Annotated in this window: 53 protein-coding genes and 4 tRNA genes (1 of these 57 cut by a window edge); 36 read left to right on the top strand and 21 right to left on the bottom strand. The window is 49.0% G+C overall.

Features of this window, described 5'->3' with window-relative positions; all coding sequences use genetic code 11:
• Window positions 1-514: the 3' portion of a chemotaxis protein gene (locus tag HV832_RS03010; protein WP_176802036.1), read on the top strand. Its footprint begins 443 nt before the window's first position; only the last 514 of its 957 coding nucleotides appear in the window; its start codon lies off the left edge, out of view; it ends in the stop codon at window positions 512-514.
• 118 nt (window positions 515-632) lie between these two features.
• Here HV832_RS03010 and HV832_RS03005 read toward each other — a convergent pair whose 3' ends face one another.
• Entirely contained in the window at window positions 633-1112 is a 480-nt protein-coding gene (locus tag HV832_RS03005) for a hypothetical protein (RefSeq protein ID WP_176802035.1), read from the bottom strand.
• A 287-nt stretch (window positions 1113-1399) separates the two neighbouring features.
• Here HV832_RS03005 and HV832_RS03000 point away from each other — a divergent pair, with 287 nt between their 5' ends.
• The 4 genes from HV832_RS03000 to nadC all read left to right on the top strand — a co-directional run bounded on the left by HV832_RS03000 (window position 1400) and on the right by nadC (window position 7869).
• Complete coding sequence (locus HV832_RS03000; RefSeq protein WP_176802034.1) at window positions 1400-3346, top strand: CocE/NonD family hydrolase; 1947 nt, start codon at window positions 1400-1402, stop codon at window positions 3344-3346.
• Window positions 3347-3465: 119 nt separating this feature from the next.
• Window positions 3466-5520, top strand: coding sequence for a M13 family metallopeptidase (locus HV832_RS02995; RefSeq protein ID WP_176802033.1), 2055 nt, complete (start codon window positions 3466-3468; stop codon window positions 5518-5520).
• A gap of 235 nt (window positions 5521-5755) precedes the next feature.
• A complete protein-coding gene (gene nadA, locus HV832_RS02990; RefSeq protein WP_176802032.1) occupies window positions 5756-6889 on the top strand; it encodes a quinolinate synthase NadA in 1134 nt (377 codons plus the stop codon).
• Window positions 6890-7002: 113 nt separating this feature from the next.
• Window positions 7003-7869 carry a carboxylating nicotinate-nucleotide diphosphorylase gene (gene nadC, locus HV832_RS02985; protein WP_176802031.1) on the top strand — a complete coding sequence of 289 codons (867 nt, stop codon included), beginning with the start codon at window positions 7003-7005 and terminating at the stop codon, window positions 7867-7869.
• A 92-nt stretch (window positions 7870-7961) separates the two neighbouring features.
• Here nadC and nadB read toward each other — a convergent pair whose 3' ends face one another.
• Both nadB and purT read right to left on the bottom strand, forming a co-directional pair.
• The gene (gene nadB, locus HV832_RS02980) at window positions 7962-9569 is read right to left on the bottom strand and encodes an L-aspartate oxidase (RefSeq protein WP_176802030.1); all 1608 of its coding nucleotides are present in this window, start codon (window positions 9567-9569) and stop codon (window positions 7962-7964) included.
• A 102-nt stretch (window positions 9570-9671) separates the two neighbouring features.
• Window positions 9672-10883: a formate-dependent phosphoribosylglycinamide formyltransferase gene (gene purT / locus HV832_RS02975; protein ID WP_176802029.1), complete on the bottom strand. Its 1212-nt coding sequence runs from the start codon at window positions 10881-10883 to the stop codon at window positions 9672-9674.
• 295 nt (window positions 10884-11178) lie between these two features.
• Here purT and HV832_RS02970 point away from each other — a divergent pair, with 295 nt between their 5' ends.
• From HV832_RS02970 to HV832_RS02905, 14 genes are all read left to right on the top strand, one after another.
• Window positions 11179-11451, top strand: a complete 273-nt coding sequence (locus HV832_RS02970) for an HU family DNA-binding protein (RefSeq protein ID WP_162018311.1) — start codon at window positions 11179-11181, stop codon at window positions 11449-11451.
• A 53-nt stretch (window positions 11452-11504) separates the two neighbouring features.
• Window positions 11505-11580 (top strand) — tRNA-Val (locus HV832_RS02965).
• 198 nt (window positions 11581-11778) lie between these two features.
• Window positions 11779-11854: transfer RNA gene (locus HV832_RS02960), tRNA-Val, on the top strand.
• Window positions 11855-11967: 113 nt separating this feature from the next.
• Window positions 11968-12043: transfer RNA gene (locus HV832_RS02955), tRNA-Val, on the top strand.
• A gap of 13 nt (window positions 12044-12056) precedes the next feature.
• Window positions 12057-12133: transfer RNA gene (locus tag HV832_RS02950), tRNA-Asp, on the top strand.
• Between the two features lie 93 nt (window positions 12134-12226).
• The gene (locus tag HV832_RS02945; protein WP_176802028.1) at window positions 12227-14149 is read left to right on the top strand and encodes a SurA N-terminal domain-containing protein; all 1923 of its coding nucleotides are present in this window, start codon (window positions 12227-12229) and stop codon (window positions 14147-14149) included.
• Window positions 14150-14345: 196 nt separating this feature from the next.
• A complete protein-coding gene (gene ccoN / locus HV832_RS02940; RefSeq protein WP_176802027.1) occupies window positions 14346-15785 on the top strand; it encodes a cytochrome-c oxidase, cbb3-type subunit I in 1440 nt (479 codons plus the stop codon).
• 26 nt (window positions 15786-15811) lie between these two features.
• The gene (gene ccoO / locus HV832_RS02935; RefSeq protein WP_176802026.1) at window positions 15812-16429 is read left to right on the top strand and encodes a cytochrome-c oxidase, cbb3-type subunit II; all 618 of its coding nucleotides are present in this window, start codon (window positions 15812-15814) and stop codon (window positions 16427-16429) included.
• Window positions 16430-16471: 42 nt separating this feature from the next.
• Entirely contained in the window at window positions 16472-16618 is a 147-nt protein-coding gene (locus HV832_RS02930) for a cbb3-type cytochrome oxidase subunit 3 (RefSeq protein WP_176802025.1), read from the top strand.
• Between the two features lie 2 nt (window positions 16619-16620).
• Window positions 16621-17628, top strand: coding sequence for a cytochrome-c oxidase, cbb3-type subunit III (gene ccoP, locus HV832_RS02925; RefSeq protein WP_176802024.1), 1008 nt, complete (start codon window positions 16621-16623; stop codon window positions 17626-17628).
• 74 nt (window positions 17629-17702) lie between these two features.
• On the top strand, window positions 17703-19115 hold the full coding sequence (ccoG, locus tag HV832_RS02920; protein WP_176802023.1) for a cytochrome c oxidase accessory protein CcoG: 1413 nt from the start codon (window positions 17703-17705) through the stop codon (window positions 19113-19115).
• Window positions 19116-19121: 6 nt separating this feature from the next.
• On the top strand, window positions 19122-19664 hold the full coding sequence (locus HV832_RS02915) for a FixH family protein (protein WP_176802022.1): 543 nt from the start codon (window positions 19122-19124) through the stop codon (window positions 19662-19664).
• Window positions 19665-19811: 147 nt separating this feature from the next.
• Entirely contained in the window at window positions 19812-19991 is a 180-nt protein-coding gene (locus tag HV832_RS02910; protein ID WP_223827120.1) for a hypothetical protein, read from the top strand.
• A gap of 43 nt (window positions 19992-20034) precedes the next feature.
• Window positions 20035-20847 carry a sulfite exporter TauE/SafE family protein gene (locus HV832_RS02905; RefSeq protein WP_176802020.1) on the top strand — a complete coding sequence of 271 codons (813 nt, stop codon included), beginning with the start codon at window positions 20035-20037 and terminating at the stop codon, window positions 20845-20847.
• A gap of 5 nt (window positions 20848-20852) precedes the next feature.
• On the opposite strand, the gene HV832_RS02900 is transcribed toward HV832_RS02905, so the two are convergent.
• From HV832_RS02900 to HV832_RS02855, 10 genes are all read right to left on the bottom strand, one after another.
• A complete protein-coding gene (locus tag HV832_RS02900) occupies window positions 20853-21173 on the bottom strand; it encodes a flagellar basal body rod C-terminal domain-containing protein (RefSeq protein WP_176802019.1) in 321 nt (106 codons plus the stop codon).
• Between the two features lie 79 nt (window positions 21174-21252).
• Window positions 21253-23205 (bottom strand): MASE3 domain-containing protein, encoded by a 1953-nt coding sequence (locus HV832_RS02895; protein WP_176802018.1) that lies wholly within the window; start codon window positions 23203-23205, stop codon window positions 21253-21255.
• 243 nt (window positions 23206-23448) lie between these two features.
• Entirely contained in the window at window positions 23449-24222 is a 774-nt protein-coding gene (locus HV832_RS02890) for a peptidylprolyl isomerase (RefSeq protein WP_176802017.1), read from the bottom strand.
• Window positions 24223-24274: 52 nt separating this feature from the next.
• Complete coding sequence (locus HV832_RS02885) at window positions 24275-24550, bottom strand: BolA family protein (RefSeq protein ID WP_176802016.1); 276 nt, start codon at window positions 24548-24550, stop codon at window positions 24275-24277.
• Window positions 24547-25167 (bottom strand): septation protein A, encoded by a 621-nt coding sequence (locus tag HV832_RS02880; protein ID WP_176802015.1) that lies wholly within the window; start codon window positions 25165-25167, stop codon window positions 24547-24549. The genes HV832_RS02885 and HV832_RS02880 overlap by 4 nt, the downstream gene beginning before the upstream one ends.
• An 8-nt stretch (window positions 25168-25175) precedes the next feature.
• A complete protein-coding gene (gene msrB / locus HV832_RS02875) occupies window positions 25176-25574 on the bottom strand; it encodes a peptide-methionine (R)-S-oxide reductase MsrB (protein WP_176802014.1) in 399 nt (132 codons plus the stop codon).
• A gap of 12 nt (window positions 25575-25586) precedes the next feature.
• The gene (locus HV832_RS02870) at window positions 25587-27062 is read right to left on the bottom strand and encodes a protein adenylyltransferase SelO (protein WP_176802013.1); all 1476 of its coding nucleotides are present in this window, start codon (window positions 27060-27062) and stop codon (window positions 25587-25589) included.
• 165 nt (window positions 27063-27227) lie between these two features.
• The gene (locus tag HV832_RS02865; protein WP_176802012.1) at window positions 27228-29042 is read right to left on the bottom strand and encodes a chemotaxis protein CheA; all 1815 of its coding nucleotides are present in this window, start codon (window positions 29040-29042) and stop codon (window positions 27228-27230) included.
• On the bottom strand, window positions 29042-29800 hold the full coding sequence (locus tag HV832_RS02860; RefSeq protein WP_176802011.1) for a protein phosphatase CheZ: 759 nt from the start codon (window positions 29798-29800) through the stop codon (window positions 29042-29044). The genes HV832_RS02865 and HV832_RS02860 overlap by 1 nt, the downstream gene beginning before the upstream one ends.
• A 277-nt stretch (window positions 29801-30077) precedes the next feature.
• A complete protein-coding gene (locus HV832_RS02855) occupies window positions 30078-30545 on the bottom strand; it encodes a putative toxin-antitoxin system toxin component, PIN family (protein ID WP_176802010.1) in 468 nt (155 codons plus the stop codon).
• Between the two features lie 26 nt (window positions 30546-30571).
• Between HV832_RS02855 and yaaA the strand changes: the two genes are divergently transcribed.
• The gene (gene yaaA / locus HV832_RS02850) at window positions 30572-31348 is read left to right on the top strand and encodes a peroxide stress protein YaaA (RefSeq protein ID WP_176802110.1); all 777 of its coding nucleotides are present in this window, start codon (window positions 30572-30574) and stop codon (window positions 31346-31348) included.
• Window positions 31349-31407: 59 nt separating this feature from the next.
• On the opposite strand, the gene HV832_RS02845 is transcribed toward yaaA, so the two are convergent.
• Window positions 31408-32214, bottom strand: coding sequence for an outer membrane protein assembly factor BamD (locus HV832_RS02845; protein WP_176802009.1), 807 nt, complete (start codon window positions 32212-32214; stop codon window positions 31408-31410).
• Between the two features lie 43 nt (window positions 32215-32257).
• On the opposite strand from HV832_RS02845, the gene HV832_RS02840 reads away from it, so the two are divergent.
• Window positions 32258-33298, top strand: coding sequence for an RluA family pseudouridine synthase (locus HV832_RS02840; protein WP_176802008.1), 1041 nt, complete (start codon window positions 32258-32260; stop codon window positions 33296-33298).
• Entirely contained in the window at window positions 33232-34092 is an 861-nt protein-coding gene (gene pgeF, locus HV832_RS02835) for a peptidoglycan editing factor PgeF (protein WP_223827119.1), read from the top strand. Before HV832_RS02840 ends, pgeF begins: the two co-directional genes overlap by 67 nt.
• Here pgeF and HV832_RS02830 read toward each other — a convergent pair.
• Entirely contained in the window at window positions 34086-34328 is a 243-nt protein-coding gene (locus tag HV832_RS02830; RefSeq protein ID WP_176802007.1) for a hypothetical protein, read from the bottom strand. The two genes, pgeF and HV832_RS02830, sit on opposite strands and share 7 nt — an antisense overlap.
• A 98-nt stretch (window positions 34329-34426) precedes the next feature.
• Between HV832_RS02830 and phaC the strand changes: the two genes are divergently transcribed.
• The 5 genes from phaC (at window position 34427) to HV832_RS02805 (ending at window position 39712) form a co-directional block, all read left to right on the top strand.
• The gene (phaC, locus tag HV832_RS02825; RefSeq protein WP_176802006.1) at window positions 34427-36145 is read left to right on the top strand and encodes a class I poly(R)-hydroxyalkanoic acid synthase; all 1719 of its coding nucleotides are present in this window, start codon (window positions 34427-34429) and stop codon (window positions 36143-36145) included.
• Window positions 36146-36188: 43 nt separating this feature from the next.
• Entirely contained in the window at window positions 36189-36929 is a 741-nt protein-coding gene (locus HV832_RS02820; protein WP_176802005.1) for a 3-ketoacyl-ACP reductase, read from the top strand.
• 262 nt (window positions 36930-37191) lie between these two features.
• Complete coding sequence (phaR, locus tag HV832_RS02815; RefSeq protein WP_176802004.1) at window positions 37192-37749, top strand: polyhydroxyalkanoate synthesis repressor PhaR; 558 nt, start codon at window positions 37192-37194, stop codon at window positions 37747-37749.
• Between the two features lie 122 nt (window positions 37750-37871).
• On the top strand, window positions 37872-39254 hold the full coding sequence (gene rimO, locus HV832_RS02810) for a 30S ribosomal protein S12 methylthiotransferase RimO (protein ID WP_176802003.1): 1383 nt from the start codon (window positions 37872-37874) through the stop codon (window positions 39252-39254).
• The gene (locus HV832_RS02805) at window positions 39254-39712 is read left to right on the top strand and encodes a hypothetical protein (protein WP_176802002.1); all 459 of its coding nucleotides are present in this window, start codon (window positions 39254-39256) and stop codon (window positions 39710-39712) included. The genes rimO and HV832_RS02805 overlap by 1 nt, the downstream gene beginning before the upstream one ends.
• 27 nt (window positions 39713-39739) lie before the next feature.
• On the opposite strand, the gene HV832_RS02800 is transcribed toward HV832_RS02805, so the two are convergent.
• Window positions 39740-40624, bottom strand: coding sequence for a type 2 periplasmic-binding domain-containing protein (locus HV832_RS02800; protein WP_176802001.1), 885 nt, complete (start codon window positions 40622-40624; stop codon window positions 39740-39742).
• Between the two features lie 414 nt (window positions 40625-41038).
• Between HV832_RS02800 and HV832_RS02795 the strand changes: the two genes are divergently transcribed.
• Window positions 41039-42229 (top strand): cystathionine beta-lyase, encoded by a 1191-nt coding sequence (locus HV832_RS02795; RefSeq protein ID WP_176802000.1) that lies wholly within the window; start codon window positions 41039-41041, stop codon window positions 42227-42229.
• A 50-nt stretch (window positions 42230-42279) separates the two neighbouring features.
• Here the strand turns inward: HV832_RS02795 and HV832_RS02790 are convergent, their stop codons facing one another.
• From HV832_RS02790 to HV832_RS02770, 5 genes are all read right to left on the bottom strand, one after another.
• On the bottom strand, window positions 42280-42483 hold the full coding sequence (locus tag HV832_RS02790) for a hypothetical protein (RefSeq protein ID WP_399309767.1): 204 nt from the start codon (window positions 42481-42483) through the stop codon (window positions 42280-42282).
• Between the two features lie 226 nt (window positions 42484-42709).
• Complete coding sequence (gene acnA, locus HV832_RS02785) at window positions 42710-45445, bottom strand: aconitate hydratase AcnA (RefSeq protein WP_176801999.1); 2736 nt, start codon at window positions 45443-45445, stop codon at window positions 42710-42712.
• A 151-nt stretch (window positions 45446-45596) separates the two neighbouring features.
• Entirely contained in the window at window positions 45597-46070 is a 474-nt protein-coding gene (locus HV832_RS02780) for a hypothetical protein (RefSeq protein WP_176801998.1), read from the bottom strand.
• Window positions 46067-47053 (bottom strand): HpcH/HpaI aldolase/citrate lyase family protein, encoded by a 987-nt coding sequence (locus HV832_RS02775; protein WP_176801997.1) that lies wholly within the window; start codon window positions 47051-47053, stop codon window positions 46067-46069. The genes HV832_RS02780 and HV832_RS02775 overlap by 4 nt, the downstream gene beginning before the upstream one ends.
• A 67-nt stretch (window positions 47054-47120) precedes the next feature.
• Window positions 47121-48110, bottom strand: a complete 990-nt coding sequence (locus tag HV832_RS02770; RefSeq protein WP_176801996.1) for a malate dehydrogenase — start codon at window positions 48108-48110, stop codon at window positions 47121-47123.
• Between the two features lie 368 nt (window positions 48111-48478).
• On the opposite strand from HV832_RS02770, the gene HV832_RS02765 reads away from it, so the two are divergent.
• The 8 genes from HV832_RS02765 to HV832_RS02730 all read left to right on the top strand — a co-directional run bounded on the left by HV832_RS02765 (window position 48479) and on the right by HV832_RS02730 (window position 57620).
• On the top strand, window positions 48479-49237 hold the full coding sequence (locus HV832_RS02765; RefSeq protein WP_223827118.1) for a GntR family transcriptional regulator: 759 nt from the start codon (window positions 48479-48481) through the stop codon (window positions 49235-49237).
• A 193-nt stretch (window positions 49238-49430) separates the two neighbouring features.
• A complete protein-coding gene (gene sdhC, locus HV832_RS02760) occupies window positions 49431-49838 on the top strand; it encodes a succinate dehydrogenase, cytochrome b556 subunit (protein WP_176801994.1) in 408 nt (135 codons plus the stop codon).
• Entirely contained in the window at window positions 49839-50207 is a 369-nt protein-coding gene (sdhD, locus tag HV832_RS02755) for a succinate dehydrogenase, hydrophobic membrane anchor protein (RefSeq protein WP_176801993.1), read from the top strand.
• A gap of 2 nt (window positions 50208-50209) precedes the next feature.
• On the top strand, window positions 50210-51985 hold the full coding sequence (sdhA, locus tag HV832_RS02750) for a succinate dehydrogenase flavoprotein subunit (RefSeq protein WP_176801992.1): 1776 nt from the start codon (window positions 50210-50212) through the stop codon (window positions 51983-51985).
• Between the two features lie 12 nt (window positions 51986-51997).
• On the top strand, window positions 51998-52708 hold the full coding sequence (locus HV832_RS02745; RefSeq protein WP_176801991.1) for a succinate dehydrogenase iron-sulfur subunit: 711 nt from the start codon (window positions 51998-52000) through the stop codon (window positions 52706-52708).
• A gap of 104 nt (window positions 52709-52812) precedes the next feature.
• Window positions 52813-53094 carry an FAD assembly factor SdhE gene (locus tag HV832_RS02740; RefSeq protein ID WP_176801990.1) on the top strand — a complete coding sequence of 94 codons (282 nt, stop codon included), beginning with the start codon at window positions 52813-52815 and terminating at the stop codon, window positions 53092-53094.
• Window positions 53095-53159: 65 nt separating this feature from the next.
• The gene (gltA, locus tag HV832_RS02735) at window positions 53160-54464 is read left to right on the top strand and encodes a citrate synthase (protein WP_176801989.1); all 1305 of its coding nucleotides are present in this window, start codon (window positions 53160-53162) and stop codon (window positions 54462-54464) included.
• 300 nt (window positions 54465-54764) lie between these two features.
• Window positions 54765-57620 (top strand): 2-oxoglutarate dehydrogenase E1 component, encoded by a 2856-nt coding sequence (locus tag HV832_RS02730; protein WP_176801988.1) that lies wholly within the window; start codon window positions 54765-54767, stop codon window positions 57618-57620.
• Window positions 57621-57671 lie beyond the last annotated feature (51 nt).

The following is a 57671-nucleotide window of genomic DNA, read 5'->3' as shown; positions in this document are numbered from 1 at the left end:
TACCCGGCTGGCCCAGGTGTTGGATGTGGAGCAGATTTTACGTCAGATTACGCCATCCGACAGTAAAGACGTTGACCCGGAAGTGATGGGCGATAAACTGAAGATGCGGGATGGTGCTGTGATTCTCGCCGCCGACGACTCCAGTGTCGCACGCAGCCTGATTGAGCAAGCGCTGTCAGCGATTGGGGCTCCATACATTATGACCAAGACCGGTAAGGAGGCGTGGGAAAAACTGCAGGCACTGACTGCGGCGGCTCAGGCTGAGGGGCGGGCGGTCAGCGATAAGGTGGCAATGGTGCTGACTGACCTGGAAATGCCGGAAATGGATGGATTTACCCTGACCCGGAAAATCAAGCAGGACGAGCGCTTTAAGGCTTTGCCGGTCATTATTCACTCATCGTTGTCTGGGTCTACCAACGAAGAGCATATCAAGACCGTTGGTGCAGATGCTTATGTCGCAAAATTTGTCGCTGAAGAGCTGGCAGCTGCGATCAGAAAAGTTTTGGTCAAATAATCAGCCGGATTCATATGGCTTATCGAAAGCGCCGTTTTGCAACGGCGCTTTTTTTTGTGGGAAAACCAGTGCAAAAAACACGACGGATCAGTGGTTTTTTACATTTTCTACCGCTGGTTCAGCGGTTTTGAGCCGGAACCGCACGCCAGCCAGCAGGACAATCCCGTATCGCGGGATAAAAGCCATCAGGCTGATTGCAATACAGCCAGTCACCATTAGGGTTATTGGCGGGTGAAATGGTGTTGCTGTCGTAATTGTCTGGACTGTTAGAGGTGCTGCCGTTGTCCCGGATATAGACGGTATTGTAGGCAGGGGTGTTGTAAACCACGGTCGGTGCAGAATTGATTGTGGTTGCAATGCCCGCGCCAATCAGTGTGCTGCCGAAGACGACCTCCGGATAATACGGGTAATAGCCACGGTATCCGCCATAGTAGTAGGAGCTGTGATAATAAGGGCCGTATGGACGGTATATCGGATACCCGGCATGCACACCAACATTCCAGCCTGACCGTACCGGGCTGGCTACCCCGTAGCGTGCGCCGAGCCAGCTTTGCGCGTTACTGTCTGCGGTGGCGAGAATACTGATTCCGCTGATCATGAATATCAGGATGTTTTTTATTTTGAACTTGTTCATGTAAAAAATACCGGTTTTCCCCCGGTTGTGAAACTAAATGCTAAAAAAACACTCTGTATCAGCTTCAGCCCGATGTTGCCCGGCTGATGCGGATAAGAGATTTTTTATGGTAGCAGTATTTTGAAAATTGGTTGTTTCTTAATGTTGCATGCAAAAGAGCGCATGATGCATGCGAGTTGTTGATATATGACTTGTTAAGAATAAATCAGGGCAAGAATAAAGATAAAAAGATCAGAACAAAGGATAAAACGATGATCAGGATAAAAAATTCCAGGCTGGCTTGCCTTTTGCTGGCTTTGGTGTCGGCAGTATTGCCCTGGAGCGTATTGGCTGATGCAGGCGATGCCATCGTCAAACCGGGTGTCAGGGAGCGCTATACGAAATATGAGTACCGGATTCCTATGCGCGATGGAATACGGCTGTTTACGGTGGTTTATGTTCCGAAAGATGCTGCAAAAACATATCCCTTTCTGATGATCAGAACTCCGTATGGCAGCGGTGTGCATGACAGCGGGCAAGCTCGCTACGGTGTGGATTTTTATCCGAATGCTTTGGGACCATCGAAAGAAATGGAAGACAGCGGATATATTTTCGTCAGTCAGGATGTGCGTGGTCGTTATATGTCGGAAGGCGTGTGGCAGGAAATGACGCCGCATCTGAAAGCGCTGCGCCAGCCGGGGGAGGGTACCGAGAGCGCGGACATGCACGATACGGTCGAATGGCTGCTCAAAAATATTCCCGGTAATAATGGCAAGGTCGGAATCTGGGGAGTTTCTTATCCCGGATTTTATACCTCGGCCAGCATCATTGATTCTCATCCCGCGATTAAAGCAGCATCGCCGCAAGCCCCGGTAACGGATCTTTACATGGGAGATGATTCTTATCATGGCGGCGCTTTTATGCTGGCGGCCAATTTTGATTTTTATTCCAATTTCACAGTAGAAAAAAATCCGACTGTCTTGCCGAAAGCCTGGCACCCGTTTGATTATGGAATGCAGGATGGCTACGCCTATTTTCTGAAATACCAGAATCTGCCTCAGATCACGGCGCAGCTCAATGAAAAACAGCGCGAGCTGCTGTTGCCGACGATTGCACACAATACCTATGATGATTTCTGGAAATCGCGCAATATCGCCGCTCATCTGACAAATATCCATGCTGCTGTATTGACAGTTGGCGGTTGGTACGATGCAGAAGATCTGCAGGGACCGCTGACCACGTATCAGACGATTAAAAATTCTCAGAAAGAGCACTACAACGGTCTGGTCATGGGGCCTTGGTCGCATGGAGGCTGGGGTATGGCGGATGGTAAAAATCTGGGCCATGTCAGTTTCGATTCAAAGACTGGCGAGTATTACCGTAAGCATATCCTGTTCCCATTTTTTGAGTATTACCTGAAAGGAAATGGCAGCAAACCTGGCGCAGAAGCAACCATGTTTGAGACTGGCACCAATGTCTGGCGCAGTTACCCAAGCTGGCCGCCGCAACAGGCAAAAAAACAGACGTTGTATTTTTCGGCGAATGGATCGTTAAACTGGAATGAGCCGCGGGAAGAATTCAATACTTTCGATAGCTACATCAGCGATCCGAAAAAACCGGTACCGTTTATTCCTTATACGGCGACGGGTGTTCCACGCGAATACATGGTCAGTGATCAGCGTTTTGCTGCAACCAGACCAGATGTGCTGACATACCAGACCGAGCCGCTGGAGGAGGATGTGACCGTCGCCGGGCCGGTCGAGCCGGCGCTGTTTGTATCGACGTCCGGCACGGATGCAGACTGGATCGTTAAATTGATTGATGTGTATCCGGCAGAATATCCCGAAAAAAACACGGGAAAGGATCGTATGAACGATGTGCCACCGCCGGCGATGACGATGGCAGGTTACCAGCAGCTGGTACGCGGTGAGCCTTTGCGCGGGAAATTCCGTAACAGCTTTGAGAAACCGGAACCGTTTGTACCCGGAAAAGTAGCGGCGATCCGTTACCGGATGCCGGATATTTTGCACACTTTCCGGCGTGGACACCGGATCATGGTGCAGGTCCAGAGTTCATGGTTTCCGCTGATTGATCTGAATCCGCAGAAATTCTCGGATCTGGCGACAGCCAAAACCGAAGATTTTCAGGCTGCCACCCAGCGGATATATCGCTCTCCGGGACAATATTCCGGCATCGTATTGCCAGTATTACCCAGATAATTGAATATAAACCGGATTATCGAAAGATTGCCCTGATGTTGTCACCGCCGCTGAATATGCCGGGTGCCGTGTCTGCCGGAGCGATCTTGCGCAAATCCGGATCAAGACAGAAAGTGATCATGAACAGCATTGACATAAAGCGCCGCGCATTGACAGCCCTGATTGCCGCAACCTGTACCGCAAACACTGATTTGGCTCATGCACAGACCAGCACATCCAATGCATGGGTGCTGGAAGCTTCAACCATGAATCTGAAAGCAGATCCATGTACGGATTTTTTTGACTATGCTAATGGACTCTGGTTGAAAAATAATCCGATTCCTGCTGACCGTTCCCGCTATAGCGCCTATGACGAAGTCACTGAGCGCAACTTAAGCGCCTTGCGACAAATTGCAGAAACAGCCGCCGCAGGAGAGGCAGGCGTACCAGCAGCCCGGCTGGTAGGCGCGTTCTATGCGAGTGGAATGAATGAGGTGCAGATTGAAAAAGCAGGAGCAACGCCGCTGGAGCCTGAATTTGCTCAGATCAGAACGATACAGGATAAACGTCAGCTGATGCGCGTGATAGGAAGCCTGCACCGTCAGGGCATCATGCCCCTGTTTGGATTCAGTGTGGATCAGGATGCGAAAAATGCGACGAGATATATACCGCAAATGCTGCAGGGTGGGTTGGGACTGCCCGACCGTGATTATTATCTGAAAAACGACTTGAAAACCCGGGAAATCCGCCAACAGTATCTGGCACATATCACCCGGATGTTTGGGTTGCTAGGTGAAACGCCGGAAGCGGCGCGACAAATTGCGGGACAAATACTGGCGCTGGAAACCCGGCTCGCCAGGGTGTCGCTGACCAGGGTGGAGTTGCGTGATCCTCAGGCCAGTTATCATTTGTCGGATCTTGCGGGGTTGCAGAAGATTGGACGTGGTACGCCATGGCAGGCTTATTTCAATGAAATTGGCTTGAATGTACCCGGAGCAATCAACATTGCCCATCCCCGGTTTATGGCTGAAATAGATCGTATGCTTGACCAGATCCCGCTGGCGCAATGGCAGGTTTATTTGCGCTGGGAAGTATTGAATAGTCGCGCCGATTTTCTCAGTGATCCGTTTGTTGAGGCTAATTTTGATTTTTACGGGAAAACTCTGGCCGGTACCAAAGAACTGAAGCCGCGCTGGAAACGGGTGCTGGCTGTGATCGATGCCGAAGCTGGCGAGGCATTGGGTGAATTGTATGTGGCACGTTTCTTCGGTCCTGAAGCAAAAGCCGAGGTTCTCGATATGGTGAATCATATCAAGGCAGCCATGCGCGACAGTATCGGACGTCTTGAGTGGATGTCTGAGCCCACCAGACAACAGGCGTACAAAAAACTTGATTCACTGGCAGTAAAAATCGGTTATCCGGATAGCTGGCGTGATTATTCGGGTCTGCAAATTGAAGCGGGTTCTTATGCGGATAACGTGGCGAGGGCATCCGCTTTTGAGTTTAAGCGGATACTGGGGCGTCTCGGCAAACCGATTGATCGTAATGAATGGGGAATGACTCCGCAAACCGTGAATGCCTATTACAACCCGACCATGAATGAAATGGTTTTTCCCGCCGGTATTTTGCAGCCGCCTTTATATCATGTGAAAGCGGATGCGGCCGCAAATTATGGCAATACTGGCGCCACCATAGGGCATGAACTGACGCATGCGTTTGACGATCAGGGGCGACAGTTTGATGCTGAAGGTAACCTGAAAAGCTGGTGGGAAAAAGCAGACGAAAAGAAATTTATACGCCGTGCAAAGGCGATAGAGAAGCAATTCAACGAATTTAATCCGATTGACGATCTGCATATCAATGGAAAACTGACGGCAGGTGAAAATATTGCTGATCTTGGCGGGATGAAAATTGCGCTACAGGCTTTACGCCAATCCTTGCTGACCCGGCCACAACCTGCGCTGATCGATGGGCTGACGCCTGAGCAGCGTTTTTTTGTGGCGAACGCCCAGAGTTTTCGCAGCACGATCAGAGATGAAATGCTGCGTCTGACGTTGGCAACCGATCCTCACGCACCGGATAAATTCCGGGTGATTGCCCCGATTGCGAATATGCCCGAATTTTCAGAAGCGTTTCAGTGTCAGGGAGGCCGTTCACCATTGCGACCAGAAGGGAAACGGGTCAATATCTGGTAACTGTCTGCTCATAACGTATGGGGTATACTGTCGCTTGAGATGCAATGGTGCGGCAGCGCGCGGTTTGATGGATCGTTTGTCTGCATTATTGAGGAAAATGGAGAGTATCCTTCAAAAATGCTCTGATGCCGAGCTAAATTGTGGGCTGTTTTTTATACTCCCCTCCAGTATGTTTTGAGTAAAACAGGTTTCAGATTTCTGATTGTTGAGTTTTACCCGGTCGGTGTGAAAAAATATGGAAACGACAAAAGTCATTGAATTTGAACGTCCGCAAATGGATATCGGAAGCAGTTGTGTGGCCAATGCCTGGGCGCGGGTACCGGATGTGCCGGATGCGGCAGAAAAGCTGGCATTGAAAGCGCGTATCCGTCAGTTGCTGAAAGAAAAGCAGGCAGTGCTGGTCGCTCATTATTATGTCGATGCCGAATTGCAGGATCTGGCTGAAGAAACCGGTGGCTGTGTTTCCGATTCGCTCGAAATGGCGCGTTTCGGTCGCGATCATCCGGCGCAAACCCTGGTCGTCGCCGGTGTAAAATTCATGGGGGAAACCGCTAAAATTCTGAGCCCCGAAAAAACCATCCTGATGCCGGATCTGGACGCAACCTGCTCACTCGATCTGGGCTGTCCAGCGGATGAATTTACCGCATTTTGCGATGCGCATCCAGACCGCACCGTAGTCGTGTACGCCAATACCAGCGCTGCTGTGAAGGCGCGCGCTGACTGGATGGTGACTTCCAGTATTGGTCTGGACATCGTTGCGCATCTGCATGCGCAGGGCAAGAAAATTTTGTGGGCGCCGGATAAACATCTGGGCAGCTACATTCAGCAGAAAACGGGTGCCGATATGCTGCTGTGGCAGGGTTCCTGCTTGGTGCATGATGAATTCAAGGGGATCGAGCTTGATCTGCTGAAAGCCGAACATCCGCACGCAAAAGTGCTGGTGCATCCGGAATCGCCTGCGGCTGTGGTTGCGCAGGCCGATGTGGTCGGTTCGACTTCGCAAATGATTCATGCGGCGCAGACAATGGATGCCGAGGAATTTATTGTTGCCACCGACAATGGCATTCTGCACAAAATGCAGCTGGCTGCACCGGGAAAACGCTTTATCGTCGCACCGACCGCCGGTAACAGCGCCACTTGTAAGAGTTGCGCGCACTGCCCATGGATGGCAATGAACGGCCTGCGTAATCTGTTGCATGTGCTGGAAAGCGGTGACAATGAAATTCATGTAGAGCGCGCCACCGCTGAAAAAGCAAAATTGTGTATTGATCGTATGCTCGATTTTGCCGCTGCCAAAAAAGCCAATGTACGGCCATCTGCTGACCTTGCCAAAGAAGGAAAGCTGTTTGCAGGTATTGGCCCGGCATGATCAGAGCTGCACAGCCATACGCCTGCGTAGCGGTTGCATGAGTTCGCGGAACATGGTGTGCAACTCTGTTTCCGGTTACCGCGCAGAAAATTCAGAATTCAACTTTTACCATCATGTCCAGTAATTTAATTAATCAACATTTCCCTTTTGACGCGGATCTGCAAAGCGCATTCGAGCGCAATATCCGCGATGCACTGACCGAAGATGTCGGCAACGCCGATCTGACGGGCTTGCTGGTTCCGGCCGATGAGCGGGTTCATGCACAAGTCATCGTTCGCGAGGATGCTGTACTGTGCGGCGCTCCCTGGTTTGATGCAATCATGGCAGCCTGTGACGCCAATATTCGCATTGAATGGCAGTATGCTGAAGGTGATGGCATGCGTGCGAATTCGGTCGTCTGTAAAATTGAAGCGCCGGCACGGGCCTTGCTGACTGCAGAACGTTCGGCATTGAACTTTCTGCAGTTATTGTCAGCGGTAGCGACAGCTACGCATCAATATGTGAAGATGATTGCTGGTACCCGTGCAGCGATACTCGACACCCGGAAAACCTTGCCCGGTCTGCGTCTCGCGCAAAAATACGCAGTCCGCGTCGGCGGTGGCAAAAACCAGCGTCTCGCTTTGTACGATGGAATCCTGATCAAGGAAAATCATATTGCGGCAGCCGGAGGAATTGCGCCAGCGATGCAGCAGGCACTCAATCTGCATGCAGGTGTCAGCATACAGATTGAAGTTGAATCGATTGCCGAGCTGCAAGCGGCGTTAGAGGCTGGAGCAAAGTCGATTTTGCTCGATAATTTCAGTACGTCGATGATGTGTGCAGCGGTTGAAATCAATGCCGGACGTGCTGTGCTGGAAGCTTCGGGTGGTGTTGACCGGAGTTCAGTCAGGGCGATTGCTGAAACCGGTGTTGACCGCATCTCTATCGGAAGTCTGACGAAAGACATTAAGGCGACAGATTATTCTCTGCGCGTTATCTGAAATGAGTTCGCGGAAGGCGGGGGGCATTTTCCCGGGCACTGAAATAAAAGGGCTTCCAAGCGGAAGCCCTTTCTATTATTTGCCAGCAGAATTTATTTTTTCCGCTTGGGCGTCAGTACGGTTGGCAGTGCTTTGGGCAAGGTGTCCGGATAATCCCGGCTGAAATGTAATCCGCGGCTTTCGCGCCGAGCCAGTGCGCTGTTGATGATCAGCGAAGCGACTTCCACCAGATTGCGCAATTCCAGCAAATGATTGGAAATCCGGAAGTTGGCGTAGTATTCGTCAATTTCTTCTTTCAGCAGGCGGATGCGGTGTTTGGCGCGCTCCAGGCGTTTGGTAGTGCGTACAATACCGACGTAATTCCACATAAAGCGTCGTAATTCATCCCAGTTGTGGGCGATCACAACCTCTTCGTCGGCGTCGGAAACACGGCTTTCATCCCAGTCGGGCAGGGCGATTGGATTGATCCGGTCCTGTGACTCAATATGTTTTGCTGCTGCACGTCCGATAACGAGGCATTCCAGTAAGGAGTTGCTGGCAAGACGATTAGCGCCATGCAACCCGGTGTAGGCTGTTTCTCCCACGGCATAGAGTCCGGGCAGGTCTGTTCTGCCATCCGTATCGGTGACGATGCCGCCACAGGTGAAATGGACGGCTGGAACAACGGGAATGGCCTGCTTGGTGATATCGATCCCCAGCTCCAGGCAGCGCGCGTAAATAGTCGGAAAGTGTTCTTTCAAAAACTCCGGTGATTGGTGCGTAATGTCGAGCTCAACATAATCAAGACCGCGTTTTTTCATCTCAAAGTCAATGGCGCGTGCCACGACGTCACGCGGTGCCAGTTCGGCGCGCTCGTCATGCTCCGTCATGAATCGTTTACCGGCAGAGGTTCCTGCTTCTGCCGGTAATTTGAGGACGCCGCCTTCACCGCGTACTGCCTCAGTAATCAGGAATGACTTGGCGAACGGATGATAGAGGCAGGTTGGATGGAACTGAATAAACTCCATGTTGCCGACGCGGCAGCCTGCCCGCCATGCCATAGCAATGCCGTCACCGGTCGCTGTGTCAGGGTTGGTGGTGTAAAGATAGACCTTGCCTGCACCACCCGTTGCCATGACCGTGTGTTGTGCGGCAAAGGTGTCAACCTTGCCAGTACGGACATCCTGTACGTACAGACCGAGACAGCGAGGTGTCGGAGAATGGTCGCCGAGTCTGGCAGAAGTGATTACATCGATTGCATAGTGATGTTCGAACAGGGCGATATTCGGATGATTGCGGACTTTTTGTTCCAGTGTGATCTGCACTGCATGTCCTGTGGCATCGGCAGCGTGGATAATTCTGCGTTGGCTATGTCCGCCTTCACGGGTCAGATGAAAACCGAGTTCTGCTTCTTCGTCTTTGGTGAAAGGAACGCCCTGCTCAATCAGCCAGTCAATCGCTTCACGACCATGTTCAATAATATAGCGGGTAGCACCTTCATCGCACAGCCCACCCCCGGCAATCAATGTATCTGCAATGTGCTGATCGTGGCTGTCGTGCGAATCGAGTACGGCAGCAATGCCTCCCTGGGCCCAGTTACTGGCGCCATCCAGCAGCTCACGTTTCGAGATAATGGCAACCTGACGGGTTTGCGCCAGATGCAGGGCAACAGATAAGCCGGCCAGGCCACTGCCAACGATGACTACATCAAAATTCTTCATAGGTGGACTTTATAAAAACGTTCTGTCTTGCTATTTAATTTCCGACCTGTCGACTGTATTGAGGCGACATCAGACTGACAGGAAATCGTTTGTTGAAATGTTTTATTTTATTACGACAGGCCTGACTTTGCCTGCGGCTTCTTTGGCCAGACGGCGCGCTGTATCCGTGTCAGCAGCCGAGGCTAGTGCTACCCCCATGCGCCGGCGCGCAAAAGATTCCGGCTTTCCGAATAAACGGATATCCGTTCCCGGTACCTGCAGCGCTGCTGCGACGCCCTCAAATCCAATCGCCTTTGCCTCATGCTGACCGTAAATCACAGCAGATGCTGCCGGTGTCCGCAGGGAGACATCGACCGGCAGGCCCAGGATGGCCTTGGCATGCAACTCAAATTCGTTTTGAATCTGGCTGGACATGGTAACCATGCCGGTATCGTGTGGACGCGGGCTGACTTCGGAAAACCACACCATGTCGCCTTTGACAAATAACTCCACCCCGAACAGGCCGAGCCCACCGAGGTCGTCTGTAATTTTCTGCGCAATCTCACGTGCACGTTCCAGTGCGACAGGGGGCATTGCCTGGGGTTGCCAGGATTCTACGTAGTCTCCTTGTACCTGTACGTGGCCGATAGGGGCGCAGAAATGCGTGGCGATTTGTCCGCTGGCATCCAGTGCGCGCACGGTTAATTGTGTAATCTCATAGTCGAAATCAATCATTCCTTCCACGATCACCCGTCCGGCATTCACGCGCCCGCCTGCTGCCGCGTACTCCCAGGCATGCGCCACATCGGCAATGCTGTTCAGTTTTGATTGTCCCTTGCCTGAAGAAGACATCACTGGTTTGACGATGCAGGGAAAACCGATTTCATCGCATGCTTTACGTAATTCATCCAGATTGTCGGCAAAGCGATAGGGGGAAGTAGGTAGATTCAGCGTTTCGGCGGCGAGGCGACGAATGCCTTCGCGGTTCATGGTCAGCCATGCGGCACGCGCAGTTGGAATGACACGTACTTTTCCTACATTTTCCAGTTCAACCAGTGTGGGCGTCGCGATTGCCTCAATTTCCGGAACAATCAGATCTGGCCGTTCTTTTTCGATCAGTGCTGCCAGTGCTATGCCATCGGTCATGTCAATGACATGGGAGTGATGAGCTACCTGATGGCCGGGCGCGTTGGGATAGCGATCCACGGCAATAACTTCTATACCCAGACGCTGTAATGAAATAATGACTTCTTTTCCCAATTCGCCAGAGCCGAGCAGCATTACTTTGGTTGCGGATGGGGAGAGTGGGGTGCCGATAGGCTCAAGAGATTTCATGAGATTAATGATTTTATGGTGTGATTCTGATGTCTGCCGGTTTTATTTTTCCCGATTTCAGACGGATACCTGGATAAGGAATGGCTAGGAATTCAGTGTAAAACTGAAATTATACTGAGGAAAGTTAAAATTAAGCTTTAGGAATGCAGGGATTCCATGGAAACCGCTTGACACAAGGCTTTGCCGCTTGTTTTAATACAGGACGCAGACTTCCTGCTTGCCGTGATAGATGGACGACTGAGAAGATAATCGAATACATCGTCGCGAAATTCAAATTTTTGTGAGGGGGCTTTAAGTGAATAAAACTGAGTTGATCGATCATATTGCGAAAACAGCGGATATTTCTAAAGCGGCTTCGTCCCGCGCCCTGGATGCGCTGATCGGTGCGGTAAAAACAACATTGAAGAAAAACGGTACAGTAACTCTGGTTGGTTTCGGCACTTTCTCCGTTGGTAAACGTGCAGCCAGAACAGGCCGTAATCCACGCACAGGTGAAGCGATTAAAATCAAATCTGCCAAGGTTCCAAAATTTAAACCTGGCAAAGCGTTGAAAGATGCTGTAAACTAATGCTCTTTCTCGCACACGGCTGTTTCGGTGTGCGATGCAATAAATAAAGGTGCGGGCGCTTAGCTCAGTTGGTAGAGCGGAGCCCTTACAAGGCTTAGGTCGGGAGTTCGAGCCTCTCAGCGCCCACCAGAGTTTATAAAAANGTTACTGACGTAGCGGGGGGTTTTGCTTTTAGTGAGAGTACTTGTTTTTTAAAGACGTTTTCGCAGAAATTAAGCGGAAAAACTCATTGAAAGACTAGACAAAAATCAGAAGTTAAACTATAATATTGCTTCTGTTGACGTTGGTGACACAGCGTTAAATGTTTATCTGACTAAGCAAAATTATGGGTGCTTAGCTCAGTTGGTAGAGCGGCGCCCTTACAAGGCGTAGGTCGGGAGTTCGAGCCTCTCAGCACCCACCACAGATAAACAGAGCAGCACAGGTTAAGTAGTTTCNAGCGTTGAAAGATGCTGTAAACTAATGCTCTTTCTCGCACACGGCTGTTTCGGTGTGCGATGCAATAAATAAAGGTGCGGGCGCTTAGCTCAGTTGGTAGAGCGGAGCCCTTACAAGGCTTAGGTCGGGAGTTCGAGCCTCTCAGCGCCCACCAGAGTTTATAAAAAGGAGTGGTAGTTCAGTTGGTTAGAATACCGGCCTGTCACGCCGGGGGTCGCGGGTTCGAGCCCCGTCCGCTCCGCCAGAAAATCGAGAAGGCGAACGAAAGTTCGCCTTTTTTTGTATTTGCAGTTTTATGCAAAATTTTGTGATTCCTTAGTCATACGATCGGTTGAACATGTTTGAATATATTCGTACCCATCAGCGATTGATGCAGTTTTTATTGCTGCTGATTATTTTCCCTTCGTTTGCATTTTTTGGTATTGAGAGTTACACCAGATCTCAGGCGGCTTCCGGGTCAACTGTGGCAACTGTAGCCGGGCAATCCATCAGCCAGCAGGAGCTGGATGCTGCGCTGCGCGATCAGTTGGAGCGTTTCCGTCAATCGTATGGTCCGCAATTTGATCCGAAAATGATGAATACGCCTGAAGTACGGCAGGGCGTGCTGGATGAACTGGTTGCCCGTAAGGCTGTCAGTGCGGAAATTAGAGCAAGCAAAATTGCCATCAGTGATCAGATGTTGCAGAAACAGATTTTGTCTATTCCGGGCTTGTTGAAGGCAGATGGAGGTTTTGATAAAGAAAAATATCTGAATTATCTGGCTTCGCAAGGAATGAATCAGGCAATCTTCGACCAACGTTTGCGCCAGGATCTGTCGGTTGAGCAGTTGACTGGTGCTATTCAGAATACAGGCTTCATTCCTGAAACTGTCGCTGAACGGGTAGCTATGATTGGCGAGCAGGAGCGTGAAATTCAGGCCCTGACATTCAAGCCTGCAGACTTCACTGCCCAGGTTAAGGTAACGGATGAGATGATCAAGTCGTATTATGAAAAAAATGCGGCACAGTTTGAAATTCCGGAGACAGTGAAGGCTGAATATGTAGTTCTGAACCAGGATGCGCTGTTGGCGCAGTTGAGCGCCAGTGATTCAGAGATTGCTGAATTCTATAAAAATAACAGTAAGAGCTACAGCGTTGATGAGCAGCGTCGCGCCAGTCATATCCTGATCGCGGTGAAGAAAGATGCGAGTGATGCGGACAAGGCGAAAGCTAAAGCGAAAGCGGAGTCGCTGTTAACTGAGGTGCGTAAAAACCCTTCTTCATTTGCTAAGCTGGCTAAAGAAAACTCGCAAGATCCTGGTTCCGCGGAGCGTGGCGGTGATCTCGATTTCTTTGGCAAGGGTGCGATGGTGAAGCCATTTGAGGATGTCGCATATAAACTTCAGAAGGGCGAAATCAGTGACGTTGTGCAATCCGATTTCGGATATCACATTATCCAGGTAACGGATATCAGGGCGGCCAGTGTTAAGCCTTTGGAGGAAGTGAAGGGACAGATTGCTGCTGACATTAAAAAACAAAAGGCTGCAAAGGCATATGCAGAAGCTGCGGAGACTTTTGGTAATACAGTATACGAACAATCCGATAGCCTGAAGGCGGTTGCCGATAAGCTGAAGCTGAAAATTGAGGTGGTGGATGGCCTGACCCGCCAGGGGAGTTCAGGTTTGCCTCCTGCGGCACCGGTTAATAATACAAAACTGTTGAAGGCACTCTTTTCAGATGATGCGATAAAGAAAAAGCATAATACGGAAGCGATCGAGGTAGCACCGAATACATTGATTTCTGCGCGTATTCTTGACTATAAGGCGGCTAGCAAGCGGCCTCTGGATGATGTACGTGCAGCTATTGTAGCGCGTGTCACTCAGGCAGAGGCGCAGGCGATAGCTGAGAAGGAAGGCGCTGCCAAATTGGCTGCTCTGAAAGCCGCAGATTCGGTTTCTGGATTTGCCGAGCCTAAGTTGGTATCCCGTTCCAAAACACAGGACATCCCGGCACAGGCTGTAGCCCAAATTATGAAAGCAGATACCCAAAAATTACCTGCTTTCGTCGGTGTTTCATCGGGTGCTGCCGGATACGCCATTTACCGTATCGCAAAAGTAAATGCAGGTACGCCGGATAAGGCAAGAAGGCAGTCTGAAAAAGAGCAGATCACTAATCTGCAGTCTCAGGAAGATCTGTTGGCCTACCTTGAATTATTGAAGAGAAAGGCAAAAACATCTGTCAATAAAGCGGCGTTGACCGCTGTATCGCAGGCACAGCAATAAGTCATTCATGAGTTCTTAAAGAAACGGCACCTCAGGTGCCGTTTCTTTTTGCGGAAACAGTTAATCAGAGCTATTCTTGCAATTGTTGTCAATCGTGCTTAGTACGACTGGATTCCGGCAATATTTGATGTGTATCAATGTAGTTGTGCAGTGCGGTTGTTATTCTTTCAGTGTATTTTTACAACAGAGTGAGATCATGACGATAACTAAAGAAAACTCATACAACTATAGGGTTGTGCGCCAATTTTCTGTCATGGCTGTGGTTTGGGGAATAGTCGGCATGCTGGTAGGCGTGGTGATTGCAACCCAACTGGCCTGGCCGGAATTTTTAACTGGAATCCCGTGGCTTAGTTATGGACGTTTGCGTCCGTTGCACACCAACGCTGTGATTTTTGCATTTGGCGGTTGTGCACTGATGGCGACGTCTTATTATGTGGTCCAGCGCACGTCTAATGTGCGTTTGTTTTCTGATGGATTGGCTGAATTCACTTTTTGGGGCTGGCAGTTGGTTATCGTTGCCGCCGCCATTTCTCTGCCATTAGGCTACACCCAGGGTAAAGAGTATGCTGAATTGGAATGGCCCATTGATTTGTTGATTGCTGTTGTCTGGGTTGCTTATGCAATCGTATTCTTCGGCACACTGGCCAAACGCAAGGTTGAACACATTTACGTGGCCAACTGGTTTTACGGAGCGTTCATTATTGCTGTTGCGGTCTTGCATATCGTGAACAGCGCTGCGTTACCAGTGTCTTTCATGAAGTCTTATTCTGCCTATTCGGGTGTGCAAGACGCGATGGTTCAATGGTGGTATGGTCATAACGCGGTAGGCTTTTTCCTGACAGCCGGCTTCCTGGGGATGATGTATTACTTTATCCCGAAGCAGATTGAGCGACCTGTGTACTCCTATCGTTTGTCTATTGTTCACTTCTGGGCGCTGATCTTCACTTACATGTGGGCGGGTCCTCATCATTTGCATTACACCGCATTGCCTGATTGGGCGCAGTCTATCGGCATGTTGTTTTCCCTGATTTTGCTGGCACCTTCCTGGGGCGGGATGGTGAACGGGATCATGACTTTGTCTGGTGCCTGGAGCAAATTGCGCTCGGACCCTATCCTGCGTTTCCTGATTGTTTCCCTGTCTTTCTACGGTATGTCGACATTTGAAGGCCCGATGATGGCGATCAAGACAGTGAATGCCTTGTCGCATTACACGGACTGGACAATCGGTCACGTTCACTCAGGTGCTTTGGGCTGGGTTGGATTTATCACTATCGGCAGCTTGTATTACCTGATCCCACGTCTGTTTGGTCAGACACAGATGTATAGCAAACGCCTGATTGAGGTTCACTTCTGGGTCGCTACAATCGGTGTGGTTCTTTATATCGCCTCTATGTGGATTGCCGGTGTGATGCAGGGTCTGATGTGGCGTGCAGTCAATGAAGACGGTACTTTGACTTATACCTTCGTTGAGTCTGTTAAGGCGACATTCCCATACTATGTTATTCGTATGACTGGTGGCGTTATGTATCTGACTGGCATGATTATCATGGCCTATAACGTAGCGAAAACTTTGTTGGCTGCGAAACCTGTGAATAATGCCATTCCAGCACTGTCCACAACTTCTGCGCATGCATAATCAGGTAAGGCAAAAGGAGAAATTTGATGCGTAATTTTACTCATGATCTGATTGAGCGGAATGTTGGGTTGTTGCTGGTGCTCGTTATTCTGACAATCAGTGTTGGCGGTCTCGTAGAAATTGTTCCGCTGTTTTTCCAGAAATCGACGACACAGCCGGTTCAGGGTATGCAGCCATATACACCTTTGCAATTGGCCGGGCGCGATATCTATCTGAGGGAAGGTTGCTATGGCTGCCATTCTCAGATGATTCGTCCCTTCCGTGCAGAAACAGAGCGTTATGGTCACTATTCGGTTGCCGGTGAATCGGTTTATGACCATCCGTTCCAGTGGGGCAGTAAGCGCACTGGTCCTGATCTGGCGCGTGTTGGTGGCCGTTACAGCGATAACTGGCATCGTGACCACCTGAATGATCCCCGCTCTGTCGTGGTGGAGTCGAACATGCCTGCTTATCCTTGGCTGGCCAAGACACCGCTTGATCCTGCGAGCATTGTGCCTAAACTCAATGCAATGAAAACGCTGGGTGTTCCTTACACAGATGAACAGATCAAGGCTGGTCCTGCTGAATTGGAAAACAAGACCGAACAGGATGCGCTGATTGCGTACTTGCAGGTACTGGGAACTGCAATCAAAAATAAAAATTAAGAGAAGTGCCTCCTTGTATTGTCACTTTTTGAAAGGATAAAAATGAATTTCACAATCCTGAGCAGTGTGGTGACGGTGATCAGTCTGTTCGTGTTTCTGGGCATCGTCTACTGGGCATTCAGCTCCGGTAACAAGGAGCGCTTTGAAGAACTGGCTCGCTTGCCAATCGATAATGAGAATGGAAAATAGTCATGGCAGATTTTTTTAATGAGTGGTGGGGCATCGGTATTGCTATCATCGTAGCAATTAGTATGGCTTTCTGTGTCGCTCTATTATGGTCGCAGTCTAAGGTGAAGGTGAAGGTTGGTGCAGATGGCAAGCCTTTACCTGCAGAAACTACCGGCCATGTATGGGATGGCAATCTGATGGAGCAAAACAATCCTTTGCCAAAGTGGTGGCAATGGTTGTTTTATCTCACAGTTGTCTTCAGTATTGGTTATCTGGTGGTATATCCAGGTTTTGGTACGCGACAGGGAACATTTGGCTGGAGTCAGATTGGCGCCTATGAAAAAGAAATGAAGGATGGTGAGGCGCAGTATGGACCGATCTTTAATAAATATCTGTCCATGGACATTAAAGATGTTGCCAAAGATCCCCAGGCACGTGAAATTGGTCAGCGTTTGTTTTTAAATACATGCGCCCAGTGTCACGGTTCAGATGCGCAGGGAGGTAAGGGTTACCCTAATCTGACAGATAATGACTGGCTGTATGGTGGCGATCCGCAAACCATTAAAACGACCATTACCGAAGGTCGTCATGGTCAGATGCCGCCTATGGGCGCTGCGCTTGGCACGGATGATGATGTGCGCAACGTGGCAAATTATGTATTAAGTTTGTCCAATTCAGCGCACGATCCGATTAAGGCTGCGATTGGGAAGCCAAAGTTCGCTGCATGCGCTGCTTGTCACGGTACGGATGGTAAGGGAAATCAAACTATAGGCGCGCCTAACCTGACAGATAAAATCTGGTTGTATGGCGGCGGTATTGATACTGTGATGGAAACGATCAACAAAGGACGTAATAATCAGATGCCGGCGCATAAAAATATTTTGTCTCCGGGTAAGATTCATTTGTTAGCCGCGTATGTTTGGGGCTTGTCGAACAATGCTGAAGCAGGCAAGGTATCTGACGCTGAAACGCAGGCGATTAAACAGATTGCTTCCGCAGTTGTCCCGGCAGTAGAAACGTCTGCGAAGTAAAAAGGTATCAACAAGTACTAGTGTATTGAATAAGTTGCAGTATTTCAGCAGTTCAGAAGAAAGATAATGTAAAAATGAAGTATATCCCCATTACTCCAGTGCCTATAGAAGAAACTGAACTGGCTTTGTTTGAAGAGCGGAAAAAAATATACCCTCGGACACAGCGCGGATGGTTTGCTTCCTGGCGCTGGGTAATGGTCACTTTTACGCAATTTCTTTTTTATGGCGCAGCCTGGCTGAATTGGAATGACAGGCAGGCCGTATTATTTGATCTCGTCGCCCGGAAATTTTACATTTTTGGTTTGGTTTTCTGGCCTCAGGATTTTATTTACCTTGCAGTTTTGCTGGTGATCTCTGCTTTATCGCTGTTTCTGTTTACTGCGGTGGCGGGACGTTTATTTTGTGGGTATGCATGTCCGCAAACAGTATATACAGAAATCTTTTTATGGGTTGAACGCAAGGTCGAAGGAGATCGTAACGCGCGCATCAAACTCGATTCCGGACCACTTACGACCCGTAAATTTTCTCTGAAATTTATTAAGCATTTTATCTGGCTCGCAATCGCGTTATGGACCGGATTCACTTTTGTCGGATATTTCACACCTATTCGTGAACTTGCTGTGTCTGTTGGATCCTGGACTCTGGGACCATGGGAAACCTTCTGGTTGTTATTTTACGGTTTTGCGACTTATGGTAATGCAGGGTGGATGCGTGAACAGGTCTGCAAATATATGTGTCCTTATGCACGTTTCCAAAGTGCGATGTTTGACAAGGATACATTAATTGTCACCTACGACACCGCACGTGGTGATCCGCGCGGTGCACGTAATAAGAAAGTCGACTATAAAGCCCAGGGGCTGGGTTCCTGTGTGGATTGTGGTATTTGTGTACAGGTTTGTCCGACAGGGATTGATATCCGTAATGGATTGCAATACGACTGTATTGCGTGTGGCTTGTGTATTGATGGCTGCAATCAGGTCATGGATAAGATGGGTTATGAGCGCGGTCTGATTCGCTATACCACTGATCACGCATTAACCCGGAAAATGGATCAGAAAGCAATGTGGGCGAGGGTATTCCGTCTTCGTACTCTGATTTACAGCGGCATCCTTGCCTTGATTATTCTGTTGACAGCGATTTCCTTGTTTTATCACGTTCCACTGAAGGTGGATGTGATTCGCGATCGGGGTATGCCAAAGATTACTGAGAATGGCGACATAGAGAACGTTTACCGTTTGCAGGTCATGAATACTCAGGAATCTGCCCGACGGTATAAAGTGGAGATTGTCGGTGCGCCGGGAGCAATGATCCTGAATAATATGGATATTGATGTCAAATCTGCGACAACCAAAGCATTCCCTATGCGAGTCAGAGTGCCTGCCCATGTTTTTCAAACTGGATCAAACCGTATCCGTTTTATGATTAAAGATGTGGATGCACCAGATGTCACCGTGACTGAAAAAGCCGTATTTATTGTCCCAAAATAAGGAAATATGATGAATGCAATACTGACTCCTAAAAAAGCGGACAAATGGTATAAAGAACCCTGGTTGATCCTGGTTGTCGGAGGCCCTTTAACAGTAGTTTGTGCAAGTATCTTTACCGGAATCATCGCCTTAACCGGCGCAGATAAAGTGATTACTGAAGACTATTACAAACAAGGTCTGATGATTAATAAAGATATACAGCGTGACGCCAAGGCGCGGGCACAGCATCTTTCTGCGCAGGTCAGCCTGGATGCGTCGCGCAATAAGGTGCTTGTCCATCTGGAAGGAAGTGGTGTTTTACCGGATAGTATTCAAATGAGTCTGGCAAATGCAGCCAAAGGCGCTGCGACTGTAGATGAGATTATCCGGCGTTTACCATTAAAACAAATCGCTCCCGGACAGTATGAAGGCGATCTGAGAATAATATCGAGTATTTTTTCCAGTTCTGTTAAATTGTTTCATATCAAGTTGGAGACAACAGACTGGAGATTAACTGGCGACTGGTTTGAGCCGGAACAAAAGGTGGCGCAGCTGACAGCAATTCAGTAGTACGCCGTTCTGAGTTTTACCCAGTGAATTGTGACCAGTAATCGGATAGATTATAAAGGGGGGGCAAGATTGGAACAGCAGAGTTCAACATATCAGAAACCGAATTTGCGATCAATGCTGATGATAGTATTGTGGCCGGCGTTTCTCATGGCCTGTGCAGCCACAGGATTGTTTTTCAGTCTTGTCGATCCGATGGAGTTGATCGTTCTCGATCAACGTTTGCAGGTGCATATAACCGGTGCGTATACAATTGGTTTTTTTGCCTTTTGGCTGTTGGGGATTTTATCTAGTGGACTGACCGCATTGTTGGTACAAAAAGCGCATTAAATCCAGTTTTTCAGTCATTTTGTTTTCTCTGAATCCCTGATCGTTGAATAATGTTTTATCTGGTTTTAACGGTCAGACTATCTTCATGCTGACATTTCCATTAGCATTTGCTGCAATCACGGCGGGGCTCGCCGGAGGTATTCACTGTGTGGGAATGTGCGGTGGAATATCTTCCATTTTATCGAAGCAGGCGTCATCAAAATATAAAACCATTCCTCTGCATACCGATGTATCTGCTGGTAGCAAGCAGGAAAAAATATTCAATCCGGGCAGTGAATATTTACAGCATCAAGTCAGATTGCATGCGGGGCGTATTTCAACTTACATGATAGTGGGAGCGATATTTGGTGGGCTGGGTAGTGCTGGTATTGTATTTAAGCCCTCTGCATTGTTGCATCAGATATTATTTGTGCTTGGTAACATCGCATTGATTTTACTGGGGCTGCGTATATTCGGACTCCGTATGCCTTTCAGCGGAAGATATTCTTTTTTTCTGAGTTTGCAACAAACTGCTTTCTCTTTTCTGGAGCCTTTCAGAGCGGGTCTGCGACATCCTTATCTGACAGGGCTGGCATGGGGTGGTTTACCGTGCGGACTACTATACAGCGTGGCACCTTTTGCCCTGTTGTCCGGCGATCCATTATCTGGTGCCTTGCTGATGTTGCTCTTTGGGTTAAGCGCATTGCCACATCTGTTATTCAGTCAAGGTATCTATCGTCTGGCAAGGCAGACACAACTACCGCATCTGATTAGATACATGGGGGCCGCCATATTGGTTGTGATTGGGCTGACTGGTTTGTGGTATCTTGATATGGAAAAGATGCCGGGGTTTTTGTGCGTACTACCAGGAGGCTGAGAAAGTCAGACTTTGGTATTGATCAGGGTTCCCAACATTTCATCTGCAGTTTTGACCATCTTCGCATTGACGTCGAAACCAGCTTTATATTGAATCGATTGCACAACTTCATTCGTCAGATCAGTGCCGCTATTATCTTGTTGAGTGATAGCTGACCTTCGGCTGAGATTGACGATAACGCCACCATTTGCATTTTCTTGAAAGCTGACTTGCTGAGGATTGAATCCTTGGGTGTTGGCATTGGCAACATTATGAGCACTGCTATCCAGTGCAGTTTCATTAGCACGCATACCAGACAGACCGCTATTTAAAGCTGAAATCAACATAGATCACCTCATAATCCAAAATAACTTAATTCCCTCAAAGCAAGAGTGTATACCTAAAATGAGGTGATTTGCCTAAATTTTACGCAGATTGTTTTGCTTGCAAAGGAAGTTGAATTTCTATTACCGTTCCTTCGCCAGCAGGGCTGGATACGCAGAATTCGCCATTCATTGCCTTAATTCTTTCCCGCATTCCAACCAATCCAAAAGACTGGGATTTGCTCATGTCCTGCTCATCAATACCTTTTCCATTATCGGCAATCGTAAAGCGCAGTTGTTCATTATTACGTTGAAACTCAATTTGTACATAACTGGCGTCGGCGTGGCGTGCAACATTTGTCAGTGATTCTTGTACGATACGATAAATGGCGGTGCTTCTCACATCATCGAGAATGAGTTGTGTTTCATCGGCGATCAGTTCGCAATCAATTTTGTGCCGCTGGGAAAAATCTTTTTGTAAAGTCTGAAGCGCAAAAAATAATCCTCCCTCATCCAGTGCCCGGGGGCGCAGATCAGTGGCGATACGTCGCAGTGTCGTAATTGCGGTCAGTATTAATTGATCCATACTGTGGATGGTTTGTTTGTTCTTGTCTGCAAACATGGCGTCACGCTGGAGTAACGATAAGTCCATACGCAGAGCCGCAAGCAGCTGGCCAAGATCGTCATGCAATTCGCGGGCAATATGCTTTCTTTCTTCTTCCCTGATTGATTGAAGTGTTGCAGACAGCTGGCTGAGTTGCTCATGGTATTTCGCCATTTTTTCTTTGGCGACCTTCCGGTCTGTAATGTCGCGGAAAATAACGGTATAAAAACGGTGCCCGTTTTCAAATTGATGTGCAATGGAAGCTTCTATCGGAAATTCTTCTCCGGAAGCACGGCAACCCGTAACGTAGAAATCTTCAAAATGCGTTCCCATCTTACGTCGGGTGATTCCGGTTTCTCCGAATTGATGAACATGTTTACGGTGAGCATGGCGGTGGCGGTCGGGAATCAGAATATTTAAAGACCTTCCGATCAGATCGTCGAGTTCATAGCCAAAGATCAATGCTGCGGCTGGATTTGCCAAGATGATGTTCTGATGGTCATCTACCGTGATAATCCCATCAATTGCCGTATCAATCATCCTGCTCAGACGTTGGCGCTCGAGTTTCAATTCTTCAGCAGATTGCGCCAGATTTACACTAGTCGCGGCAAGATGTGCGTAGGGTGTATGGATATTGACGGCAACCATACTGCGATAGATCGCAATTGCAGAAAAAAGCTGGAATGCATGTCCGATGACAACATTGACATCACTGGTTTCTGCATAGATAGAGAAATAGACTTCAGACATGGCCATCATCGAACTGGCCAAAAACAGAGGGGTACGTTCTATGTGCAGATGTTCAGCAGATTTGTCTGACTGAAAGCGCAGCGAGTGCCGATAGAACAGCAGGGCGGTCAGAGTGTTGATGGCGATTAAGCCAAGTTCACAACCCAGCTTAAAAACGGTTTGTCCTTTTCCGGGAAGAAAAGTTAATGGTATCCAGTCTGGGAAAATGAAAATCAGAATACCCCATGCGCAGGTTGCCAATAATCCTGCCAGTAAAACACCATAGGATTGTAGTTGTGTAATCGGGGAGTCTTCGGGATCAAGTGCCAGGCCCAGAAGTGTGGTTGCGATAATGGAGCGGGATACCAACCAGAAGCTTAATGACTTGTGCATATCCTCAGGAGAAGAAAAGCCGGGCATACCTTGAAAAGTAATGGCATGCAGAAAACCGAGAATCGCCGTGCATAGAAAGGCGACTGCGAGAATGACGCTGCTTTTTTTCCTGATTTCTCCAAACGCATTCCAGCAAACGATAAACACGGATGCAAAAATAATGATCGTCACCGTCTCAAGCAGTGTATGAACCGGCAGTGGCTCCGGAATCCGGAATGCTGATAACCAGTCCTGATTCAACCAGATAACGCCGGAAACCAATAGCAGGACGTATGCAAGCCAGCGAGTGTTGTTCAGCCTGGCAGATGCTGGTGGTATCGGAGGTGACATAGGCGTGGCTTACGTACGATAGCGTTGGGCAGTATTATAAAGACAGGATATCTTTGAAAATTTGCGGAAGTCAAAGTGTGAATGGGAATGTGCATGCATAAATAACAGGCAATAACCTGATGATTTACTTGATAGTATACGTCGGCTGATTGAATGCAGTATGTTTTTTTGTCTGGCTGACAGCTTACCCCCCCCCAAAAAAAAGGGACGCTACAGCGTCCCTTTTTTGACAGTAATCCAGAGTTATTGAATTTTTGCCTTCTTGACCAAGGCTTGCTGGTAAGCCTGGACTTTTTGTTGTTGCAATCCATCGATGATTTGTGGTTTCACTTCTTCCAGTGCAGGGAATTTGGCAGCACGGATATCGTCAAGTTTGATGACGTGATAGCCAAACTCAGTTTTGACTGGAGTTTCAGTGAATTGCCCTTTTTGCAGGGCAACCATTGCTTGTGAGAATGGAGGAACAAATGTTGCTGGTGTTGCCCAATCCAGATCACCACCTTTGGATGCGGAGCCTGTGTCTTTGGATTGCTTTGCCAGCTCTTCAAACTTGGCGCCGGCTTTCAGTTTGGAGATGATCGCTTTCGCATCATCTTCTTTTTCTACCAGGATATGGTAGGCGTGGTATTCCTTGTCACCGGCCTGAGCTTTTGCCTTGTCATATTCCGCCTGAACTTCTGCATCAGAAACAGGGTTTTTCTTGACGTAATCGATCATCAGGGCACGAATCAGCAAAGACTGACGTGCAATTTCAAGCTGGTTTTTCACTTCCGGATTGGATGCAACGCCGGATTTTTCCGCTTCTTGCATCAGCACTTCACGGTTGATCAGTTCTTGCTTGACCATAGCGCGCAACTGCGGAGTATCCTGTTGACCTTGCGTAGCCAGTTGTTTGACCATGGCATCAACACGTGCGGAAGGAATCGCTTTGCCATTGACTACGGCGAGATTTTGAGCCATTGCTGGCAGAGCTGTTGCAAGAAGTACTACCAGCAAATGAGCAGGTTTAAAAGTCATTGTCTGTTCCTAAATAACAAAATAATTAAAACGGATTATATAAATAAACTGCTTAGGTCGGTATCTCTGACGGTGCCAGCGCAGTGATTGCCAATGCGTGAACCTCCGTATGCATCATATCGCCAACGGCATCATACACCAGTCGATGCCTGGAAATACGGTTTAGACCTTCAAATTGTTGACAAATTATTTTTACACTGTAATGACTACCTCCTGAAGCGGCGCCAGCATGGCCTGCATGAGCTGCAGAGTCATCCTGCAAGTAACATTCAATGGGCTGCAAGCCTTCCTGCAGCCTGTGCTGTAATTTTTCGAAACGAGACATCATTCCGTTTCCTCGATGTATTTTGATAAAAACAGACTTTGTACAATGACGAATGCCGGCATGATCCCAATCATTGAGATCAGCTTGAAATTTGCCCATACTGACGTTGAGAATTGAAAGGCAACAAACAGATTCACCAGCCCCATCGTTACAAAAAAAGCGATCCAGGTCAGGCTAAGGCGTGCCCAGATGATATCCGGTAGTGTGATTTGTGATCCCATTGCGGTCTGAATCAGGTTTTTTTTGAAAATAAACTGCGACAGGATAAACGCACCGGCGTAACACCAGTAGAGTACGGTGGGCTTCCATTTGATGAAAGTTTCGCTGTGAAAATAAATGGTGGCCCCGCCAAACACCATGATGATAATGAACGATATCCAGAGCATTGCATCGATCTTTTTTCGCCTGATTAAAAGTGAACTAATCTGGACAACGGATGCTGACAGTGTGACAGCGGTAGCCAGTAGGATGGGGGCTATGTCAGCAGAGCTGATTCCGCCCGAAATGAATGATGACAGATATTCTGCTGTATAGCTTTGCGCTGCCTGAGGGTAGCTTTCCCCCCATTTGAACGTCACAAAAAATAAGATGACGGGGAAAACATCAAATAAAAATTTCATTAACAATCTTATGCTGATAAGGGTTCAAACTTCAGTGATGCGGAATTAATGCAATAGCGCAGACCTGTCGGTGGAGGGCCATCCGGGAAGACGTGTCCCAAATGGGCGTCGCAGATGTTACACAAAATTTCTGTGCGCGTCATGCCATGAGATGTATCAATCCGTTCCAGAACGTTGGCGGGGTTTAAGGCGCGAAAATAGCTTGGCCAGCCGCATCCTGAGTCAAATTTTGCGTCTGAGGCAAATAACGGGGTATTGCAGCAGACGCAAGTGTATATCCCGGTTTCGTGGTGATCCCAGAATTTTCCGGTAAAAGCGCGCTCTGTCCCCGCGTGACGGGTGACCTGGTACTGAACTGGATCGAGTTGCTGGCGCCATTCGGCATCGGATTTAGTGATCTTTTTCATCTGGAATCTCACTTAAGATGAGCAACTGACTTCGAGATGCCCGGCCCAATCAGGTGGCAGAGCAGCATACTGATCATGCTCAGGTTGTTCATGGTACGGATTATTCAGAATCATATTCAGTTTCTTGATTTCGCTGAAATCTTTTTGCTGCGCTTTTTTGATAGCGATCTGAGCTAAATAGTTTCGCAAAATATACTTGGGATTGATTGTTTTCATCAGAAACTGACGCTCTTCATTCTGACTCTTTTCCATTAAGAGGTGCTCCCGATATGAAATCAGCCATTGATGCAGGCCTTCACGGTCAATAAACAGATCCAGCAGTCGCTCATCTTCTTGGCTGCTCTCATTTCTAATATGACTGAGTGAGCGGAATGTCAGGGTGAAATCGGCATGATTTTGTTGCATTAAATCAAAAAAACGATCAAGTAATACGGTATTGTCCGGGTTTGTGTGCCGCAGTCCCAGTTTCTGACGAAATAGATTCTGCCTGTGGTTTTCAAATTCTGCCGGGTAAACATCCAGCACCTGTTGCGTTTCTTCGATACTGCCAATCAACGGCAGCATGGCCTGTGCCAGAGCATGTGTGTTCCAATGGCCTATCCTTGGTTGCATATGATAGGCATAACGACCTTGCTGATCGGTGTGATTGCAGATATGCCGTTCATCGTAAGCCTCCATAAAACCGAAAGGGCCATAATCAAGCGTCAGACCTAATATGGACATATTATCGGTATTCATCACGCCATGCATGAATCCGACAGCTTGCCATTGTGCGATCAGCGCGGCAGTACGCCGGGCGATGCAGGCCAGCAAAGCCTGATAAGGATTATCTTCCTGCTGGCATTGTGGAAAATAATGTGTGATAACGAAATCAGCGAGGACTTTTAATTCGTCTGGCCGGTTGTTGTAATACCAGTGCTCAAACGAACCAAAGCGGATAAAACTGGGTGAGAGGCGGGTAACCACTGCGCTGGTTTCAGGGGTTTCCCGCATCACATAGTGATCCGACCCCATGATGGATAAAGCTCTGGACGTCGGAATTCCCAATGCATGCATGGCTTCTGAGCACAAAAATTCGCGGATTGAGGAACGCAGCACAGCCCGGCCGTCGCCAGCGCGGGAGTAGGGGGTGGGGCCGGCTCCTTTTAACTGCACTTCATGCCGGACACCGCTCTTGGGAATGGCATCTCCTAACAAAATGGCGCGACCATCGCCGAGCTGTCCTGCCCATACGCCAAACTGGTGGCCAGAATACACGGCAGCCAGTGGTTCCGGATGACTGTTGTGCTGACTGCCGCTGAAGGCATGAATGAATTCCTGTTCTTGAAATTGTTCAGGAGAAAATCGAAATTCTGCTGCCGCCTGATCGCTGACTGCTACCAGATAAGGTGCTGGCAATGGCGTTGGCTGCAGTTTAGTAAAAAAACTCGCAGGTAATGAAGAGAACTGGCTGGGCAGTAAAACCTGATGTAATCCGGAGGGCTGCATTGCGGTATGAGGCTGACTTATGAGTTGAACAGGATGATAATTTCATGCCTATTCTGACAGACTATTGCGAATTCTGTTTTAAGTGCTTTTTTAAAGCAAATGCGATGAGCAATAAAAAAAGGCTCTCGCTGATGGAGAGCCTTTAAGTTGTTGCTGCGGGCGGCGTTATGCAGTCAGCCGGTCCCGCACCTTGCAGCCATCAATCAGGAAAGACAAGCTGATGACCAGTACCAGCTCGCCTTCCGCAGAGCGTGCGGTGCCGGTAATACCAGGTGTTGTGATACAGGTTAATGGTTTGATGACGAGATCGGCGGTACCGTCAACCGAGTCGACCGATAAGATATAAGGGCTGGGGGCTGCAATCACAATCCCGACCCGTTCCGATGATGGGGTGTAGCCCAGAATCTTCCCCAGTGATCTGACCGGTAACGGCCGTCCCAAGTCTCGCAGAACCGGCTGCCCACCGACACTTTCAAACGCTTCCGGTAATTCCACAACCCGCTGTACCGTGGCCATGGGAAGGGCGAGTGAGGCACCGTCCGTCCTGACCAGCATGGTTGGAACAATGGAAAGTTCGATTGGCAACCGGATCAGAAAGGTCGTGCCTTTGCCCAGCTCTGATGCGATACGAATCGCACCACGATGGCGTTCAACCGCAGTTTTAACCACGTCCATGCCGACACCGCGCCCGGAGACGCTGGAGGCAACTTCTTTGGTTGAGAACCCGGGAAGGAAAACAAGCTGAAACGCCTCGTCATCCGTACGGGCATCGTGAGAATTGATAAGTCCTTTAGAAATGGCTTTCTCTCTCAATCGCTGGGCATCCATTCCTTTGCCATCGTCTGAGACTTCAATCATCACGCTGCTGGCTTCCTGCCAGGCTTTCAGAGAAATGGCTGCACGTTGCGATTTGTTTTTCTGCAGGCGTTCCTCACCAGTTTCAATACCATGATCCAATGCATTGCGCAGCATATGCACCAATGGGTCATACAGACTGTCAACGACGACACGGTCAACTTCTGTTTCGGCTCCTGAAATATTCAGGTCTACTTCTTTTCCTAAATCCCGCGCCAGTTCCCGCACCAGGCGTGGAAATTTCTGAAACAGCCGTCCGACTGGTTGCATGCGTGTTGCCAGTGTGGCGCGCTGCAATTCTGTCGAGTAGCGTGAGGCCCGGGTCAGTGTTTCGGTCAATGCAGACATCAACGGTGCAGCCTGACCATCAAATTTGAATTGGGATAGTTTTTCCAGCAGGACCGCAGCCTGATTGGCCGCCTGTACAGATTCTCCAGCCACTTCCAGCAAGGCATTCAGCTTGACCGCATCAATCCGGATACTTTCTTCTTTGACCGGCGCATTTTGTTTAATATCGGCATTCAGCAGTGAAGACTTGACGGCATCGCTTTCTTCTTTTGTTGCAGATATCTGTATCGTCGCTCCCGCTACTTCCGGCAAAGTACCTTCCGGTGTGACTGCTCTGAAATAGGCTTCCCAATCGAGGCTATCTTGCGGTGTAGCCGGTGCGATGCTTTCGCTCGCAGATACCGGAGTGACTGCCTTCACTTGAGGGACTGGAGCTTTAGGCGTAGTGCCGCCTTTACTTTCAATGGCATCCGTCAGCATGGTTTCCAATGCTTTCGGCATCGTCGAGAGTTGCTCAGGAGGGGTGCCATTATTGAGTGCTGTGAGCTGATCTGCGACAAAACCACTCGCTTCCAGCGCTGCTTCGATTGCTTCGGGTGTCACGGGAACTTGCCCGGTTCGGAGCGCGTCGAATAAATTTTCTGTCAGGTGACAGGCGGACACCATGGCAGTCAGGTTCATAAAGCCTGCGCCACCTTTGATCGTGTGAAATGACCGGAATACCGCATTCAGAGTATTCATGTCCTGCGGATTGCGTTCGAGAGAAAGCAGATGTTCCTCTACATTAGTCGCCAGATCGAGCGCTTCGACGACAAATTCTTTGAGCATGTCATCCATTAGAAACCCAGGCTGTCAAGGAGATTATCGACATCATCCTGTTCCAGTGCGGCATTAGGAACCGATGGGCCTTCCATGAGTTCAACTGCTTTTTCTTTCAGATCTGAAGGGGCATTATCGAGCAGGATCTGCGCGAGTTCACGTTCGACAGCTTTGTTAATGGCAACTACTTTTTTGATCAGCTGACCGGTAAGATCCTGGAAGTCTTGTGCCATCATAATATCAAGCAGACGGGCTTTTTCTGCATCTGTTGCGGCCAAGACCGTATGTGCAAAAGTCTTCGAATCCGCTGCCAGCACTTTAAATTCTTCGATGCTGAGTTTTCCGGCGAACAGATTATCCCAGCGTTCGTCCATATTCCGGGCTTTCTTTGCCAGTTCATCCTGTTCTGGCATACCGAGATCAGTGGCATTTAAAACTTTATTTGCAGCCTGTTCTGTAAGTGTGGCGACATATTCGAGTCTGTCCTGTGCATCGGCGACTTGGATTGCAACATCAGACAAAGAACGGTCATATCCCAACTGTCGCATGGAGTCATGCAACATGCGCACCACATTGCCTAAACGGTCAAATATGGGTTTGGTAGAGTCGACGTCAGTATTATGAAAATTTAATTTCGCAGGTTGCTCTGTTGTCAGTACGTTATTGCTCGGTACCACAGCAGGCTCAGTTACGGCAGGAGGAGGGGCATTACCTTCCTGGCGCTGATTAGCCATTTCGTCAAACAATGCTTCCAGATCATCTTCTGAGTCGGTCATAATTTTTTATTCTCCATAATCACTGTGACTTTCATGCAATTTTTCCACAAATATCATGGTCTGTCGTTAATTTTGGATAAAGGATCTGCGTTTACCTTTAGCGCTTCAATTGGTTTTGTAAAAAAAAGAGCGTATTAAGTTTTGCATATGCCTGATACTTGCGAAAAGATTGGCTGAGCAGCTGTCGGCCAGATTTTTGTTACATAGTAGCAGTAGTTTGTCCAAGAATAGCTGACGGCCATTAAATTTGTTAATTTTTTGCTGGTTTCAAGACAGTTTAAGTATTTGTTTGGTTCTTGGAAAGCGTGTAATTTGTCAAAAATTGTTCGGGCGTTTCTATGGAAAACATGCCTGCGTTGCGCATTTTTCTGGCCAGTTTTAATAATGCCTTGTCTTTAGTGATCAAGGTTGCCGCTTGCGTGTCCCGGGCAATTTCAAGAAATTTCTGATCATCTTTATCGCTGCAGACTGGCAGTCGGATGTGGTCTAAGCTGACGGGGGAGACGCATGCGATCAGGTCGTCAAACTGCTGACAGATTGGTGCCAGTGTATCTGGCGTGACTGGCAAATGCGGATACTTCAAGACTGCCAGCCATTCATCGCGACAGTCGGAACGGGTTACGGCTTGTAATTGTTGATTATTTAATTCTTCGCGTAGTACATTCCAGCGCTGATCCTGAAAAACGAATAAATCGAGGCAGACATTGGTGTCAATAACGATGCGCTTGGGTATGATAGCGTCCATTGTGTTTCGTGGTGGTGATTGAATTGATGCTTATTGTATTATCTCCGGCCAAAAGTCTGGATTATGAAAGCCCTGTTTCTACTGAATTTTCAACCGTACCAGATTTTCTTAATGAGGCAGAACAGTTATCGGAAATTGCAGGAAAGTTGTCTCCACAGGATCTCAGTCATTTGATGGATATTTCGACTGCACTTGGGGAATTGAATGCAACCCGTTTCCAGGCTTGGAAAAAGGTGCCCCGTCGAGGTTCTCCTGTCAGGCAAGCAGTATTTGCTTTTAATGGTGACGTCTATGATGGTCTTGCTGCTAGGCAGATGTCTGATCTTCAACTAAATTATCTGCAAAAGCATGTCCGGATTTTGTCCGGCCTGTATGGTGTTTTGCGCCCTATGGATCAATTGCAGCCTTATCGGTTGGAAATGGGGACGACACTGAAAAACCCGAATGGTAAAAATCTGTATGCATTCTGGGGTGAGAAGGTCACGCATTTATTGCACCGGCAAATTGAGGTGGTAAATGCCAATACGTTGATTAATCTTGCTTCGGAGGAGTATTTTAAGGTAGTGAAACCTAAATTGCTTCCGGTTAGGGTTGTTACACCGATTTTTCAGGACTGGAAAAATGGGCAATATAAAATTATTTCTTTTTTTGCGAAACGGGCGAGAGGAATGATGGCGCGATATTGCGCAGAACATGCGATTCAGGATCCGACTGACTTGAGATCATTCAATGAGGACGGTTACTCGTTTTGTATGGAGGAATCCTCTGAGGAACGCTGGGTATTCCGCCGGAAAGTGGAATGATGAGGTCCCGGAAATAAAAAACCGGCAGATATTTGCCGGTTTTTTATGGTGAATGGAACTTAGGACCAGAACTTCCACCAGAATGATTTATTTTTCTTTCCTTCATTCAGATAAGCGCTGTTAGGAAAGTTTTTAAGAAAGACGCGATTCGCATCGTCACGCAGTTCAGTCATGCCCATGGCGTCATAGGATTTGACGAGGATAAACATTGCCTCTTCAATTGAAGGTGCATCAGGATATTCGGTAATCGCAGCCTGAGCTCGGTTTGCTGCTGCCAGGTAAGCACCGCGACGGACGTAGTAGCGTGCGACATGCACATCGTATCGCGCAAGTGCATTGACAAGATATTTCATCCGGGAGAGTGCATCCGGGGTATATTGGCTATCAGGAAATTGCGTCACTAACTGCTTGAAAGCATCAAACGAGTCCCGCGAGGCTTTGGGATCGCGCTCGGTGATATCCTGATTGGCAAGAAAGTTTAATAAGCCTAACTGGTCATTAAAATTGATCAGGCCGCGCAGATAGTACATATAGTCGACATTGCTGTGATTCGGATGCAGCTTGATGAAGCGCTCGACTGCTGCCAACGCCTGAACCTGATCACCTTGCTTGTAGTAGGCGTAAGCAGTTTCCATTTGCGCTTGCTGTGCATAGGTTCCGAAAGGGAAGCGGGATTCCAGCTTTTCAAAGTACTGAATCGCTTTTTCGTACGCACCATTCGACATTTCGTCTTTTGCTTCAGCGTATAATTTTGATGCTGACCAGGTTCTGGTCTCGTCACCCTTTTCACCAAAAACCCCACAGCCGCTCAACGTGAGCGACGCGGCCAGAGCCAGGACCAGCAATTTCAAAGATTTAATGTACATAAATTTGTGCGAGTGCATGAATACAATTTACGGATTATAGCCGATGGCAAAAAATGTGAAACCAACTACAACAGCGATTTTGTCAGATTCTGAACTTGACACCTTACCAGAGTTACTTTCTGAGCATGCTGAAACCGATGAAGATTGTTCCCCGGCGTCGGATAGTATTGAGCTGAAACTGACTTCCCAGTTTTGCGGAGAACGTTTGGACAAGTCTATTTCCACACTGGTTCCCGAATATTCCCGTAGCCGCATTCAGCAATGGATCGAGTCGGGTTATGTGCATGTTGACGGGCAACCGGGTAAGGCAAAAATGACGATGCTGGGCGATGAGCATATTGTGATTCAGCCGCAGGCGGCACCTGACGAGGGCGCTTATGCGTCAGAGCCGATTGCTTTGGATATTGTTTATGAAGATCACGATATTGTGATCATCAATAAGCCTCCTGGTATGGTCGTGCACCCGGCTGCCGGCAACTGGTCCGGAACATTGCTCAATGGTTTGTTATATCGTTACCCTGAGCTTTCAGGTGTTCCGCGTGCAGGGATTGTCCATCGGCTTGATAAGGACACTTCCGGTCTGATGGTCGTCGCGAAAACACTGATTGCACACACGGATCTGGTGCGCCAGCTGCAGGAGAGAAGCGTCAGACGTGAGTACTATGCGCTGGTCTGGGGAACGCCTAATTTATCGGGAACGATTGATGCGCCGATGGCAAGGCATCCGCGTGACCGGATCAAGATGGCTGTATCAAGGAGCTTGACGGCAAAGCCTGCGATCACGCATTTCGAACGGATTGCCAGTAGTATGCTGGAAAAATTCCCGGTCAGCCTGATGGCGTGCAAACTGGAGACCGGAAGAACGCATCAGATCAGGGTGCATATGCAATCTCTGGGTTTTCCTCTGGTGGGAGATCCTTTGTATGGCAAGCAGCATCTGGCCCGGTTTTTCCCGCGCCAGGCGTTACAGGCACGCCGGTTGGGATTAGTGCATCCCGCAAGCGGTGAGCAGATGGAATGGGAAGTGCCGCTGGCAGAAGATTTTTCCCAATTATTGCAAGACGCTCACATTCATTTGCCATGACCGTTTCAGATTCGCTGTATGAGCAGGATATTCCGTTCATTTTTCCAGACTGGTCTGGCTTGCCATCGAGCATCAGGGCGATATCCACCCTTCGTGACGGAGGTATCAGTCAAGGGTTATATGGCGCGGTTACCGGTGGAGGTTTGAATTTGGGCGAACATGTGGCTGATGACCCGGTTGCTGTGGAATATAACCGGAAAAAAATAAATCGTTTACTCCCTTCTGATGTCATATTCTTATCACAAGTCCATGGCAATATAGCCGTCAATAGCAATAATCTGACTCCTGGTCTGGAGGCCGATGCGGTTGTCAGTAGCCAGCCAGGTAGTGTATGCGCTGTGCTGACCGCTGACTGTCTGCCTGTTTTATTCAGTGATGTGGCAGGGCGGGTAGTGGCTGCTGCGCATGCAGGTTGGCGTGGACTGGCTGCAGGTATTTTGCAAAATACTGTAGATCAGATGCGTCTGCAGGGGGCCGCAGGTGAAATTTTGGCATGGATGGGGCCGGCGATTGGTCCGGCGCAATTTGAAGTAGGTCAAGATGTTTTCAATGCGTTTGTTTCGGTAAATGAAAATACGGCAAACTGTTTTTTTGAAAAAAGATCAACCAGTCAAGCCAAATATCTTGCTGATATATATGGGCTGGCAGCGAAGTTGCTGGCTGGCGCAGGTGTGACGAAAATATTTGGCGGGCAATACTGCACAGTCAGTGAGCCGGAAAAATTTTATTCGTATCGTCGCGATGGCGTGACGGGAAGAATGGCGAGCATGATCTGGATAGAGCCGGATCAGTGATTTTCCCCGGTTTTAATTTGTTCTGAAGCGTGTTCGTTAGTTGATGGAATTTGCTGCGGTGCAGCTTGTTTTTCAATGCGCTTCTGCTTGCGTTGCGAGGTCCGCATCAGGTATAAAACAATGGAAAGAGGAAAAACGCAGTACATGATCAGCGTCATAAATCCAGCGATAAATGAAGGTTCGGTCATGGCCATGAGCAAGACCACATATATCCAGGCAATAGCAACGATATACATACTGTTTTCTTTATTAGTTCAAACCTTAACGCAAATCAGACCGGACGATTGGAAATCAAAAAATATCCGCAAGAATACGCGAAAATCAGGAGACACGCATGAAGACAACTGATCCTCAAGCTATGTACTCCGAATGGATGTCACAGCTGATTAATCAGACACCCTGGCAGGAATGGATGAAACCGGCCACATCATTAAGCGACATTCCTCTCATTGATACACTCAGGGAAGCGGGAGCAACGATCGATGCTGTCGCACTGGCGCGCTTACAAAACGAATATACGCAGGAATTCGCAAAGTTATGGCAGGACTTTACAATGTCAAAGCTGCCGGTTCTGAGTGATCGTCGGTTCTCATCCGAAGACTGGCGCAATCACGCCATGCATTCGTATAGTGCAGCATGTTATTTGCTGAATGCCCGTTTTCTGATGGCGATTGCGGAGGCTGTTGAAGCGCCTGCAAAGACCAAGCAAAAAATTGGTTTTGCGGTGCAGCAGATGATCGATGCCATGTCTCCGGCAAATTTTTTGGTGACCAATCCCGAAGCACAGACACGTCTGATTGAAAGTAAGGGGGAGAGCCTCGCAAAAGGCATCAGTCAGATGTTGGCGGATATGCAGAAGGGCAGAATCTCCCAGACCGATGAATCTGCTTTTGAAGTTGGCCAGAACGTGGCGACCACCTCTGGAACGGTGATTTATGAAAATCGTTTGTTTCAGCTCATTCAATATACTCCACTGACCAAAACCGTCCATCAGCGTCCGTTGCTCATGGTGCCGCCTTGCATCAACAAATTTTATATTCTGGATTTGCAGCCGGAAAATTCTGTTGTGCGTTACGCCGTTGAACAAGGACATACCGTATTTTTGGTGTCGTGGGCGAACCCCGATGAACAATTATCCGAAGTTACCTGGGATGATTACATTGAGGATGGGGCGATCAGGGCAATCGAAATCGTTTCGCAGATCAGCAAACAAAGCCAGTTCAATATTTTCGGTTTCTGTGTTGGTGGAACAATTATCTCCACTGCGTTATCGGTTCTTGCTGACCGTGGACTATTCCCGGCAGCCAGCCTGACTTTGCTGACGACGTTGCTCGATTTTTCAGATACCGGCGTATTGGATGTTTTTGTTGATGAGATGCACGTGGCAATGCGTGAGCAGACTATCGGCCGCCAGGGCTTGTTGCCCGGACGCGACCTCGCCAGCACATTTTCCAGTTTGCGGGCAAATGATCTGGTCTGGAATTATGTACAATCAAATTACCTCAAAGGTGAGGTGCCGCCGCCGTTTGATCTGCTGTACTGGAATGCCGACAGCACTAACTTACCTGGCCCGATGTTTTGCTGGTACCTGCGCAATACTTATCTGGAAAACAAACTGAAGGTGCCGCGTGCACTGACTGTCGCGGGGAACCCGGTGGATCTGGGAGCTATTAAAGCCCCGACATTTATTTACGGATCAAGGGAAGATCATATTGTTCCCTGGCAGGCAGCATTTGCCAGCACTCGTCTGTTGAATCCGAAGCAAGTTGATCAGAATATTTTTGTGCTGGGTGCCTCGGGGCATATTGCTGGAGTCGTTAATCCTCCGACCAAGAAAAAGAGAAGTTACTGGGTGAATGCGGCAACTGCCAGAACAGCAGATGAATGGCTGGCCAATGCGACTGAACACCCCGGTAGCTGGTGGCCGGTCTGGGCAGAGTTTCTGGCTAAACATGCAGGGAAAATGGTGAAAGCGCCGGTAAAGCCGGGAAGTGCGGCATATCCGGCGATTGAGGCTGCGCCAGGACGTTACGTGAAGGTACGGGCAGGTTAATAAAGGTTTTGTTTGGATTTAATTATTAAACAGGAGAACAGGTATGACAAAGCGCGTTGCGTATGTAACAGGTGGTATGGGTGGAATCGGAACGCCAATTTGCCGGCGTTTGTGTCAGGAAGGCTACACCGTGATTGCTGGTTGTGGTCCTAATTCTTCCCGTAAAGATAAGTGGCTGGCCGATATGCGCGCTGAAGGTCTGGATATTCATGCATCAGAGGGAAATGTTTCTGACTGGGAATCGACCAAAAATGCTTTTGATAAAGTAAAGGCTGAATTTGGCCATATTGATGTGCTGGTCAACAATGCAGGCATTACTCGTGATGGACAGTTCCGCAAAATGAGTAAAGCAGACTGGGATGCTGTGATTGATACCAACCTGAACTCGCTGTTTAATGTCACGAAACAGGTGATTGAAGGCATGGTCGATCGTGGTTGGGGACGAATTATCAATATCTCTTCTGTGAATGGCCAGAAAGGCCAGTTTGGCCAGACTAATTATTCGACTGCCAAGGCTGGTATTCATGGTTTTTCTATGGCACTGGCTCAGGAGGTGGCAACCAAGGGCGTGACTGTCAATACCGTATCGCCAGGATATGTCGGCACCGATATGGTCAAGGCGATCCGTCCTGATGTATTGGAAAAAATCGTCGCCGGTATCCCGGTCAAGCGCCTGGCGGAACCGGAGGAAATCGCCTCTATCGTCGCATGGATTGCATCGGATGAAGGTGGTTATGCCACTGGTTCTGACTTTTCGATCAATGGTGGTTTGCATATGGGGTAACCCCAGGTTCCCAGAATTTTCAGGGAAATTGTTGTAAGCCAGGTTTTTCGATTTGCCGATTGCTGTTTTTTTACTGCGGTGCGGTAGAATATGCCCATCAACTCGGTGAGTTTGATGGGCATATCACATATAGCATCGTCAAGAATGCAGAAAAGGGGACAAGCAAGGCGGGTCAGAATGCCGGTTTGCTTGATAAGCCGGGACTCAGCCTGCCGTGCCTGATGGCGTGACCGGGAAGCAGAAGTTATCAATTGAGATTTCAATGAATAGCGCAAAAAAAACAACACAGCATCTGATTAAAAAATATCCGAACCGTCGTTTGTATGATACCCAGACCAGCAGCTATATCACCTTGGTCGATGTGAAGCAATTTGTTCTGGAGAATGACGATTTTGCGGTTGTCGATGCCAAAACGGGCGAGGATCTGACACGCAGTATTCTCCTGCAGATTATTCTGGAAGAAGAGGCCGGTGGCTCGCCGATGTTTTCCAGTGCCGTTCTGTCGCAGATCATTCGTTACTACGGACATGCCATGCAGGGCATGATGGGTTCGTATCTGGAAAAAAATGTCCAGGCATTCATCGAAATTCAGAACAAACTGGCAGAAAATTCCAAAGGCATTTATGAAGGCAAACCGTTCAGTCCTGAAATGTGGACTCAGTTCATGAATGTACAGGGACCGATGATGCAAGGCATGATGGGAAATTACATTGAACAGAGTAAAAACCTGTTTGTTCAGATGCAGGAGCAGATGCAGAGTCAGGCTAAAAATATTTTTAATGTCTTCCCGTTTAACCCTGAAGACGTGAATAAAAAATAAAAAACATCGCCAACAGGCTTTAAATCCCTGATTTTTCAGGAAAATAATCCTGTGATGCAGTAGTGATTACCTCAAAGAGGTACAATGACGGCTTCGTTTTTGTACCTCTTTTTGTTTTTGCTATGTCCATTACTGAAATCCGTCGTCAGGAATCTCCGTCTAATCCTAAAGTGGGGTTCGTGTCTCTAGGCTGCCCGAAGGCGCTGGTTGATTCCGAACAAATCCTTACCCAGTTGCGTGCCGAGGGTTACGATACCGCCAAATCTTATGATGGCGCTGATCTTGTGATTGTGAATACTTGTGGCTTTATCGATGCGGCGGTACAGGAATCCCTGGATGCTATTGGTGAAGCGCTTGCTGAAAATGGCAAGGTCATTGTGACCGGTTGCCTGGGTGCAAAAAAAGACGCTGATGGTAATGACATGATTCAGCGTATTCACCCTAAAGTGCTGGAAGTAACTGGTCCACATGCACTGGGGGAGGTGATGGATGCGGTGCACAGGCATTTGCCGAAGCCACATGAGCCTTTTATTGATCTGGTGCCGGCGCAAGGGGTGAAGCTGACGCCAAAACATTACGCCTATCTGAAAATTTCAGAAGGTTGCAATCATCGCTGCAGTTTCTGCATTATTCCTTCCATGCGCGGTGATCTGGTTTCCCGCCCGATTGCTGATGTGATGCTGGAGGCGGAAAATCTGTTCAAGGCCGGTGTCAAAGAATTGCTGGTGATTTCTCAGGATACCAGCGCCTATGGTGTGGATGTGAAATTCCGTACCGGCTTCTGGAATGGCAAGCCTGTTAAAACTCATATGACGCAACTGGTCGAGGCACTCGGCGATCTGGCAAAGCAATATGACGCCTGGGTTCGACTGCATTATGTTTATCCATATCCGCATGTCGATCAGATTATTCCATTTATGAACAATGGCCATGTTCTCCCTTATCTGGATGTGCCTTTGCAGCACGCGCATCCTGATGTCTTAAAGCGTATGAAGCGCCCGGCAAATGGCGAAAAAAATATTGAACGTATTCAGGCCTGGCGTGACATGTGTCCTGAAATCACGATCCGCTCTACGTTTATTGCCGGGTTCCCCGGTGAGACAGAGGAAGAATTCCAGTATCTGCTGGATTTTCTGAAAGAGGCTCAGATTGATCGTCTCGGCTGTTTCGCTTACTCCCCGGTGGAAGGTGCGACAGCGAATGAAATCGACAATCAGTTGCCGGACGAAGTACGCGAAGATCGCCGTCGCCGCGTGATGGAGCTGCAGGAAGAAATTTCCAAACAGCGTCTGCAGGCAAAGGTAGGAAAGACACTACGTGTGTTGATTGACGCGCTCGACCGCAGCGGCGGAATTGGGCGCACATCGGCGGATGCCCCTGAAATCGACGGTGTGGTATACGTCAAGCCACCTTTTGAGCCGCATCGCAAACTGAAGGTTGGCGAATTCGTTGATGTCCGGATTACGGCTGCCGATGCACATGACTTATGGGGTGAAGCAGTCTGATGCGATTACCTGCGTTTCATTCTGTCATGCGTCGCATGACAGGTTCGGCGTTGCTCTTGCTGGCTGCTGTAGCTGCAGCGCAGCAGCCACCTTCTGTTTCCGGTAATCCGGTATTTTCCCATAAGCTGGAGTTGCGTGGCTACTTGGGTGACGACCCGGTTCAGATGTATTTGCAACCTAAAACAGAAGATGTGGACAGTGTTGAAGGCCATTACCGGATACAACCGCACAATGCGTCGCATTTGTCCGGTAAGCCAGTTTTGCTGGCGGGAGAAGTCAGCGGTAATCATCTGAATATGGAAGAGTCCGATGACGGTAAAGAGGTATCGGGTCAATGGGATGGTGAGCTGCAGGATGGCGTTATCCGCGGGGCCTGGCTTTCTGCAGATGAGCGTGTGCAGCGCCATTTTGAATTGCGTCTGATTTCTGTGCCTGGGCTGCAGCCGGCGAAAAAATAACCTGAATTTACTGCTGCAGGCTGCGAGCTATTTTTCAGGAACATACCAGAGGCTGCTATCGTTCAATGGCGTGTCCGCCGGCAGATTCGGATTGCTCAGGCGGATAATGCGGCGGGATTTCAGATTCAGCTTATCGATCGCTTGCTGGTTGTATTTTTTGAAAATGACATCGAAGCTGCCGTCTTTTTTCATTATCCGTAAACCTGCCTCGATTCGGTCTTTGATTGTCCTGTCTTCTTTATTAAAGAAGAAATAGTAGGGAAACGGGTAATAAATCAGCAGGTTTTTCTCGATGACCAGTTCCGGGTTATCAGCCTGATGTTGCTGATATTCGGTCAAAATTTCTCCGACTCCACGCGGAAACAGGTCAAAACGGTCTGCTGCCAGCATTTTAAACAATTGCGTATACTGTGCTTGCACCACAGAAATGCCATGTGCTGCATAAATGGCATTGTCACTCCAGCCGGAGCCCTGACCTAAGCGCAGCTCCTTTAAATCTTCGGCGCTGTTGATCTGATTTATCCGGCTTTGCTGCTTCTGCTGAATGAATGCCACTCTATAGCCAAGAATACCCTTACGCAGCGGGATACGGATTGCGCTGAAACGTTGCTCCATCTCCTTTGAAGTGGGATACCAGGCGATGTTGATGCTATGTTCGGGCAGGGCCAGTTCGCGTAACAGCCGTTTTCCCGGCATCATCAACGTACTCGGCGTGCAAGTATAATCTCCCCATTGAGGGCGTGTTTTTTCCAGTGCAGTATGGAGAATTTCGATCACGTCTTGGTAACGTGTATCGTTTGCTACTTCGCCCCGTGAATAAACTACTCGGGTTATTTCAGCCGATGCAGTCGTTACGCCGGATAGAAGGATGGCAAGGAGTCCGGCGCAGATGTAATGAATGATAAAACTCATGGGTCGATAATGTGGTGTTGCCGGAGTATTAGTCTGAAATGTGGAAGAACAAACTTTATTTTTCAGTTATCCGCGTGCGTAATCATTCTGATTTTTGCATAAGCAGCAGAATTACTTTCTATAAGGTATCAAAATTTGGATAGTCTGGGGTATTTGGTTTCTGTCCAATATTGTGTTGACCCCGCATCTGCATCCGAATACCAGTGAATGTTAGCCTGCATGTTTGACCTGTCCATGACATCCGGGTCTGCTGGGGCAGAAGATGAGCATAAATTAAACATATACTCCCCAGTTATTTTTTATAGAACGACCCATCGTTCAGATGAACAAAGGGTGGAAAATATATACTAGGGGGAGTATATAGGAAATCTATTTTGATAGTCATTTTTCAAATTATTATAGTGAAGGCTCAGGATGAACGGCGAATCAAAGAAATTATCTGGTTTTACCAGCAGACTGTTGCATCATCCATACACGGCACCGGCAGGTTTTTCGGCATTTCCTGAGGCAATTCATCATGCTTCTACGGTTTTGTTCGACAGTGTGGCTGCCATGCGCGCCAGAAGCTGGCAGGACAAATCTGCATATACCTATGGTTTGCATGGCACGCCAACCAGTTTTACCCTGGAAGCGCGGCTGGCAGCGATTGAGGGGGGGCAGCATTGTCTGCTGGCACCGAGCGGCCTGGCGGCAATCATGCTGGTAGACATGGCACTGCTGAGCAGTGGTGACGATGTGCTGATTCCCGATAATGTCTATGGTCCGAACCGGGAGCTGGCTCTCTGGCTCAGTCAGAGCTTCGGCATCAGCGTCCGTTTTTACCCCCCACTCATCGGTGCGGACATTGCCGGACTCATTCAGGAAAACACAAAGCTGATCTGGACAGAGGCGCCGGGTTCGGTATCGATGGAGGTGCCGGATATTCCTGCCATCTGTGCTGCCGCGGATGCGCGTGGAGTGCTGGTGGCTTTGGATAATACGTGGTCAGGCGGGATCGCGTTTCAGGCATTTCAGCATGGGGTGGATATCAGCATGCAGGCATTGACCAAGTACCAGAGCGGTGGGTCAGATGTGTTGATGGGCGCATTGATTACCCGTGACAAAGATTTGAATCAGCGATTACAAATGGCGCATATGCGATTGGGGATGGGTGTCGGTATGGATGATGTCTATCTGATTTTACGTAATTTACCGACATTGAAACTCCGCTTTGAAGCACATGATAGAAGCGCCACAGAGATCGCCCGCTGGCTGAGTGCGCGTCCGGAAATTCACAAAGTCCTGCACCCTGCATTACCTGATTGTCCGGGACATGATATCTGGAAACGTGACTTCACAGGCGCAGGTGGTTTATTCTCGGTGTTATTTAATCCCGCATTCAGCGAAGCGCAGACGGATTGCTTTGTCGAGAGTCTGCATTTGTTTAAGATTGGATTCAGCTGGGGTGGGGCGCATAGTCTGTGCGTTCCTTACCGCATCCGGCAGATGCGTTCTCAGTGGGAGGAGCAGGGTAATCTGGTCCGTTTCAATATCGGACTGGAAGAAACTGAGGATTTGATTGCCGACATTGAGCAGGCGCTGGGCAAGATGAAAAAAACCGGCTGACAGGAAGCGCGCCAGCCGGCTGAATTGCTGCGTGATCGAGGGGGAAACTTTTACTTGCTGCCTGCTGCAGCATCACTGGCCGGTGCCGGTACTGCCATGTCTGCGGTTGTGCTCGCAGGTGCGGAGGAATGCACTTCAGACTGATTGTGGCCACCGGCTTCACCTTGCATATCGACTTTGTCGCCTGCCTTGAAAATAAAAAACAGTGCCGCAGCAGCGAATACGATAAAGCCCACCAGAATTTTCCACATCATTGTCTCCTGAATAAATGAAAGATTGACGACAAGCCGGGAAAGAAAACACCTCATAGCGCTGTTGTCATGAGTTCAGCTTATGCTGCCTCGCTTACACCTTCCTTGCATTTTTTCAGGACGAAGAAATGTGCTGCCAAAAAACATCGGATTAGCAAAAAAAAACGATCTCCGCAGAGATCGTTTTTTGACTGACTTCCCATTTCCGTTTCAAGGAATGGAGGTTGAATCAGGCAGCCAGCAATTGACGCAGAACGAATGGCAGGATGCCGCCGTGCTTGTAGTAATCCACCTCGATTGGGGTATCGATGCGCAACAGTACTTTAACTTCCTTCGTTTCACCATTGGCACGGTTGATCACCAGAGTCACTTCCTGTTGTGGCTTGATATCGTTTTCGATACCTTTCAGGTCGAAAGACTCGTTGCCTGTAATGCCCAGAGAGTCAACACTGTCGCCAGCCAGGAATTGCAGCGGCAAGACACCCATACCTACCAGGTTGGAGCGGTGGATACGTTCAAAAGAACGTGCGATCACTGCTTTGACGCCCAGCAATTGCGTGCCTTTTGCTGCCCAGTCACGGGATGATCCAGTGCCGTACTCTTCACCGCCAAAAATCATGGTCGGTGTACCGTCGGCGACGTATTTCATTGCCGCATCGTAGATGGACATCTGTTCGCCGGTTGGCTGGAACAGTGTTTCGCCACCTTCGACGCGAGAGCCATCTTCGCGTGCAGGGATCATGAGGTTTTTGATGCGCACGTTAGCAAATGTACCGCGCATCATGATTTCATGGTTACCGCGGCGTGATCCGTAGGAATTGAAATCTGCCTTCAGCACACCGTTTTCTTTCAGCCACTTGCCTGCAGGGCTGGATTCTTTGATCGAACCAGCTGGAGAGATGTGGTCTGTCGTGATGGAGTCACCGAATACGCCGAGCGCACGTGCGCCAGTAATGCCGGTCGCTGCAGCTTTTGGCTCCATGGCAAAATCAGCAAAGAATGGTGGTTCAGCAATATAGGTGGACGTTGGCCAGTTATAGACTTCGCCTTCTGCCACGCCTTTGATGTTTTCCCACAGTTTGCCTGGTGCGCCTTTGACGTCTGCATAGTTTTCTTTGAACGTTTTGGAGTTCATCGCAAATTTCATCAGCTTGTTGATTTCTTCGCTGGATGGCCAGATGTCGCCCAGATAGATATCTTTGCCCTTGACTGTGCCAACAGGTTCAGTCATCAGATCCTTGGTGACATTGCCAGCGATTGCGTAAGCAACGACCAGTGGTGGGGAGGCCAGGAAATTGGAGCGGATGTTCGGGTGGATACGCGCTTCAAAGTTACGGTTGCCGGACAAGACTGCAGCGGCCACGATGTCGTTAGCAACGATCGCTTCGTTCATTGCCGGTGTCAGGTCACCTGCATTACCGATACAGGTGGTGCAGCCGTAGGCTGTGACGCCGAAACCGAGTTTTTCCAGGTATGGCAACAGACCTGCTGCTTCCAGATATTTGGTCACAACGCGCGAGCCAGGTGCCAGCGATGTTTTGATATGGGCAGGTACTTTCAGGCCAGCTTCAACTGCTTTCTTCGCGACCAGACCTGCTGCCAGCAAGACGCTAGGATTTGAGGTGTTGGTGCAGGAAGTAATCGCAGCGATCAGAACGTCACCGTTCTTTACTTTGACGCCGTCTGCATTGGTGTACTCTTTACCGAGATCATCGGCATTTTTGTTGAAGCCATTTTCTGCGACGGGCTTAGAGAACAGATCTGCAAAAGTAGATTTCACATTGCCGATTTCGATACGGTCCTGAGGACGTTTAGGGCCAGCCAGTGATGGGGTAACAGTGGATAGATCCAGGCTCAACTCAGTGGTGTAGTCGATATCGCCTTTTTTCGGAATACCGAACATTTTTTGCGCTTTGAAGTAGCCTTCGAATGCGTCGATTTCTGCCTTGGTGCGGCCTGTGCCTTTGAAGTAATCAATCGTTGCTTCGTCAACCGGGAAGAAACCCATGGTCGCGCCGTATTCCGGTGCCATGTTGGCGATGGTTGCGCGGTCTGTCAGGGACAGGGAGCGTGTGCCCTCGCCGAAGAATTCAACGAATTTGCCGACAACTTTTGCTTTGCGCAGCATTTCAGTGATGGTCAGAACCAGATCGGTTGCGGTCACGCCTTCACGCAATGCGCCAGTCAGGTTCACGCCGACGACATCAGGTGTCAGGAAGTAGACTGGCTGACCCAGCATACCGGCTTCCGCCTCGATACCGCCAACACCCCAGCCGACTACGCCGATACCGTTAATCATGGTGGTGTGGGAGTCGGTGCCAACCAGTGTGTCAGGATAGTAGACTTCGTTTTTCTTCGCATCTTTGACTTTGTGCACGCCGCGGGCCAGGTATTCCAGATTCACCTGATGAACGATACCGAAGCCTGGAGGAACTACGCCGAAAGTGTCGAATGCCTGCATACCCCATTTCATGAACTGATAGCGCTCATTGTTACGCGAGAATTCCAGTTTCATGTTCAGATCCAGCGCTTTCTTTTCGCGGAAGTGATCAATCTGTACGGAGTGGTCAACGACCAGATCAACTGGAACCAGTGGTTCGATATTTTTCGGATTTTTCCTCTGTTTGGCAGCGACGTTACGCATCGCTGCCAAGTCGGCCAGCAAAGGAACGCCAGTAAAATCCTGCAATACAACACGGGATACGACGAAGGGAATCTCGTCAACGCGGGCAGCAGTTGCACCCCAGTTCGCTAATTGCTTAACGTGTTCTTCAGTAACTTTTTTACCGTCGCAGTTACGCAGAACAGATTCCAGAACCACACGGATAGAAACTGGCAAGCGGGAAATTTTTACGCCCAGATTTTTTTCCAGTGCTGGCAAAGAGAAGAACTTGCCTTTCTTTGTGTCTGAAATCTTAAAATCTTTCAGGGTTTTGAATGCATCTTGGTACGCATTTTGGCTCATGGCTGTTCCTTATTTACAAAATCAATGATCAAAAACATGCTTGCTGCTTTTCCCTTTTCCAACATTTGCGGCACGCTGAAATGATGGGAATAAATCTTCACAATGCTGGGAAATTGTTCGGTGAACAATCATTTACCTGCACCGCACCTTGTTATTTGGCTTGTGTGGCTGCCTCTGCTGCGTTAACTTCCGCCAATACCGGTTCGGTCGTCTTGCACTCATTGGCGAGTTGCTGGCCTTTATGGGAATCCAGTAATAATCCTTTTGCCGGAATACCAATCCACACAAACCCTGCTTTGGGATTCTCAAAACGGCTGGCACCTGTCGTGGTTTCCACGCGGGTCAAGCGATACAGGCGCTTTTTCCAGCGCATAGCCATGTGCTGAGTGTCATCCTGATTGGTGTACATGGTGATTGAATTTCCAAGTTCACACTGATAGTCGAAATTTTTGGAGAGATGGATGTCTGGTTCTGCTTCGTCCTCGTCTTTGGTCACATTGGTGGCATGTCGTGATTGTTTGACTTTCACTTTGCCTTGCAGGGCTTCAGCCTGTGTCGCAAAGGGGGCGCAGAGTGCGGTGCCTGCAACCAATAGCCCGGCAATGCGGATGATGAGTGTTTTCATGTATAGTCTCCTTCCAGTATTTCCTGTGCCAGCGGCGGCAAGGTGATGGCGCTCATCTTGGCGCGTTTTAAAATTGTCCAGTAATAACGATAACTTGCCCGGTCATGTAAATGGCCATTAAATTGTATGGGACCCCATTGATTGTCCTGTGCGGATTTCAGAATCTGGGCTGCGGTCATGATCTCATCCTGACCTGGCGCCATGACGGCGATGATATCTGTAATCTGGTTGGGGTGGATACTCCACATGCGTGTATAACCCAGATCGTCCCTGGCGTGTTGGGCATCTTGCCTTACGACATTGCGATCAGCGATTTCTGTGGTGACATTGTGCGATGGGACTTTACCATAGCGATGGCAGGCAGCAGCAATCTCTGCTTTTGCACGTACGATCAGCGGGTGTTGAAATTGTCCCGGTGAGCGCATGGCTTGTGCCGGAATTGCGCCAAAGTGTGCGGAAACAAAATCCATGATGCCAAAGGAGAGGCATTCTACTTGCGGAATAGCTGCGATCGCCATGACTTCCGCCAGTGCTTCATGGCTCTCTATAAGGACGTGAACCGGAAGATTTTTCCGTCCGCCCATTTCAGCATAAAAATTAATTCGTTGTAGTGCTTTGCGGATTTGATCTGCCGAGTCAATTTTAGGTAACACAAGATACGCCAGGCGGTTGGCCGCAGCAGGGAGTATCAGTGATAAGTCTTGTTCAAAGGCGGAATGTCGCAGATCGTGCACCCGGACGCCTATGCGCCGGTGGCGATTATGTTCGCTGTTGATCAGTTCTGCCACTAAACGGGCATGTTGTGCCTCATTGCCGCTGGCTGCACCGTCTTCACAATCAAACGTGATATCAAACAGTGGGCCTAACTGCTCCTGCAGCTGCATTGACTTGCGCATCAACTTTTCTGAGCCTGCATAATGGTCGCATACCGGCAGCAGCATCGGTTGAATGTGATCCTGAAATAAGGCTTGGGAAGGATGCATCAGTCTGGAATGATGGAAAATAAAAAGAACAGAACCCGTACAGACGGACTCTGTTCTGTGTAGCCGATTAGCCTACCAGGTGCTTAACGCCATCACGCTCTTCTTGCAGTTCTTTGAGGGTGATATTGATGCGCTCACGAGAGAATTCATCGATTTCCAGCCCCTGAACAATCTTGTATTCGCCGTTTTCGGTAGTAACAGGGAAGCCGAACATCGTACCTTCAGGGATGCCGTAAGAGCCATCAGAAGGAATGCCCATCGTTGTCCATTTGCCGTTCGTGCCGAGTACCCAGTCGCGAACGTGGTCGATTGCTGCGTTCGCTGCAGATGCCGCGGATGACAGGCCGCGTGCTTCGATAATTGCTGCACCGCGCTTGCCCACTGTTGGCAGGAAGAAGTCCTTGTTCCAGACCTGATCGTTGATCAGATCTTTAACGGATGCGCCGTCAGCAGTGGCAAAGCGATAGTCAGCATACATGGTCGGGGAGTGATTGCCCCATACGCACAATTTTTCGATTGCAGCGACTGGCTTGCCGATCTTGGCTGCAACCTGTGACAATGCGCGGTTGTGATCGAGACGCAGCATGGCAGTAAAATTTTTCGCAGGCAGACTTGGCGCCGATTTCATCGCGATATACGCATTGGTATTGGCCGGGTTGCCGACTACCAGAACTTTAACATTACGCGATGCGACTGCATCCAATGCTTTGCCTTGTACGGTGAAGATTTGCGCATTCGCTTCCAGCAGGTCTTTGCGTTCCATGCCCGGGCCGCGTGGGCGTGCGCCAACCAGCAGGGCAACGTCGATATCTTTGAATGCTGTCATTGGGTCGCTGTGTGCAGTCATGCCAGCCAGCAGCGGGAATGCGCAATCATCGATTTCCATCATGACGCCTTTCAGCGCTTTTTGTGCTTTTTCGTCAGGGATTTCCAGCAATTGCAGAATAACTGGCTGATCTTTGCCAAGCATGTCGCCGTTAGCGATACGGAACAGAAGGGAATAGCCGATTTGGCCGGCAGCGCCAGTTACTGCAACGCGCATAGGGGATTTCGCCATGGTGCATCTCCGAAGTGGTATGAAAAACAGTGTTGTCGCTATGAGTGGCGGCAACGGATAATCGCTTATGATACTGCCGAAAGTGCATGCAGTCAGCCAAATTTGCATGAATCTATGCGTTCGGGCTTTACATTGCAGAGGTTCGGACTATATTGCTCGGTGGGTGTAAAAATTCAGTCTTGTTTTACAACCGATTTTATTCGTACGGGAGTTTAGGTGTTGTCCTGCTGTGTGTCAATGACTATCTTATGTCTTATATAAGACATATCAGTTAGCAGTTTGTTGTGGACGACGCGGGTGTTTTTGTGGTGAAATTGCAGCCTATGACTTCTATTACGCCAAATGCCAATCTTTACCCTGCAAGCACCATGAGTTCCAGCTCCGGTGTTGCGGCCTCCGCTGCTGGCGTTTCCCCGACATTTAGTCCTTTATATCAGCAGATTAAATCACTGATTACCCAGAGTCTTCAATCGGGTGAGTGGAAGCCGGGTGAGTTGATCCCCAGTGAAATAGAGTTGGCCGCCCGGTTTAAAGTCAGTCAGGGAACTGTGCGTAAAGCCATCGATGAGTTGTCGGCGGAAAATCTGGTAGTTCGCCGCCAGGGTAAGGGAACCTTTGTTGCGACGCATCACGAGGCGAGGGCGCAATTCCGTTTTTTGCGACTGGCTCCGGATGAGGGGGTGCCGCATTACCCGGAAAACAGGATTATCGAGGTGCGTCGTTTGCGTGCGCCGGCGGAGGTGGCGCGTCTGCTGGAAATCAAGTCGGGTGACTCAGTCGTTTTTATTCGCCGCGTGCAGTCATTTTCCGGTGTACCTACCATTTTGGATGATCTGTGGTTACCCGGCTCGATTTTCAAAGGATTGACGGCGGAGAGGTTGAACGAATACAAGGGGCCGATGTATGGCTTGTTTGAGACGGAATTCGGAACGCACATGATTCGGGCTTCGGAGCAGATCCGGGCAATCTGCGCGGATGAAACGGTTGCTCAATTGCTGCAGATTGAGAAGGGGACTCCTTTGCTGAATGTCGAGCGGGTTTCTTTTACTTATGGTGATAAGCCGGTGGAGTTGCGTCGCGGCTTGTATCTGACATCGCAACACCACTACCGGAATGAATTGAGTTGAGTCAGGTCAAGAGCTTGGTGATTCCTCCTGTCTGAAAAGGGAATTTATCGGACAGTGTCCGGCGTATATTCCGGATTGGTATTAAGATAGATATATTTTGCAAAATGCGTGCATTTTTGTTGGTGCGTCGCACCAAAATGAGCGAAAATTGCAGGATTTTTGAACAGCAGACTAGTTAATGGGGAGATTATTTATGTCTGAAGTAGTGAAGAGCAGGCCACGCTATGGCGTGATGCGCCTGATAGATGCAACCGGCTACCGGTTGCCTCTGGCAGGGTTTGTGTCGATATTGCACCGCATAAGCGGTATGCTGATGTTCCTGTTGTTGCCTTTTATTCTGTTTATGCTGGATAAAAGCCTGACATCGGAAGTCTCGTTTGCAGAACTGAAGGCGCTGACATCGGGCGTTTTCGTCAAACTGGTGATTCTGGCGCTGGTATGGGCTTATCTGCATCACTTCAGCGCAGGTGTCCGCCATCTGTTCATGGATCTTCACTATGGTCTGGATAAGCATACTGCGCGCAAATCTGCGGTCGGTGTTCTGGCAGTTAGCCTGACTTTGACAGCTTTGATTGGCTTGAAATTGTTTGGAGTATTTTAAATGACAAATAACAATATTGGCCCTAAGCGTCTGGTCGTCGGCGCTCATTACGGATTGCGCGATTGGTTGGCGCAACGTGTTACGGCAATTGTGATGGCCTTGTACACAGTTTTACTGCTGGTGATGTTTTTGACGGGTAGTAATTTTACTTATGAAGGCTGGGCAGGAATTTTTACTCACCAATGGTTTAAATTGGCAACGTTTTCTGTTGTCCTGTGCTTGCTGTATCACGCTTGGGTAGGTATGCGTGATGTCTGGATGGATTATGTAACGCACAATGTGTTTGTGCGTCTGGTATTTCAGGTTGCCACCATTTTGTGGCTGATCGCTAGTGCTGGTTATGCAGCACAGATTTTGTGGAGAGTGTAAAAGTGGCTGCGATTAAATCCACAATTCCTACCCGTCGTTTTGATGCGGTGATTATCGGCGCTGGTGGTTCCGGTATGCGCGCTTCGTTGCAACTGGCTGAAGCCGGCCTGAACGTCGCGGTATTATCAAAAGTATTTCCTACCCGTTCCCATACGGTTGCTGCTCAGGGCGGTATCGGCGCATCGTTGGGAAATATGTCTGAAGATAACTGGTACTGGCATATGTTCGACACCGTCAAGGGTGGCGACTATCTGGGCGATCAGGATGCGATTGAATTCATGTGCCGTGAAGCGCCAAAGGTGGTGTACGAGTTGGAACACTTTGGTATGCCATTCGATCGTAACGCAGACGGTACGATTTATCAGCGTCCATTTGGCGGCCATACTGCAAACTTCGGTGAAAAGCCTGTTCAGCGTGCTTGTGCTGCGGCTGACCGTACCGGACATGCATTGCTGCATACGCTGTATCAGCGCAACGTGCGTGCCCGGACACAATTCTTCGTCGAGTGGATGGCGATTGATCTGATCCGTGATCAGGATGGCGATATTCTCGGTGTCGTGGCACTGGAAATGGAAACCGGCGAAGTGATGATTCTGCAGGCGAAAACTACGCTGTTCGCTACCGGTGGCGCCGGCCGTATTTTTGCTGCTTCCACCAATGCGTTTATTAATACCGGTGACGGTATGGGTATGGCAGCGCGTGCTGGCCTGCCGTTGCAGGATATGGAATTCTGGCAGTTCCATCCGACCGGTGTTGCCGGTGCCGGTGTGCTGATTACTGAGGGTGTGCGTGGTGAAGGCGGTATTCTGATTAATAGTCAGGGTGAGCGTTTTATGGAGCGTTATGCACCGACTCTGAAGGATCTGGCGCCACGCGATTTCGTTTCCCGCTCCATGGATCAGGAAATTAAAGAAGGTCGTGGCTGTGGTCCGAATAAAGATCACGTTCTGCTGGATCTGCGCCATATCGGTGCTGAAACCATTATGAAACGTTTGCCATCGATTCTCGAGATCGGTCATAAATTTGCCAACGTCGATGCAACTAAAGAGCCGATTCCGGTCGTGCCGACGATTCACTATCAGATGGGCGGTATTCCGACCAATATTCACGGTCAGGTTGTGGCTCCAAAAAATGGCTCCAGTGAAATCGTTAACGGTATGTATGCAATTGGCGAGTGCGCCTGTGTGTCCGTGCATGGTGCGAACCGTCTCGGCACGAACTCGCTGTTAGATCTGGTAGTGTTCGGCCGTGCTGCCGGTAATCACATCGTTGCGACGCACCTCAAAAACAGGGAGCACAAACCATTGCCTGCTGATGCGGCGGATGTTGCGATGTCCCGTTTGTCTAAGCTGGAAACATCGAATGGCAGTGAGCGTGTTCAGGATGTGGCAAATGCTATTCGCAAAACGATGCAATACCATTGCGGCGTTTTCCGTACTGATGAGTTGCTGCAGGAAGGCGTGAAGGAAATCATGGTTCTGGACGAGCGTCGTAAGCATGTCTCGTTTAAAGACAAATCCAAAGTGTTCAATACAGCCCGTGTTGAGGCGTTGGAACTCGATAATCTGATTGAAACAGCCAAGGCAACCATTATTTCTGCTGCGGCACGTAAAGAATCCCGTGGCGCACATGCTCATCGTGATTACGAAAAACGTGACGACGATAACTGGATGAAGCATACACTCTGGTACTCGGAAGGCAATCGCCTCGATTACAAGCCAGTCAATACCAAACCGTTGACTGTAGAGACCTTCAAGCCTAAAGCCCGTACATTCTAAAGAGATATTGATATGGCACGTACACTGAAATTTAAAATTTATCGCTACGATCCGGATAAGGATGCTAAGCCTTACATGCAAGACCTGACGGTTGAATTGCAAGATACCGACAAAATGCTGCTGGACGCATTGCAGCGTATTAAGGCTGATGTTGATGATTCTCTGGCGCTGCGCCGCTCTTGCCGTGAAGGTGTCTGTGGTTCTGACGCCATGAATATCAATGGTAAAAATGGCCTGGCTTGCACGACTAATCTGAATGAGCTGACGGAACCTATCGTCTTGCGTCCGTTACCGGGTTTGCCTGTTATCCGTGACCTGATTGTCGATATGACTCAGTTCTTCAAACAATATCATTCGATCAAGCCGTATCTGATGAATGATGAAATTCCTCCGGAGAAGGAGCGTCTGCAATCTCCTGAGCAGCGTGAGGAGTTGGATGGTCTGTACGAGTGCATTCTTTGCGCATGCTGCTCGACATCCTGTCCGTCTTTCTGGTGGAATCCAGATAAATTTGTTGGCCCGGCAGGGCTTCTGCAAGCTTATCGCTTTATTGCGGATTCGCGTGATCAGGCAACGGGGGATCGTCTGGATAATCTGGAAGATCCGTATCGTTTGTTCCGTTGCCATACAATCATGAATTGTGTGGACGTCTGCCCTAAAGGACTGAATCCGACACGTGCTATCGGCAAAATCAAGGAATTGATGGTGCGTCGGGCTGTGTAATTACGGTCTTGCCCCAGAGGCGGCGCAGCTCTTGTGCCGCTTCTATTTCATGCAGTTTTTCTTAAGAATTGCATGAAATAGAAAGCATCAAAAAGAAAGTAACTATGTCTGAGCTCGCAGTAAACTCCCATCAAAGTGACCCGGTGAAGCGCGCACGCCTTCGTTGGCGCGCACGACGCGGATTGTTAGAAAATGATCTGATCCTTACCCGTTTTCTGGATGTCAATGAGCAATTCATGACGGACGAGGAGGTTGATGCGTTTAGTCGCCTGATGGAGTTGTCCGATAATCTGCTGATGGATCTGATGATGGGAAAGCAGGAGCCTTCTGCGGAGGTGGACCTGCCGCATGTTCATGCATTATTGGCCCGCCTGCGCGCTGCCTGACTTTGAAACGATTTTTTTTGTGTTTTTTTTGATTAACAAATCACCTCTTACCAGAAGGAAGAGCCATGACTAATTCTGAAACAAAAGCAACCCTCTCGTTCTCTGACGGTTCCCCATCTTTAGAAATGCCGATCTATAAAGGATCTATTGGTCCTGATGTGATTGATATCCGTAAATTGTACGGTGCGACAGGTAAATTCACTTACGATCCGGGTTTCATGTCAACCGCAGCATGTAATTCGTCCATTACTTATATTGATGGAGATAAGGGTGAATTGTTATACCGTGGTTATCCTATTGAGCAACTCGCTGTCAATGGCGGTGATTTCCTGGAAACCTGCTATCTGTTGCTGAATGGTGAATTGCCAAATGCCGCAGAAAAAGAAAAATTTGTATCCACCGTGACGAAACACACGATGGTGCATGAGCAGATGCAATTCTTCTTCCGTGGTTTCCGCCGCGATGCGCATCCAATGTCAGTACTGGTCGGTACTGTCGGTGCCTTGTCTTCTTTCTACCATGACTCATTAGATATTAACGATCCGCATCACCGTGAAGTGTCTGCGATTCGTCTGATCGCGAAAATGCCTACGTTGGTGGCCATGGCATATAAGTACTCGATCGGTCAGCCTTTCGTTTATCCGCGCAATGATTTGTCCTATAGCGCAAATTTCATGCACATGATGTTCTCCACACCATGTGAAGAATATAAAGTGAACGAGGTTCTGGTTCGTGCGCTTGATCGCATCCTGATCCTGCATGCAGATCATGAGCAGAATGCATCCACATCTACCGTGCGTCTGGCAGGCTCTTCCGGTGCGAATCCGTTTGCTTGTATCGCTGCTGGTATTGCTTGTCTGTGGGGACCTGCTCACGGCGGTGCAAATGAAGCAGCACTGAGCATGTTGGAAGAAATCGGCAGTGTCGACAACATTCCTGCATTTATTGCGCAGGTCAAAGACAAAAATTCCGGTGTCAAGTTGATGGGCTTTGGTCACCGTGTTTATAAAAACTACGATCCACGCGCCAAACTGATGCGTGAAACCTGCTATGAGGTTCTGCAGGAATTGGGTCTGCAAGATGATCCATTGTTCAAGCTGGCAATGGCATTGGAAAAAATCGCGCTGGAAGACGAATACTTTGTTTCGCGTAAACTGTATCCTAACGTCGATTTCTACTCTGGTATTGTGCAACGTGCGCTGGGCATTCCGACAGCTTTGTTTACCGGTATCTTTGCACTGGCCCGTACAGTAGGCTGGATCGCACAATGGAAAGAAATGATTTCTGATCCTGAGCAGAAAATTGGCCGTCCACGTCAATTGTTTGTCGGTGCGCCAAAGCGTGATGTTCCTCCGATGGATAAGCGTTAATTTCGCTGTCCAAATTGTTTGAGTGAGGATAAAGTGAGAAAAGCGGGTCTTGGAGACTCGCTTTTTTTATTCGCTAAATATATGCTATGCTTCGCCTCGAATGTAAATTTTAGATGTTTTTCCGTTTCAGACTCAAACAGTAGATCGTTCCTGATGTATTGTTCGACCCTGACATTGAAATAGTTTGAAACCAGTCCTTCCCCCCACAACTTGATGTGCAATCCGCTAACCGGTCAGGCCGTGTCGCGGAAGGTTAGATTAACCCGCTAATCTCGCGAAACGCGAAGAAAGGTGAGCAAGATGATGCAACAATATAGCGCCAACTCTTATTTGTTTGGCGGTAACGCTCCGTACGTTGAAGAATTGTATGAGGCGTATCTGAATAACCCAGGTTCCGTTCCGGAAAACTGGCGTGCCTATTTCGACGCAATGCAAAACGTTCCTGCCGTTGATGGTTCCTCTAAGCCAGACGTGGCGCATGCGCCCGTGATTGCTTCTTTTGCCGAACGTGCAAAGCAAGGTCCTATCCGCACCGTCAGCGCAGCAGCAGATGCCGACATGGCGCGTAAACGCGTTGCGGCGCAGCAACTGACCGCGGCATATCGCTTCCTGGGAAGCCGCTGGGCCAATCTGGATCCTTTGCAACGTCAGGAGCGTCCAGCGATTCCTGAGCTTGATCCTGGTTTTTACGGATTCACTGATGCGGATATGGACATTCAGTTCAATATCAGCAACACCTATTTTGGTCCTGAGAATGCTTCTCTGCGTGATCTCGTCAACTCTTTGCGCGATACTTACTGCCGTTCGATCGGTGCTGAATTTATGTATATCAGCGATCCGGCAGAAAAACGCTGGATGCAGCAGCGATTGGAATCCATCCGTTCCACACCAGTTTTTTCTGCAGAAAAGAAAAAACACATTCTGGACCGTCTGACAGCCGCTGAAGGACTGGAACGCTATCTCCATACAAAATATGTTGGTCAGAAACGCTTTTCTCTGGAAGGCGGAGAGAGCTTTATCGCGTCGATGGACGAAACCATCCAGCGTGCCGGTGAACGTGGCGTCGAAGAGATCGTGATTGGTATGGCACACCGTGGCCGCTTGAATGTGCTGGTCAACACGCTGGGCAAGATGCCGCAGGATCTGTTCGCTGAGTTTGAAGGTAAACACGGTGATGATTTGCCTGCCGGTGACGTGAAATACCATCAGGGCTTCTCCTCGGATGTTTCCACGCCGGGCGGCCCGGTCCATCTGTCGCTGGCATTCAATCCATCCCATCTGGAAATCGTAAATCCGGTTGTTGAAGGATCTGTGAAGGCTCGTATGGACCGCCGTGGTGATAAAGACGGTTCTCAGGTGCTGCCTATTCTGGTGCACGGCGATGCAGCGTTTGCAGGACAGGGTGTCGTGATGGAAACGCTGAATCTGGCGCAGACACGTGGCTACGGCACTGGTGGCACGATGCATATCGTGATTAATAACCAGATCGGTTTCACAACCTCTGATCCGCGCGATTCCCGCTCCACACTCTATTGCTCTGATGTTGTCAAGATGATTGAGGCTCCGGTACTGCACGTGAATGCGGATGATCCGGAGGCGGTTGTTCTGGCAACACAGATCGCGATGGATTACCGCATGGAGTTCAAAAAGGATATCGTTGTTGATATCATTTGCTATCGTAAACTGGGCCATAACGAGCAGGACACGCCTGCGCTGACGCAACCGTTGATGTACAAGAAAATCGGTCAGCATCCGGGTACCCGCAAGATGTATGCCGACAAACTCGCTGCTCAGGGAACAATTCCTGCCGACGGCGGCGATCAGATGGTAAAAGCATACCGTGATGCAATGGATGCAGGTAAGCACACTCACGATCCGGTGATCTCCAACTTCAAGAACAAGTATGCTGTTGACTGGATTCCTTTCCTGAACCGCAAGTGGACAGATGCTGCCGATACAGCCGTTCCGGTTACGGAGCTGAAGCGCCTGGCGAGCCGTATTACCGTTGTGCCTGAAGGTTTCAAACCACATAGCCTCGTTGAAAAGGTTCTGGGTGACCGCGCTGCAATGGGTCGCGGTGATATGAACCTGGATTGGGGGATGGGTGAGCATCTGGCTTTTGCCTCTTTGCTGGCTTCCGGTTATGCAATTCGTATTACTGGTCAGGATGCCGGTCGCGGTACTTTCGTTCATCGTCATGCTGTATTGCATGATCAGAACCGTGAGCGCTGGGATTCAGGTACTTATATTCCGCTGCAGAACGTGTCTGATAAGCAGGCGCCATTTACCGTCATTGATTCGGTGCTGTCTGAAGAGGCGGTACTGGCGTTTGAATACGGTTATTCCAGTGCCGAACCTAACACACTGACTATCTGGGAAGCCCAGTTCGGCGATTTCGCCAATGGCGCCCAGGTGGTGATCGATCAGTTCATCAGCTCCGGTGAAGTGAAATGGGGCCGTGCCTGTGGTCTGGTCATGATGCTGCCGCACGGCTATGAAGGTCAAGGACCGGAACACTCTTCGGCACGTCCCGAGCGTTTCCTGCAATTGTGTGCTGACAATAATATGCAAGTGGTTCAGCCGACCACGGCATCGCAGATTTTCCATCTGCTGCGTCGCCAGATGATCCGCCAGTTCCGTAAGCCGCTGGTGATCATGACACCGAAGTCATTGCTTCGTAACAAGGATGCGGGTTCTCCCTTATCTGAACTGGCTAAGGGTAGTTTCCACACAGTGATTGGCGAAGTGGATGAGACAATTGACGAGAAAAAAGTCAAACGCGTCATCGCTTGCTCCGGCAAGGTGTACTACGATCTGGTGAATTCCCGCAAAGAACGCGGCCAGTCGGATACGGCGATCATTCGTGTTGAGCAGCTGTACCCATTCCCACATAAGAGCTTTGTCGCGGAACTGAAGAAATTCCCGAACATGACAGAACTGGTCTGGGCGCAGGATGAACCACAAAATCAGGGTCCGTGGTTCCAGATTCAGCACAATATTTTTGAAAGTCTGGAAGAAGGCCAGAAACTCGCTTATGCAGGTCGCCCTGCCAGCGCGTCTCCTGCCGTCGGGTACTACGACAAGCATTACGCACAACAAAAAGCACTGCTGGAAACAGCATTTTCCAAACTGAAGGGCTTTGTCCTGACCAAATAATGATGCGGTGCTGCATCAGAAGCTGATGCAGCACTTGGCTACCCGAAACGG

Source organism: Cognatundibacterium oligocarboniphilum, assembly GCF_013377855.1.
GTDB lineage: Bacteria > Pseudomonadota > Gammaproteobacteria > Burkholderiales > Burkholderiaceae_D > Undibacterium > Undibacterium oligocarboniphilum.
The sequence above is the reverse complement of the archived record's forward strand: the minus strand, read 5'-3'. Positions and strand labels throughout refer to the sequence as shown.

Bases quoted from the DNA above. Each gene is read 5' to 3' on its own strand.
- HV832_RS03005 (WP_176802035.1), bottom strand. From the start codon at position 1,112: ATGATCAGCGGAATCAGTATTCTCGCCACCGCAGACAGTAACGCGCAA.
- HV832_RS03000 (WP_176802034.1), top strand. From the start codon at position 1,400: ATGATCAGGATAAAAAATTCCAGGCTGGCTTGCCTTTTGCTGGCTTTG.
- HV832_RS02995 (WP_176802033.1), top strand. From the start codon at position 3,466: ATGAACAGCATTGACATAAAGCGCCGCGCATTGACAGCCCTGATTGCC.
- nadA (WP_176802032.1), top strand. From the start codon at position 5,756: ATGGAAACGACAAAAGTCATTGAATTTGAACGTCCGCAAATGGATATC.
- nadC (WP_176802031.1), top strand. From the start codon at position 7,003: ATGTCCAGTAATTTAATTAATCAACATTTCCCTTTTGACGCGGATCTG.
- nadB (WP_176802030.1), bottom strand. From the start codon at position 9,569: ATGAAGAATTTTGATGTAGTCATCGTTGGCAGTGGCCTGGCCGGCTTA.
- purT (WP_176802029.1), bottom strand. From the start codon at position 10,883: ATGAAATCTCTTGAGCCTATCGGCACCCCACTCTCCCCATCCGCAACC.
- HV832_RS02945 (WP_176802028.1), top strand. From the start codon at position 12,227: ATGTTTGAATATATTCGTACCCATCAGCGATTGATGCAGTTTTTATTG.
- ccoN (WP_176802027.1), top strand. From the start codon at position 14,346: ATGACGATAACTAAAGAAAACTCATACAACTATAGGGTTGTGCGCCAA.
- ccoO (WP_176802026.1), top strand. From the start codon at position 15,812: ATGCGTAATTTTACTCATGATCTGATTGAGCGGAATGTTGGGTTGTTG.
- HV832_RS02930 (WP_176802025.1), top strand. From the start codon at position 16,472: ATGAATTTCACAATCCTGAGCAGTGTGGTGACGGTGATCAGTCTGTTC.
- ccoP (WP_176802024.1), top strand. From the start codon at position 16,621: ATGGCAGATTTTTTTAATGAGTGGTGGGGCATCGGTATTGCTATCATC.
- ccoG (WP_176802023.1), top strand. From the start codon at position 17,703: ATGAAGTATATCCCCATTACTCCAGTGCCTATAGAAGAAACTGAACTG.
- HV832_RS02915 (WP_176802022.1), top strand. From the start codon at position 19,122: ATGATGAATGCAATACTGACTCCTAAAAAAGCGGACAAATGGTATAAA.
- HV832_RS02910 (WP_223827120.1), top strand. From the start codon at position 19,812: ATGGCCTGTGCAGCCACAGGATTGTTTTTCAGTCTTGTCGATCCGATG.
- HV832_RS02900 (WP_176802019.1), bottom strand. From the start codon at position 21,173: ATGTTGATTTCAGCTTTAAATAGCGGTCTGTCTGGTATGCGTGCTAAT.
- HV832_RS02895 (WP_176802018.1), bottom strand. From the start codon at position 23,205: ATGTCACCTCCGATACCACCAGCATCTGCCAGGCTGAACAACACTCGC.
- HV832_RS02890 (WP_176802017.1), bottom strand. From the start codon at position 24,222: ATGACTTTTAAACCTGCTCATTTGCTGGTAGTACTTCTTGCAACAGCT.
- HV832_RS02885 (WP_176802016.1), bottom strand. From the start codon at position 24,550: ATGATGTCTCGTTTCGAAAAATTACAGCACAGGCTGCAGGAAGGCTTG.
- HV832_RS02880 (WP_176802015.1), bottom strand. From the start codon at position 25,167: ATGAAATTTTTATTTGATGTTTTCCCCGTCATCTTATTTTTTGTGACG.
- msrB (WP_176802014.1), bottom strand. From the start codon at position 25,574: ATGAAAAAGATCACTAAATCCGATGCCGAATGGCGCCAGCAACTCGAT.
- HV832_RS02870 (WP_176802013.1), bottom strand. From the start codon at position 27,062: ATGCAGCCCTCCGGATTACATCAGGTTTTACTGCCCAGCCAGTTCTCT.
- HV832_RS02865 (WP_176802012.1), bottom strand. From the start codon at position 29,042: ATGGATGACATGCTCAAAGAATTTGTCGTCGAAGCGCTCGATCTGGCG.
- HV832_RS02860 (WP_176802011.1), bottom strand. From the start codon at position 29,800: ATGACCGACTCAGAAGATGATCTGGAAGCATTGTTTGACGAAATGGCT.
- HV832_RS02855 (WP_176802010.1), bottom strand. From the start codon at position 30,545: ATGGACGCTATCATACCCAAGCGCATCGTTATTGACACCAATGTCTGC.
- yaaA (WP_176802110.1), top strand. From the start codon at position 30,572: ATGCTTATTGTATTATCTCCGGCCAAAAGTCTGGATTATGAAAGCCCT.
- HV832_RS02845 (WP_176802009.1), bottom strand. From the start codon at position 32,214: ATGTACATTAAATCTTTGAAATTGCTGGTCCTGGCTCTGGCCGCGTCG.
- HV832_RS02840 (WP_176802008.1), top strand. From the start codon at position 32,258: ATGGCAAAAAATGTGAAACCAACTACAACAGCGATTTTGTCAGATTCT.
- pgeF (WP_223827119.1), top strand. From the start codon at position 33,232: ATGGGAAGTGCCGCTGGCAGAAGATTTTTCCCAATTATTGCAAGACGC.
- HV832_RS02830 (WP_176802007.1), bottom strand. From the start codon at position 34,328: ATGTATATCGTTGCTATTGCCTGGATATATGTGGTCTTGCTCATGGCC.
- phaC (WP_176802006.1), top strand. From the start codon at position 34,427: ATGAAGACAACTGATCCTCAAGCTATGTACTCCGAATGGATGTCACAG.
- HV832_RS02820 (WP_176802005.1), top strand. From the start codon at position 36,189: ATGACAAAGCGCGTTGCGTATGTAACAGGTGGTATGGGTGGAATCGGA.
- phaR (WP_176802004.1), top strand. From the start codon at position 37,192: ATGAATAGCGCAAAAAAAACAACACAGCATCTGATTAAAAAATATCCG.
- rimO (WP_176802003.1), top strand. From the start codon at position 37,872: ATGTCCATTACTGAAATCCGTCGTCAGGAATCTCCGTCTAATCCTAAA.
- HV832_RS02805 (WP_176802002.1), top strand. From the start codon at position 39,254: ATGCGATTACCTGCGTTTCATTCTGTCATGCGTCGCATGACAGGTTCG.
- HV832_RS02800 (WP_176802001.1), bottom strand. From the start codon at position 40,624: ATGAGTTTTATCATTCATTACATCTGCGCCGGACTCCTTGCCATCCTT.
- HV832_RS02795 (WP_176802000.1), top strand. From the start codon at position 41,039: ATGAACGGCGAATCAAAGAAATTATCTGGTTTTACCAGCAGACTGTTG.
- HV832_RS02790 (WP_399309767.1), bottom strand. From the start codon at position 42,483: ATGATGTGGAAAATTCTGGTGGGCTTTATCGTATTCGCTGCTGCGGCA.
- acnA (WP_176801999.1), bottom strand. From the start codon at position 45,445: ATGAGCCAAAATGCGTACCAAGATGCATTCAAAACCCTGAAAGATTTT.
- HV832_RS02780 (WP_176801998.1), bottom strand. From the start codon at position 46,070: ATGAAAACACTCATCATCCGCATTGCCGGGCTATTGGTTGCAGGCACC.
- HV832_RS02775 (WP_176801997.1), bottom strand. From the start codon at position 47,053: ATGCATCCTTCCCAAGCCTTATTTCAGGATCACATTCAACCGATGCTG.
- HV832_RS02770 (WP_176801996.1), bottom strand. From the start codon at position 48,110: ATGGCGAAATCCCCTATGCGCGTTGCAGTAACTGGCGCTGCCGGCCAA.
- HV832_RS02765 (WP_223827118.1), top strand. From the start codon at position 48,479: ATGAGTTCCAGCTCCGGTGTTGCGGCCTCCGCTGCTGGCGTTTCCCCG.
- sdhC (WP_176801994.1), top strand. From the start codon at position 49,431: ATGTCTGAAGTAGTGAAGAGCAGGCCACGCTATGGCGTGATGCGCCTG.
- sdhD (WP_176801993.1), top strand. From the start codon at position 49,839: ATGACAAATAACAATATTGGCCCTAAGCGTCTGGTCGTCGGCGCTCAT.
- HV832_RS02745 (WP_176801991.1), top strand. From the start codon at position 51,998: ATGGCACGTACACTGAAATTTAAAATTTATCGCTACGATCCGGATAAG.
- HV832_RS02740 (WP_176801990.1), top strand. From the start codon at position 52,813: ATGTCTGAGCTCGCAGTAAACTCCCATCAAAGTGACCCGGTGAAGCGC.
- gltA (WP_176801989.1), top strand. From the start codon at position 53,160: ATGACTAATTCTGAAACAAAAGCAACCCTCTCGTTCTCTGACGGTTCC.
- HV832_RS02730 (WP_176801988.1), top strand. From the start codon at position 54,765: ATGATGCAACAATATAGCGCCAACTCTTATTTGTTTGGCGGTAACGCT.